Source organism: Bradyrhizobium sp. 141 (genome assembly GCF_023074055.1).
Classification (GTDB): domain Bacteria; phylum Pseudomonadota; class Alphaproteobacteria; order Rhizobiales; family Xanthobacteraceae; genus Bradyrhizobium.
The window spans coordinates 57,672-115,342 of the sequence record NZ_JADPKR010000046.1; the positions used below are offsets into that span (position 1 = coordinate 57,672).

50 protein-coding genes (2 of these 50 cut by a window edge) are annotated in these 57,671 nt (G+C 63.8%); 28 read left to right on the plus strand and 22 right to left on the minus strand.

The annotated features are described in order from the left end of the window. The 4 genes in view from IVA81_RS13525 to IVA81_RS13540 are tightly spaced (at most 9 nt apart) and all read left to right on the plus strand, a layout consistent with a single transcriptional unit that may run on beyond the window. Positions 1-716, plus strand: partial view of an acyltransferase gene (locus IVA81_RS13525; protein ID WP_247318086.1) — the 3' portion only. Its footprint begins 487 nt before the window's first position; only the last 716 of its 1,203 coding nucleotides appear in the window; its start codon lies off the left edge, out of view; it ends in the stop codon at positions 714-716. 7 nt (positions 717-723) lie between these two features. After that, positions 724-2,061, plus strand: a complete 1,338-nt coding sequence (locus IVA81_RS13530; RefSeq protein WP_247318088.1) for a hypothetical protein — start codon at positions 724-726, stop codon at positions 2,059-2,061. A 9-nt stretch (positions 2,062-2,070) separates the two neighbouring features. After that, positions 2,071-3,177 carry an acyltransferase gene (locus tag IVA81_RS13535; RefSeq protein ID WP_247318090.1) on the plus strand — a complete coding sequence of 369 codons (1,107 nt, stop codon included), beginning with the start codon at positions 2,071-2,073 and terminating at the stop codon, positions 3,175-3,177. After that, a complete protein-coding gene (locus IVA81_RS13540; RefSeq protein ID WP_247318094.1) occupies positions 3,174-4,262 on the plus strand; it encodes an acyltransferase in 1,089 nt (362 codons plus the stop codon). The genes IVA81_RS13535 and IVA81_RS13540 overlap by 4 nt, the downstream gene beginning before the upstream one ends. Before the next feature lie 17 nt (positions 4,263-4,279). Here IVA81_RS13540 and IVA81_RS13545 read toward each other — a convergent pair whose 3' ends face one another. Beyond that, positions 4,280-5,377 (minus strand): glycosyltransferase, encoded by a 1,098-nt coding sequence (locus IVA81_RS13545; RefSeq protein ID WP_247318097.1) that lies wholly within the window; start codon positions 5,375-5,377, stop codon positions 4,280-4,282. 288 nt (positions 5,378-5,665) lie between these two features. Here IVA81_RS13545 and IVA81_RS13550 point away from each other — a divergent pair, with 288 nt between their 5' ends. Then, complete coding sequence (locus IVA81_RS13550) at positions 5,666-7,123, plus strand: lipopolysaccharide biosynthesis protein (protein WP_247318099.1); 1,458 nt, start codon at positions 5,666-5,668, stop codon at positions 7,121-7,123. 19 nt (positions 7,124-7,142) lie between these two features. Next, positions 7,143-8,504, plus strand: a complete 1,362-nt coding sequence (locus IVA81_RS13555) for a polysaccharide pyruvyl transferase family protein (protein WP_247318102.1) — start codon at positions 7,143-7,145, stop codon at positions 8,502-8,504. A 25-nt stretch (positions 8,505-8,529) separates the two neighbouring features. Here IVA81_RS13555 and IVA81_RS13560 read toward each other — a convergent pair whose 3' ends face one another. From IVA81_RS13560 to IVA81_RS13590, 7 genes are all read right to left on the minus strand, one after another. After that, a complete protein-coding gene (locus IVA81_RS13560) occupies positions 8,530-9,657 on the minus strand; it encodes an acyltransferase (RefSeq protein ID WP_247318105.1) in 1,128 nt (375 codons plus the stop codon). A gap of 253 nt (positions 9,658-9,910) precedes the next feature. Then, positions 9,911-13,819, minus strand: coding sequence for an RHS repeat protein (locus tag IVA81_RS13565; RefSeq protein WP_247318107.1), 3,909 nt, complete (start codon positions 13,817-13,819; stop codon positions 9,911-9,913). Positions 13,820-14,331: 512 nt separating this feature from the next. Beyond that, positions 14,332-15,723 (minus strand): hypothetical protein, encoded by a 1,392-nt coding sequence (locus IVA81_RS13570; protein ID WP_247318110.1) that lies wholly within the window; start codon positions 15,721-15,723, stop codon positions 14,332-14,334. Next, positions 15,720-16,997, minus strand: a complete 1,278-nt coding sequence (locus IVA81_RS13575) for a glycosyltransferase family 4 protein (RefSeq protein WP_247318113.1) — start codon at positions 16,995-16,997, stop codon at positions 15,720-15,722. The genes IVA81_RS13570 and IVA81_RS13575 overlap by 4 nt, the downstream gene beginning before the upstream one ends. A 36-nt stretch (positions 16,998-17,033) precedes the next feature. Further along, positions 17,034-18,371: a hypothetical protein gene (locus IVA81_RS13580; protein WP_247318116.1), complete on the minus strand. Its 1,338-nt coding sequence runs from the start codon at positions 18,369-18,371 to the stop codon at positions 17,034-17,036. Beyond that, on the minus strand, positions 18,371-19,510 hold the full coding sequence (locus tag IVA81_RS13585) for a glycosyltransferase (RefSeq protein WP_247318119.1): 1,140 nt from the start codon (positions 19,508-19,510) through the stop codon (positions 18,371-18,373). The genes IVA81_RS13580 and IVA81_RS13585 overlap by 1 nt, the downstream gene beginning before the upstream one ends. 254 nt (positions 19,511-19,764) lie before the next feature. Beyond that, entirely contained in the window at positions 19,765-20,478 is a 714-nt protein-coding gene (locus IVA81_RS13590) for a glycosyltransferase family 1 protein (RefSeq protein WP_247318122.1), read from the minus strand. Between IVA81_RS13590 and IVA81_RS13595 the strand changes: the two genes are divergently transcribed. Both IVA81_RS13595 and IVA81_RS13600 read left to right on the plus strand, forming a co-directional pair. Beyond that, a complete protein-coding gene (locus IVA81_RS13595; RefSeq protein WP_247318125.1) occupies positions 20,455-20,967 on the plus strand; it encodes a hypothetical protein in 513 nt (170 codons plus the stop codon). The two genes, IVA81_RS13590 and IVA81_RS13595, sit on opposite strands and share 24 nt — an antisense overlap. A gap of 83 nt (positions 20,968-21,050) precedes the next feature. After that, a complete protein-coding gene (locus IVA81_RS13600) occupies positions 21,051-21,929 on the plus strand; it encodes an aldose 1-epimerase family protein (RefSeq protein ID WP_247318129.1) in 879 nt (292 codons plus the stop codon). Positions 21,930-21,956: 27 nt separating this feature from the next. Here the strand turns inward: IVA81_RS13600 and IVA81_RS13605 are convergent, their stop codons facing one another. Further along, positions 21,957-22,754, minus strand: a complete 798-nt coding sequence (locus tag IVA81_RS13605; RefSeq protein WP_247318133.1) for an MBL fold metallo-hydrolase — start codon at positions 22,752-22,754, stop codon at positions 21,957-21,959. A 143-nt stretch (positions 22,755-22,897) separates the two neighbouring features. Continuing rightward, complete coding sequence (locus tag IVA81_RS13610) at positions 22,898-24,058, minus strand: acyltransferase (protein ID WP_247318135.1); 1,161 nt, start codon at positions 24,056-24,058, stop codon at positions 22,898-22,900. A 293-nt stretch (positions 24,059-24,351) separates the two neighbouring features. Between IVA81_RS13610 and IVA81_RS13615 the strand changes: the two genes are divergently transcribed. Continuing rightward, a complete protein-coding gene (locus IVA81_RS13615; RefSeq protein ID WP_247318138.1) occupies positions 24,352-25,167 on the plus strand; it encodes a response regulator transcription factor in 816 nt (271 codons plus the stop codon). Between the two features lie 102 nt (positions 25,168-25,269). On the opposite strand, the gene IVA81_RS13620 is transcribed toward IVA81_RS13615, so the two are convergent. After that, on the minus strand, positions 25,270-26,076 hold the full coding sequence (locus IVA81_RS13620; protein WP_247318158.1) for a transglycosylase SLT domain-containing protein: 807 nt from the start codon (positions 26,074-26,076) through the stop codon (positions 25,270-25,272). Between the two features lie 52 nt (positions 26,077-26,128). Next, positions 26,129-27,265, minus strand: coding sequence for an alpha/beta hydrolase (locus IVA81_RS13625; protein WP_247318161.1), 1,137 nt, complete (start codon positions 27,263-27,265; stop codon positions 26,129-26,131). Between the two features lie 240 nt (positions 27,266-27,505). Here IVA81_RS13625 and pgm point away from each other — a divergent pair, with 240 nt between their 5' ends. From pgm to IVA81_RS13645, 4 genes are all read left to right on the plus strand, one after another. After that, positions 27,506-29,152 (plus strand): phosphoglucomutase (alpha-D-glucose-1,6-bisphosphate-dependent), encoded by a 1,647-nt coding sequence (gene pgm / locus IVA81_RS13630; protein ID WP_247318164.1) that lies wholly within the window; start codon positions 27,506-27,508, stop codon positions 29,150-29,152. A 290-nt stretch (positions 29,153-29,442) separates the two neighbouring features. Beyond that, on the plus strand, positions 29,443-30,492 hold the full coding sequence (locus IVA81_RS13635) for an aromatic ring-hydroxylating dioxygenase subunit alpha (RefSeq protein ID WP_247318166.1): 1,050 nt from the start codon (positions 29,443-29,445) through the stop codon (positions 30,490-30,492). A 3-nt stretch (positions 30,493-30,495) separates the two neighbouring features. Beyond that, positions 30,496-31,248, plus strand: coding sequence for a GntR family transcriptional regulator (locus IVA81_RS13640; RefSeq protein ID WP_094892757.1), 753 nt, complete (start codon positions 30,496-30,498; stop codon positions 31,246-31,248). Positions 31,249-31,259: 11 nt separating this feature from the next. Beyond that, a complete protein-coding gene (locus IVA81_RS13645; RefSeq protein ID WP_247318182.1) occupies positions 31,260-32,240 on the plus strand; it encodes a PDR/VanB family oxidoreductase in 981 nt (326 codons plus the stop codon). Positions 32,241-32,364: 124 nt separating this feature from the next. Here IVA81_RS13645 and IVA81_RS13650 read toward each other — a convergent pair whose 3' ends face one another. Continuing rightward, positions 32,365-34,326, minus strand: a complete 1,962-nt coding sequence (locus IVA81_RS13650; RefSeq protein WP_247318186.1) for an EAL domain-containing protein — start codon at positions 34,324-34,326, stop codon at positions 32,365-32,367. Between the two features lie 273 nt (positions 34,327-34,599). Further along, positions 34,600-36,114: an FAD-dependent oxidoreductase gene (locus IVA81_RS13655; protein ID WP_247318425.1), complete on the minus strand. Its 1,515-nt coding sequence runs from the start codon at positions 36,112-36,114 to the stop codon at positions 34,600-34,602. Between the two features lie 50 nt (positions 36,115-36,164). Between IVA81_RS13655 and IVA81_RS13660 the strand changes: the two genes are divergently transcribed. Beyond that, on the plus strand, positions 36,165-36,644 hold the full coding sequence (locus tag IVA81_RS13660; protein ID WP_247318428.1) for a MarR family winged helix-turn-helix transcriptional regulator: 480 nt from the start codon (positions 36,165-36,167) through the stop codon (positions 36,642-36,644). Positions 36,645-36,670: 26 nt separating this feature from the next. On the opposite strand, the gene IVA81_RS13665 is transcribed toward IVA81_RS13660, so the two are convergent. Continuing rightward, positions 36,671-37,036, minus strand: coding sequence for a nuclear transport factor 2 family protein (locus IVA81_RS13665; RefSeq protein WP_247318189.1), 366 nt, complete (start codon positions 37,034-37,036; stop codon positions 36,671-36,673). Positions 37,037-37,138: 102 nt separating this feature from the next. On the opposite strand from IVA81_RS13665, the gene IVA81_RS13670 reads away from it, so the two are divergent. From IVA81_RS13670 to hemC, 3 genes are read left to right on the plus strand one after another with little or no spacing between them, the layout of a single operon-like run. Continuing rightward, positions 37,139-37,729 (plus strand): TetR/AcrR family transcriptional regulator, encoded by a 591-nt coding sequence (locus IVA81_RS13670; RefSeq protein WP_247318206.1) that lies wholly within the window; start codon positions 37,139-37,141, stop codon positions 37,727-37,729. 54 nt (positions 37,730-37,783) lie between these two features. Continuing rightward, entirely contained in the window at positions 37,784-39,406 is a 1,623-nt protein-coding gene (locus tag IVA81_RS13675; protein ID WP_247318286.1) for a choline dehydrogenase, read from the plus strand. A gap of 25 nt (positions 39,407-39,431) precedes the next feature. After that, positions 39,432-40,412: a hydroxymethylbilane synthase gene (gene hemC / locus IVA81_RS13680; RefSeq protein WP_247318289.1), complete on the plus strand. Its 981-nt coding sequence runs from the start codon at positions 39,432-39,434 to the stop codon at positions 40,410-40,412. 171 nt (positions 40,413-40,583) lie between these two features. Here hemC and hemE read toward each other — a convergent pair whose 3' ends face one another. Further along, positions 40,584-41,618, minus strand: coding sequence for a uroporphyrinogen decarboxylase (gene hemE / locus IVA81_RS13685; protein ID WP_247318306.1), 1,035 nt, complete (start codon positions 41,616-41,618; stop codon positions 40,584-40,586). 106 nt (positions 41,619-41,724) lie between these two features. Here hemE and IVA81_RS13690 point away from each other — a divergent pair, with 106 nt between their 5' ends. Both IVA81_RS13690 and IVA81_RS13695 read left to right on the plus strand, forming a co-directional pair. After that, a complete protein-coding gene (locus IVA81_RS13690) occupies positions 41,725-41,940 on the plus strand; it encodes a hypothetical protein (RefSeq protein ID WP_247318309.1) in 216 nt (71 codons plus the stop codon). A gap of 173 nt (positions 41,941-42,113) precedes the next feature. After that, the gene (locus tag IVA81_RS13695; RefSeq protein ID WP_247318312.1) at positions 42,114-44,021 is read left to right on the plus strand and encodes a diguanylate cyclase; all 1,908 of its coding nucleotides are present in this window, start codon (positions 42,114-42,116) and stop codon (positions 44,019-44,021) included. Positions 44,022-44,027: 6 nt separating this feature from the next. On the opposite strand, the gene IVA81_RS13700 is transcribed toward IVA81_RS13695, so the two are convergent. Further along, positions 44,028-44,246 carry a SlyX family protein gene (locus IVA81_RS13700; RefSeq protein ID WP_247318328.1) on the minus strand — a complete coding sequence of 73 codons (219 nt, stop codon included), beginning with the start codon at positions 44,244-44,246 and terminating at the stop codon, positions 44,028-44,030. Next, positions 44,236-45,018 (minus strand): rhodanese-related sulfurtransferase, encoded by a 783-nt coding sequence (locus tag IVA81_RS13705; protein ID WP_247318331.1) that lies wholly within the window; start codon positions 45,016-45,018, stop codon positions 44,236-44,238. The genes IVA81_RS13700 and IVA81_RS13705 overlap by 11 nt, the downstream gene beginning before the upstream one ends. Before the next feature lie 198 nt (positions 45,019-45,216). On the opposite strand from IVA81_RS13705, the gene ggt reads away from it, so the two are divergent. The 5 genes from ggt (at position 45,217) to IVA81_RS13730 (ending at position 51,421) form a co-directional block, all read left to right on the plus strand. Next, complete coding sequence (gene ggt / locus IVA81_RS13710) at positions 45,217-46,803, plus strand: gamma-glutamyltransferase (RefSeq protein WP_247318334.1); 1,587 nt, start codon at positions 45,217-45,219, stop codon at positions 46,801-46,803. A 166-nt stretch (positions 46,804-46,969) separates the two neighbouring features. Beyond that, positions 46,970-47,584 (plus strand): (2Fe-2S)-binding protein, encoded by a 615-nt coding sequence (locus tag IVA81_RS13715; RefSeq protein ID WP_247318336.1) that lies wholly within the window; start codon positions 46,970-46,972, stop codon positions 47,582-47,584. Between the two features lie 4 nt (positions 47,585-47,588). Then, complete coding sequence (locus tag IVA81_RS13720) at positions 47,589-48,605, plus strand: xanthine dehydrogenase family protein subunit M (RefSeq protein ID WP_247318352.1); 1,017 nt, start codon at positions 47,589-47,591, stop codon at positions 48,603-48,605. Between the two features lie 2 nt (positions 48,606-48,607). Continuing rightward, complete coding sequence (locus tag IVA81_RS13725) at positions 48,608-50,896, plus strand: xanthine dehydrogenase family protein molybdopterin-binding subunit (RefSeq protein WP_247318355.1); 2,289 nt, start codon at positions 48,608-48,610, stop codon at positions 50,894-50,896. Positions 50,897-50,956: 60 nt separating this feature from the next. Further along, entirely contained in the window at positions 50,957-51,421 is a 465-nt protein-coding gene (locus tag IVA81_RS13730; protein WP_247318358.1) for an FKBP-type peptidyl-prolyl cis-trans isomerase, read from the plus strand. A gap of 171 nt (positions 51,422-51,592) precedes the next feature. Here IVA81_RS13730 and IVA81_RS13735 read toward each other — a convergent pair whose 3' ends face one another. After that, entirely contained in the window at positions 51,593-51,811 is a 219-nt protein-coding gene (locus IVA81_RS13735) for a CsbD family protein (protein ID WP_246927548.1), read from the minus strand. A gap of 128 nt (positions 51,812-51,939) precedes the next feature. Between IVA81_RS13735 and IVA81_RS13740 the strand changes: the two genes are divergently transcribed. The 3 genes from IVA81_RS13740 (at position 51,940) to IVA81_RS13750 (ending at position 53,535) form a co-directional block, all read left to right on the plus strand. Then, positions 51,940-52,452 (plus strand): cupin domain-containing protein, encoded by a 513-nt coding sequence (locus tag IVA81_RS13740; protein ID WP_247318360.1) that lies wholly within the window; start codon positions 51,940-51,942, stop codon positions 52,450-52,452. Positions 52,453-52,582: 130 nt separating this feature from the next. After that, a complete protein-coding gene (locus IVA81_RS13745) occupies positions 52,583-53,011 on the plus strand; it encodes a VOC family protein (RefSeq protein WP_247318363.1) in 429 nt (142 codons plus the stop codon). Between the two features lie 35 nt (positions 53,012-53,046). Then, complete coding sequence (locus tag IVA81_RS13750) at positions 53,047-53,535, plus strand: VOC family protein (protein ID WP_247318366.1); 489 nt, start codon at positions 53,047-53,049, stop codon at positions 53,533-53,535. A gap of 142 nt (positions 53,536-53,677) precedes the next feature. On the opposite strand, the gene IVA81_RS13755 is transcribed toward IVA81_RS13750, so the two are convergent. Then, positions 53,678-54,832 carry a hypothetical protein gene (locus tag IVA81_RS13755; protein WP_247318369.1) on the minus strand — a complete coding sequence of 385 codons (1,155 nt, stop codon included), beginning with the start codon at positions 54,830-54,832 and terminating at the stop codon, positions 53,678-53,680. Between the two features lie 2 nt (positions 54,833-54,834). Further along, positions 54,835-55,536, minus strand: a complete 702-nt coding sequence (locus tag IVA81_RS13760) for a FecR family protein (protein ID WP_247318387.1) — start codon at positions 55,534-55,536, stop codon at positions 54,835-54,837. Positions 55,537-55,588: 52 nt separating this feature from the next. Between IVA81_RS13760 and IVA81_RS13765 the strand changes: the two genes are divergently transcribed. Beyond that, the gene (locus IVA81_RS13765) at positions 55,589-57,019 is read left to right on the plus strand and encodes a glycosyltransferase family 39 protein (RefSeq protein ID WP_247318390.1); all 1,431 of its coding nucleotides are present in this window, start codon (positions 55,589-55,591) and stop codon (positions 57,017-57,019) included. Between the two features lie 57 nt (positions 57,020-57,076). Here the strand turns inward: IVA81_RS13765 and IVA81_RS13770 are convergent, their stop codons facing one another. Further along, positions 57,077-57,671, minus strand: partial view of an OmpA family protein gene (locus IVA81_RS13770; RefSeq protein ID WP_247318393.1) — the 3' portion only. Its footprint extends 47 nt past the window's final position; 595 of the gene's 642 nt are visible here — the last part of the coding sequence; the start codon falls outside the window, past its right edge; the stop codon is at positions 57,077-57,079.

Consider the following 57,671-nt stretch of genomic DNA (forward strand, 5'->3'; position numbering starts at 1 on the left):
GTGTCGAGTTTTACACCTATCTCGTGTTCGGCCTGATCGTCCTCTTTGCCCAGCGCATGCGTTCCCTGTTGTGGTTCTACGTCCTCTGCGGCGCGCTTGCGGTCGGAAGTCTAGTCTTCATCATCTTCGTGCTCGACAAGAGGAGCCTCGGGCTTCAGACCGACTTCGGCATCGTGCGCTGCTTCGTGAGCTTCTTTCTGGGCGTGCTGACGGTCAGGATCGTTGATCGCCTGCCGGCCAAGCCGGGTCCTGCCGTGCAGGGCCTGCTGCAATTCGTCGCCATGATAGCCAGCATCGTCCTGGTGTCCCTGGCGGAGACCAGTCCTGCGTCAACCTTCCTCGCTCCCGTGACGTTCGCGATCTTCCTCGGCAGTTTACTGGCTTTTCCCGATGCGCTGCTGGTGCCGCGGATGCTGGTGGCCAAGCCGCTGGTCTGGCTCGGGCGCCGTTCCTACTCGATCTATATGGTGCACGCGCTCGTGGTGCTCCTGGCCGAGTATTTCGTGCGGGCGGTGGGGATAGGGCGGATCGCTGCGCTGGATTCGGTCTGGGCGGGTCTGCCGGCCACGCTGAATCTCGTGGTCTCATTAGCCGCCGTGCTGGCGGTGTCCCACTTCACTTATCTCTATGTCGAAATCCGCGGCGGCAGGCTGATGCGAAACGTTCTTGGAAGCCGGTCCGATTTCTCGGCGTCCCCCGCACGGCAGACGAACTGAGCCGGACATGACGATGCTCGCGCTGCAACGGCCCCGAATCACGCTGATCAGCCTCAACATCGAGGCGATCGCGCTCGGGGTCTATCTGGTCCGCGACGCCTTTGGCGGCGTGATCCGCTATTACACCAGCATCTATCACGTGGATACGCTCTGGTATCTGCCCGATGCCGTCGCGCTTCTGTGTCTGGTCCAGTTCTTCGTGCATTGCATTTTGCGCAATCGCAGCACCCTGGCCCTGCTGGTGTTGGTCCAGATCATGCTGTCACTCGTGCTCGGCTACTTCTTTATGGGGACGATGAACGCTGCGATCTCGTCGTTTAAGATGATGTTGCCGGTATTCGTCGGATTCTGCTTCTGCGATTCGAGCCTCGGCTCGTACCGGAAGCTGCTGTCGGTCATCGCGGTGACCTTCTATCTGTCCGTGATCGGCGTTTTCCTGACGAAATTCTACCTGATGCCCTGGGTCGGCTACAAATACGAATCCTTCGGCGCTGTCCGCGAGGCCGGCCGGTTGTGGTGGGCTTATGGCGGCGACGACCAGCGTCTCATGGGCTTTGCGGCCGACAACACCATGGCGGCATTCTTCATCCTCGTGTCGTTCGCGATCACGTCCATTCGCATGAGCACGACGTGGTGCCTGCTGTTCGGCTCCATCGCGATCTATGCCATCAAGCTGACCACGAGCAAGACGACCATGATCGTCCTCGTGCTCTATCTGGTTCTGCTGGTGTTCGTGCGAATGCTGCCGGAGAAATCGCGCTTCCCCGCGATCCGGACCATCGCACTGTGGTCGTTTGCCTCGATCCTGGTCCCGTTCTTCATGATCGTGGTCGCTTCCGGCACCGCCGCCGTGCCGCATTCGACCTTGTTCAGCATCGTCGATCGCATCAACAACAGCTGGCAGCTGCCGTTCGTCTACATGAACCAGCTCATGCCGATCGGTCTGGTGACCGGCTGCGGGGCGGGTTGCTTCAACTATCCGCAAAAGCTGTTCTCGCCGCTCGCCCATTTCTGGGTGCCGGTCGACAATTTCTACATCGGCACGTACCTGATGTTCGGACTTCCGTTCGCTGCATTCATGGTGATGGTGTTTCGCGCGACTTTCGGTGCGACCGACGTCTACAAGCTGACGCTGATCTTCGTCGTCAATTTGTTCACGATCACGGTGCTGAACTACGGCCCGGCGTCCGGCCTCCTGATCATCGCATTGAGCTTCAGCGAAGTGTTCTCGCGGCGTGCGGCCTCCGCACGGGCAGGCGACACGGTGCCAATTGTGATGCGGCCACCGATGCCGTCATTGGAAGGCTTCCGCCCGGATATACCGGCGGCGAGCGGAAGCAGGTGAGAACGAACAATGCATAAACGGCTCGCATTCATCGACACGTTGCGCGGCATGGCCGTGTTATCGGTCCTGGTCCAGCATGTATTCGAGGTGATCGTCGAAAAGCACCCGACGGGTGCCTATTACTGGCCCATCCATGACGTGTTCGGCTACTACATGAACTTCGGCCGGTTCGGCGTTGTGCTGTTCTTCTTCGTCAGCGGCTTCGTCATTCCGTTCAGCTTCCCGGACAGCGCCACGCCCGTGCGGGATTTTGCGGTCAGCCGCTTCTTCCGGCTCTACCCGGCTTACTGGACCTCGCTCGTGGTCGGGCTCCTGACGATGCAGCTGCTGGAGTCGAAGATCTATCCGCTAGGACAGGTCGCCGCGAACGTGACGATGTTGCAGACCTTCGTGAACGTCCCGAACCTCTGGGTCTTCTACTGGACGCTGGCGATCGAGCTGCTGTTCTATGTCGGATGCACCATTCTCTTTGCGATGGGGCTGCTGAACCGGCGCTTCACCGCGGTCACCATCGTCGTTGCGGCCGCGCTGGTCGGGACCACCGCTGCGCTCTTCGTTGAGAACAGGACCGTCTCCTCGGTGATGGAGGTCGGGCTGAACCTGTCGGCGATGTTCCTGGGTAAGATCATCCGCGACACCGTCATCGGCGGAAAACTGCGATGGACCCATGTGGCCGTCTGCACGCTTATGTATGCGATCTTCGCCGTCACCCTGTCGGACCGGCGGTTCGGAGGGGTGTATCACGAGAACTTCTTCTACAGCTATTCGATCGGATCGGCCTATGTCTGCGCGGCGCTGGTCTTCATCGGCTTTGCCGTGTTCGGCGAGAGGATGGCGTGGCGCCCGATGGCGTTCGTCGGCCTGATCAGCTATTCGGTCTACCTGATGTCGCCGTTTGTGATCGTCTTCCTCCATCGCCTCGTCTGGTTTGGCGATGGGCCGTTGGGATGGTCGATCTTCCTGGTCATGGTCCTGGCGTTGTCGATCCTCGTCAGCTGGATGACATTCGCGTTCGTCGAGAAGCCCAGCATTGCCTTTGGGCACAGGTTCCGGTCAGCGCGACGAAAGCCGGTCATCCTCGAGCCTGCGCTCGGTACCCAGGGTGCCGCAGAGTGATCAAGACACCGCAGCAGCCGGGCGCAACCTACGACGGATCGTTCGTTCCGTCGGTCCAGGGGCTTCGCGCCATCGCGGCGCTGAGCGTGCTGATGGATCATTTCTACGACATGCCGAAGGGAGGCATGTACGACATTCCTGATCCCGGATTCCTGCCGCCGCTCTGGCTCTGGCTGCAATCGGTGATCAATGTCGGTGGTCACGGTGTCGAGCTGTTCTTCATGATCAGCGGCTTCCTGATCCCGGCGAGCCTGGTGCGGCACGGGTCGTTGCCGCGGTTCTTTTTCGATCGCGTCCTGCGCATCATGCCGGTGTTCGTCGTCCTGCATCTTGCGCTGTTCGCAATCGGGCCGATTGTGGCCTACAAGTTCTTCCGCGGGGTCGATCTGACCAGCTATCTCGCAATCTTTGCGGCCAACCTGTTCTTCGTGCAGGACGCGCTTGGCCTGCCCATTGCCCAGCAGAATGCCTGGACGCTGACCTATGAGTGGGCATTTTACATTTGGTTTGCGCTGACATTCTCGATGTGGCGCGCCGGGGGCAGGCTGCTGGCGGCGCCCTTGATTCTGCTGGGTTTGGCCTGCCTGATGCATTGGCCGATCACCGCGTTCTTCTGCATCGGCATGCTTTTCAGCGCGACCGGATTTCGCATCTCCATTCCCGGACGCGCTGGGCTGCTCGCGGGTCTCGTCTGCGGGGCCGCCCTCTATGCGAGCCTCGTGCTGTTTCACCCCTTCGTGGGGCTCATTCCCGGTTTCCTGCTGTTCGGCATGGTGCTCGCTCCGGAATCAGGCCTCGGGAAGGCTCTGAGTGCGCCGGCCCTGCAATATGTCGGCAAGATCAGCTACAGCCTCTATCTCGTGCATCCCTTCGTGCTGTTCCCCTTGCAGGTGATCGGCCTGAAGCTGGTCGCTGCCGGCGTCGACCGCTGGCTGCTGTGGGCCGCCTTCATCGTGCTCGGGTTGGTGATGTCACTGGTTGCGAGCGCGATCAGCTATGAGCTGATCGAGGTCAGGCTGAGGCGCCTGCTGGACGGCGCGATCCGCGGCATGTTCTTTCGACGCCAGATCGAGCAATCGGTTTGAGAGACCGCCTGTCGCAGTCAGTTCACGGTCCGGCCGGCGAGCTTGTGATAGGACCCGAGTAGCTGCTCGGCGATGCGGTCCCAGTTCAGGAGGCCGGCCGCGGTTTGCCGCGCGCCGTCGGTCAATGTCGCAGCGAGAGGTTTCGAAGTCAGCACGCGTTCGAGAGCATCGGCCAACGCAGCAGCGTCGCCCGGAGGAACCAGGAGCCCGTTGACGCCGTCGGCTACGACATCGGGAATGCCGCCGGTGGCGCTGGCAACGACAGGACGAGAGTTGCCGTAAGCGGATGCAAGCACGCCGCTCTGCGTTGCATCCTTATAGGGCAAGGCAACCACGGTGGCGGATTGAAACAGCCGTCCGGTATCCGCAGGCGCGATATAGGCGTTGATGGTCTTGACCGTCGGCATCGCTTCCATCCGCGCGCCGAGCCGTGTCATCTCGGGGCCGCGGCCGGCGACGATCGCTTCATGCGCCACGCCGCGCTGAGCCAATATGTCGATCGCATCGATGAAGACGTCCAGGCCCTTGTAAGCCCACATCCGTCCAAAGAACAGGATTCGCGCGGATTCCGGCTCAGTGAGCGCGCCTTTAGCTGGCGGAACCATGAGCACGCCGTGCATGCTGGAGATCGTCTCGCCTTTGAAGTCGGGCGAGGCGCGGCGAAAATCGGCGATACAGCTCTCCCCATGCGTCGTGACGATCGACGCGGCTGCGCGCATGCGTCCACGCCAGGCATCTTCACGCGGCGAGGTACCGGAGCCGCCTTCCGAATGCGGAATCGCATCGTGAACCGTCAGCACCAGGGGAATGCCAAGCGGACGGAGCAGCTGGATCAGCTTGGATGTGTAGATCTCCGGAACTTCGTGACAATGAATCACGTCCGGACGAAACGATATTATATCGAAGAACGACGCAGGGATGCCGATTGCGCCGCCGCGGCGCAGGCTCAGGTCGCGGATCCGGGTTTCGAAGGGCGCCGCCACGGCGATATCGGCCAGTTCCCATTGCTGATTTGCGTCCTTGGCGTTGAGCACGAGGCGGACGTCGCAATGATGCGCCAATCCCGATGCGAGCCGGTAGGAATATTCCGCAAAATGCGGTGCGTAGATGGCCACACGCAAGCGCCTGGAGTTACGGAGAGAACGCTGAGCAGGCGAATTCATCAAGGCATCCATTTTGCATCACTTCGCAAAGGTTGATCGGAGTGTAGTCCACGATTTGAACTCACTTCCACTCTAAATGGGAAACGTGACGGCACTCATCTGATTGCCATCACTCCGTCGTAATGTAGCGAGCAATCAGTACTCCGCCGCGATCGGAGATGGTGACGTCGCGGCAGCATCGTGCCACGTCGTCTAGCCTGCGATTGTGGTTGGATCTGTCGGAATTGGGTCGAATTGTTGATGAACGTCACGCAGGGCAAACAACATCAGGTCGTGGTTGCCTTGTTCTGGTCGCTTGCACAGAATTGGGGCGGCCGGGCGCTGTCGTTCGTCCTGTTCCTGGTTCTGGCCCGGCTGCTCAATCCCGCGGATTTCGGTCTTGCAGCGCTCGTCGCTTTCATCCTGCTGCTCTTGAGCTCGATCGCCGAATTCGGCTTCGGCGACGCGTTGATCCAGCGGCGCACGCTCGAGCCTGCCGATGTGACGCTGCCCTTCTTCTGCTCCTTCGCCGCTTCGACGCTTCTGGCGGTTCTGATTGCCTTCCTTGCGACGGATATCGAGCGTTGGCTCGGCGTGAAGGGGCTCGCGCCGCTGTTGACGGCCGCGTCTCTCTCCCTTCCGATCGGCACCGCAACGCTGTTCCAGGAGGCGCTTTACAAGCGCCAGATGGATTTCCGCGTGCTCGCAGTCAGGACCATGGTGGCAACCGCGATTTCCGGTATCGTGGGAATCGCCTGCGCCTATGCCGGGTTCGGCGCTCTCAGCCTCGTGATCCAGGTGGTCGTTCAGAGTGCGATCAGCGGCTTGTGGCTCTGGAGCCAGCCGCGATGGCTGCCGATGCGCGGCTACGATTCCGGAAGCTTTCGCGAGCTCTCCGGCTACAGCGTCCATGTCGTGCTGAACAGGCTGCTGGATTTCGCCATCGTTCGCACGATCGACATGATCATCCTGTCGCTCTATGGCGTCGCCGCGCTCGGCATCTACACGGTCGGTGCGCGGGTCTACATCATCCTGATGCAGCTGCTCACCCAGGCGGTCATGGATGTCGCTTTGAGCGCACTGTCCAAGATCGCTCACGAGCGCGACCGTATTGCCGGCGCCTACTTACGCAGCGTCAGTCTCGGCGCGCTGGTGGGCTCTCCTATCTTCGTGCTGCTCGCGGCGATCGCGCCCGAGTTTTCGTTGCTGCTGTTCGGCGCGAAGTGGAGCGGAAGCGAAGCGGTGATGAGGCCGCTGATGCTCATCGGCGCGATTCAGACGGTGCAATTCGTCAACAGCGCCTATTTCGGCGCGCTGGGCAAGCCGAACTACGTATTCGCGCTGAACATCCTCAAATTCTGCGCGGTCGTGCCCGCAATGTTCCTGCTGCCCTCGCGCGATATCGGTCAGCTGGCGACGATCTTCGCATTCGCGCAGCTTGTGGTGACCCCCGTGACATTCGCGCTGGCGCTGCGGCTGCTGGGCCTGAGCTGGAGCCAGTTCCTGCGTCCGATCGCGGGCTGCCTTTGCGCCATCGTGCTGGCCTACGGCGCGGTCGTGCTGTGCCGAGAGGCGACGCAGGACATCAACCCGTATTTGCGGATGGGGCTGCTGTCGTCGTGCTTCGGCGCGACCTATCTGATGAGTATTCTGCTGTTCTGGCGGAAGCAGCTGTTCTCGCTGATCGATTTCGTCGTGAAGCGCGGTGCGACCGCTTGATGAAGACGAGGAGGACGATTTGAAGCAATTGATCCCGGTGCCTGTTCGCAGGCACCTCCGAGGCTGGCTCAACAGCGCGAAGAACACGCCCTTCGCGGTCGATCTCCTCGAGCTGCGCAGGTGGCAGATCGCGCGGAAGGACGTCGGTGTCAACGCGGCGCCGCGCAACGATCCGCGCCGTCTCGTCCTGTTGCCGTCGGATCCCTGGAGCATTCATCAGTCACGCGGCGACGAGGCGATGATCGAAGCCACCGTCGGCGAGCTGAAGCGGGTCTATCCCAGCCTCGAAACTTACATCGTCACCGCCACCAGCGCGGCGAGTGCGGACGTTCGCGCGATGGGTTTCAAGCCGCTCGAGATCTGGAGACAGCCGTTTTCCTACGAGACGGTCGCGCAGGAACTTTCGATCACCCGTCCGGATTTCGGCGTGGTGCTGGGGGCCGACGTGCTCGACGGCTACTATTCGCCGGTGGACGCGGCGCGCATGCTGCTCGTTGCCGACCTGATGGCGGGATTCGGCGCCAAGGTCAGCGTGCTCGGCTTCAGTTTCAACTCACGTCCGGCGAAGGCGCTGCGCGAAGTGTTCCGGTTGCTCGATCCGGGCGTGGTCCTGAACCTGCGCGATGCGATATCGCTTCAGCGCTTCGACGATTTCGCCCGCAAACGCGCGCGTCTCGTCGCCGACTCTGCGTTCATGCTGACGCCGCGCGCCGACACTGCCGCAGTGAAGCAGATCGCGGCCATGGTCGCGCGGCAGCGCGCGCAGGGTCGCAAGGTCTTCGTCTTCAACATCCACCCGATGCTGTTCAAGAAGCCGGAGCCGGCCAAGCTTGAGCGGATGATAGAGCTAGCGGCGGATGCCATGGCGCGCCTGTCGCGGCAGCACAATGCAAGCTGGCTGCTGCTGGCGCATGATTACCGCCCCGGAATTGCCGACGACAATTGCCTGCGGCCGCTGGCTGCTCGGCTTCAGCCCGCGCTTGGGGAGCACGTGCATCATGTCGACCAGGTTCTGTCGGCGGGCGAGATCAAGGCCGTTGTCGGACTGGTCGACGGCGTGATCACCGGCCGCATGCACCTGGCGATTGCTGCGCTCGGACAGGGCACGCCGGTGGCCGCGATCACCTATCAGGACAAGTTCCAGGGCCTGTTTGCGCATTTCGGCATCAGCGAGACGCTGTTGCTCTCGCCGGCCCAGTTCCTTGTCGGGGACAGCTTCGAGGCGTTTCTGCTGCACTTCCTCGGGGCATACGAAGCCGCCGGCGAGCAGGTCCGTCAGATGCTGCCTGACGTCATGGAATTAGCTCGCGCCAACGTCGCTCCGTTGCTGGACGATGGTGCGATGCGGATCGTGCCGGAGGCTGGCGGCAAGGTCGCCTGAGCACTCCGACGTCTTCCGACGGGCGTCAGTTGACCGCCCGCTCGGTGTTCTCGAAGCGCATGGACGTCTCGGACGTCACCGGCCGGGCCTTGCGGGAAGATACCAGGCCGGTATCGGCCAGGCGATTGACGAGGCGCCTCGTTGGATTCTCGAAATAGGCGTAGGTGCGGTCAGCGATGATCGTCAGCACCACGCAGCAGGCGAGGGCGAACAGGTCGAACTGATCCGGGCGCAATCCGAGCCAGGTCCATAGCGGCTTGAACACGGCAATCAGAACGGCATCGTGCAGCATGTAGATCGCGTACGAGGTGTTGCCGAGCCGTCCAAGCAGGCGGGCACCGGGGAACTCGGCGAAGGCGCTTTCGCCGACCGCGGTCAGAAGAATGGCGCAGGAGAACAGCAGAATGGCAAGGTCCGGCTTGGCGAAGACGTTGAGGACGAGCACGGAGATGCCGAACATGGCGATGCCGGCGAACACCACCCGCTTCTGCCGGTAGGGCTGCGACATCCGGAACAGGATCGCGAGCAGGATGCCGTTCAGGAAGCTCGGCAGCGCGCGGAGCATGCCGTAATCGTAATTGGCTCCGTACATCTGCGACCGTTCCTGCCAGATCGGCAAATGGCCATGCGCCAGGACCAGATAGAGCGCCGCGACGATTACAGCCAGGATCAGGGGATGCAGCTTGCGCGCAAACAGCATCAAGAGCGGAAAGATCAGATAGCAGAAGAATTCCGCGCTGATCGACCAGGATGGCGAGTTGAAGCTGAGGTGATCGGTGACGCCCCAGGCCTGCAGCAGCAGGAGGTTATACAGGAAGTCCAGCGGGGTCGACCGCGCCGTGCGCTCCAGGCCGACGCCGATGAGCACCACGAAGATGAGCAGGCTCAGCAAGTGCAGCGGATAGATCCGCGCGATGCGGCGGATCATGAAACGGGAATAGGCGCGCACGCCGCGCGCGTCGGACGGGTAGGAGTATGAGATCACGAAGCCGGACAGGATGAAGAACATGTCCACGAACAGGCCGTAGGAGCCGTTCCAGGCCGGCGAGATGCCCGTGTCGATCAGCTTCAGGTGGAAGATGAAGACCCCGAGCGCGGCGACGAAGCGGTAGAAGTCGAGAACGACAAAACGTCTTGCTTCACTGGCTTGCATCGGGCCTCGGAATCCTTGCGCGGTTCGTGGTTCTTCTAGAGGCGAATTGTGACGCAAGTTCGCAAGCGCGCGGGCCGATGCGGCGCAATCGCGGCAGTCCGTCAGAATTCATGGGGCCCATCCAATTGTGGATGGCAGTCAGCTCTCTGCTCATCGATGAGGCAGGCGCCCGATAAAGAATTGGGGGCCGGGACCCCTGCATGGTCCCGGCCCCCAGCGACGTGGCGCGCGTCTGGGCAGTATTTCGTCGGGCTCAGACGAACAAGAAGTCGTGGCTCGTCAGGCTGGAGACATAGACGTTCTTCAGCAGGATCGAATCATTGGCTGAGAACGTGATGAGCGCGTTCGTGCCGGACTGAGTCATTTGCAGGTGACTGTAGTCCGCGGCAAGCAGCTTCGAGATCTGGACCACGTCGTGAGTTGTGCCATCGCCGGCCTGGAAATTGAGGATCTGGTCCTGGCCGTGATCGTAAGCCACCGTTGTTGAGCTAGGTGCCGCCGAGAACACGTCGTTGCCGGCGCCGCCGTGAAGAGTTACGCCGCTGGCGACGGCCGTGACGTTGTGGGTGCCGTCGGTCTTGCTCTGATCGAAGAATTGGAGTGCGCTGGCGGAGTTGTAGTTCTCGTGCTGCGTCGTGCCGGTCTGTCCGTTGAAGTTGAACAGGAAGACGTCCTTCGAGCCGTCGGTGTTGTTGGCGATCTCCTGGGTCTTGGTGCCGGCGCTGTTGTAGATGTCGGTCAGCTTGCTGCCGTCGTCGTGGATGACCTGGGTATAGTCCAGGGTGCCGTCGGCGTGGGTCCGGGTGAGTTCGACCATCTTGCCCGAGGCATCGAGGTGCTGATGCTGGGTGGTGTAGGACTGCCCGGTGATGTTGTAATTCCAGTTGTCCGACGTGCCGTCGGCATTCTTGATATAGGCAGCGGATTTCACACCGCTGGCATAGACGGTCGTGGAGCTGTAACCATCGCTCTTGGTCGTCACTTCGCTGGTGATGACGCCGTTGGCGTCGTACCAGTCGGAGGTTTTGGTGCCGTCGGCGCTCTGCGCCAGGGTGAAGGCCAGGCTGTTGTCGGCGTGGGTGCGAACGATATCGGTGAGGAAGCCGGTCGAATCGTAGCTGTCGTGCTCGTTCGTATAGGTCTGGCCGACGATGTGGAACTGGAAGACGTCCTTCGACCCATCGGCGTGGTAGTCGGTCTCCGTCTTCCTGACGCCCGCTGTATCGTAGTTGGTGACCACGCTGCTGCCGTCGTCGTTGACGACCTGAGTGTAGTCGAGCGAGCCGTCGGCGTGCCAGCGGGTCACCTCCGTCGTCTGGCCGGTCGGATCGAGGTGCTGGTACTGCGTAGTGTAGCTCTGGCCGGTGATGTTGTAGCTATAGTTGTCGTGACTCATGTCGGCGTTGGTGATGTAAGCCGCCGTCTTCACGCCATTGGTGTAGATCGTGGTCGCGCTGTAACCGCTCGGCTTCTGGAGCACCTCGCTGGTGAGGACGCCGTTGGCATCGTACCAGTCCGTGGTCTTGGTCCCGTCGGCGCTCTGCACCAGCTTGAACGCCATGCTGCCGTCGGCGTGCTTGCGAATCAGCGTGGTGAGAAAGCCGGTCGTATCGTAGACGTCGTGCTCGGTCGTGTAGCTCTGGCCGGTGATGTTGAAGAGGAAAACGTCCTTGCTGCCGTCGGCGTGGAAGTCGGTTTCCTTTGTCCGCGTTCCGGCAGCGTCATAGTTGGTGACGACGCTGCTGCCGTCGTTGTTGATGACCTGGGTATAGTCGAGCGTGCCGTCGGCATGCTTGCGGGTTACGGCGGTGACCTTGCCGGACGGATCGACGTGCTGGATCAGCGTGGTGTAGCTCTGGCCGGTGATGCCAAAGGCGTAGTTGTCCTGGCTGCCGTCGGCATTCTTGACATAGGTATTGGTCTTGACGCCGTTGCTGTAGACCGTCGTCGAGGTATAGCCGTCCGCCTTCTGCACGACCTCGCTGGTGAGGCTGCCGGCGGCATTGTACCAATCGGTCGTCTTGGTGCCGTCAGGCGTCTGAACCAGCTTGAAGGCGAGACTGCCGTCGCTGTGCAGGCGCGTCAGGCCGGTGAGAAAGCCGGTCGCGTCGTAGACGTCGTGCTCGGTCGCGTAGCTCTGGCCGGTGATGTTGTAGGTCCAGACGTCCTTGCTGTGATCGGCATGATAGGCCGTCTCGACCAGCTTGACTCCCGTGGCACTGTACGTGGTGATCACGCTGCTGCCGTCGCTGTTGTAGACTTGCGTCGAATCCAGCGAGCCGTCGGCATGGCTGCGTGTCACCGAGGTGACCTTCCCCGAGGCATCGAGATGCTGCACCTGGGTGGTGAAGCTCTTGCCGGTGATGCCGTAGGTATAGTTGTCCTGCGAACCGTCGGCATTCTTGACGTAGGCGGCCGTCTTCACGCCGCTCGTGTAGAGAGTGGTGGAGTAATAGCCGTCGGACTTCTGGACGACCTCGCTCAGGAGGATTCCGGCCGTGTTGTAGGTGTCGGTGGTTCTGGTTGCGTCGGTGCCGACATGAACGAATTTCGTCTGCACACCATTGGTGTAGCTGATCAGGTCCTTGGAGCCATCGGTGTAGGCGACGGTGGTCGAGGTCGGCTGTCCACTCGAGTTCAGGCCGGTATCCGACTTCGACAGAAGCGTTCCGCTGGCGTTATAGGTCTTCGTGTTGCTCCAGGTCGCGGCCGCATTCGTCACCGAAAACGAGTATCCGCCCTGGATCTTGGAGAGAGCGCTGCCGTAATGGGCGATCATGTAGTCCATGGTCGCCTTCGAGGCGACCGGCAGCACGTGGGAGTCGGTCAGCGTGATGGTCTGCAGCGCGGTCGACTCGCTCAGGTCGGACAGTTGCGGCACGACCTCGGCAGCCGTGCCGCTGACAGTGGTCCTCGTGTCCGGCGGAGTCGGATCGGTCGCGGGCGCGTCGATCTCGATGATCAGCGGGTGATCGCTGACCGGGATGGTGATCGTGCTGACGTCGGTGTAGCTGGCGATCGCCGTGGTTCCCGTCAGCGTGTCATACACCTTCACCGAATGATGCACGCCACCGAGGTTCACCGTGACGGTCTCGGTCGGATTGGAAATCTCGGTGTCGTTGGCGTACTTCCAGAGCTTCGGCTCCGCCCAAACGACGAGCTCGTAAGCGCCATTGCTCTTGCCGAGTACCATGCTGTTGCCGGAGGCGGGCATGTTGCTCAGCGTGTAGTTCAACGGATCAGTCGGCTGCAGGCCGCCCTTGCCGTCGTCGGCCAGAATGGTCGTCAGGTTGTGAATGCCCGTCGCGGCGAGCTTCGGAGTCCCGTCGGAATTGAACAGTCCGAAATTGGCTTCGGGATTGGTATTACCCGCGGAGGAATCGCGATCGAACAGCTCGTAGAGATAAGTCGAGCTGACGCCGGCCTTGTAGGCATCAACCAGGGTGTTCAGGATCGATTTGGCCTGCACCGTCTCGTTGACACCGAGATATTGGGTGTTGGCCTGCGTGGTGTAGCCGGTTTCCGTGATGACGACGGGCTTTCCCGGTGCCGCGGCCATGACCGCGCTCAGCGTTGCCGCAATTGAGCTGCCGGTAGTCAGGCTGGTGCTGACATAGGCGTGGGCGTTGGCGTAGTCGACAGAACCCGACATGTCGCCGAGCTGGCTGTAGCCCTGGGGATCATTGTAGGCCAGTGACAGATTGTAGACCGGAATGCTGCCGAGCGCGGCGTTGGCGTTGACGGCCTGATAGAGCGCGCTCTGGAACTGAGCCGCGGCGGTGAGGCTCGAGCTGCCATTGTAGCTGAAGGGCTGGTGATTGGCCTCGTTGAGTCCCTCGATGGCGCTGATGCTGCCCGCATGGTTCGTCACGAACTTCTGGAGCGAGGCGATGTAGTTCTGCAGCCCGGTTGTGCCCGTCTGGGGCAGGGCGGACGACACCAGGAAGTCGAACTTGTAGCCGGCGGCGGCCAGACCGTCGACGACGGGTTGCGCAGCCGGGCTGGTCCCCATCGCGTCGCGGAGATGGGTGACGCCGAGATACTCGAGGTCATCGACCATCAGCGCGAGATTGTTGTAGCCGGTCCACCCGAAGCCGGCGTGCGTGTTGACGCCGATGGAGTTGATGAAGCCGCTGGCGGATAGGATGGTCTGGTCTGACATTGCACACTCGAGTTTCAGCGCGAACAAAATTGCTCGCAGGGATTTGCGTTCAAGCTTCTGTGTCGAGTGTGAATTTCAGATAAAAATAGAAGCTACAAATCGCGAGCGAAGTGGGGTTCCTTGTGCAGGAACAGATTCGCTCTTTGCAGCAGAATAGGAATGCGATGCCGGGGCAGGATGACGTGAGGAAGGCGCTTTCGTGATTTTCGCGATTTGCGCTGCTGAATGTATGCGCAGGCTGTGCGAAATGGATTGGTACGACGGGTGTCGGAAAGGGCGACGCGGCTCGCTTGACCGCCGTTCGGAGTATCTTCGTCATGCCTTCGTGCAGCTCATTGGTTTTGTTGCACGGGAAGTTCGCAGATGCCGCTTCGATGGGCGGTTAAGGTCCTGGGCTTGCTCGCAGGGGTTGTAGGTGCTCAGGGATGGTGCAGGCGCTTGCTGCTGGCTGACCGACAAGCTGGTTCCGTATGTCGGAACCCGATCTGCGCGCTTATCCCGGTGCGACCGCATCAGCTGCGGCGGGCCAGCATTAAAAAGTCTCCGCGCCATCCGATGACCGCCGTTGCAATCGCGGCGATCGCGATCTTGCCGGCGAGCCATGTCGCGGGCTCCGTCGGCATCGAACCGAGCGACCCGATCAGAATTGCGGCCACCAATGCCTGCATGACCAACGACCAGCGCGGGAATGCCTCGAACCGCAGGGTCGGACGGAGTGCGACCACGATCGTTGCGAAGGTGGCGAGCGAAGCGCAGCCGACTGCCTGTCGCGGCGACAGGCCGGCCCATACCGCGACCAGCGCGACGGCTGCGACGATCACTAGCTGGCCAGCCGCGACGAGCACGAGCCTGGTCGCGAGCTTTTCCAGGTGTGGAACCACCGCGATGGTGGCCTGGAGATGCGTGTGCAGGAAATAGAAGGCGGCCACCACGGGCGCCGTCGACAGGAAGCCGTCAAGGCTCTCCCGCGGCACCAGGATACGGGCTGCATCAGGAATGAAGGCGACCAGGCCGCCGAGCAGCACGAGGGTCGTGCAGATCATGAATTCGAACATCCGCCGCGCCGATTGAACCGACTTCACGGCGGTCCCGTGTTCGAAGTCCTTGACCAATTCGGGATAGCTCACGGTGTGAATTGCTGCGTTGAGGACCCAGAACGGGCGCTGCAGCAGGTCGAGCGCGATCGAAAATCCGGCACCCGCCCCCGTTGCGCCCAGCCGGCCGATGATGATGACACGGAGCAGCACCGGCACCGACAAATGGATGACGGAGGCGCCCGCCGCGAGCATGCCGTAGCGGGCGAAGGTCTTCCAGTCGGTCAGCATCGCCTGCAACGAGGCGCGCTCCAGCGGCGTGCGATACGAGACGAGGCCCGCGACGAGTCCCAGCATGTGACCCGACGCAATCCCGAGCAGCGCAGCTTCAGCCGTCCCCGAAATCGCCCCTCCCACGGCGGCCCCGGCCAGAAGCGCGGTGGCACGCAGTGCAAGAAGAGAGGACGCGACGCCCAGCCGGTCGGACAGACGGACCGACAGGAAGTAGAGATCCGTCAAGCCCTGAAGCACGGATATGCCCAGACCCAACGCGATGATCCCCGCCGGGAGCGCGCTGGCCATGGATGCGGAGCTCCCGACCACGACGAGCGCGCCCGCACTCGACAGGCCTGCCGCAAACAGCGACCACCTCAGCCGGGCCGCTTCGTTCTCCCCGGCTGCGGCCAGAAAACGCAGTCCGGCGAGTTGCAGCCACTCGAACATCAGGACGCAGAGCAATTGGCTCGAGGCCAGCGCGAGCGAAAAGCTGGTGTAGTCGGCAGCGGGCAACAGATGGCTGATCGCGAAGATCAGGACGATCGCCGCGGCGCTCTGATAGACGTAGCCCGCCATCGCGAGGAGGCGTGTCATCGCGGAATGAGGCGCTCCTTGCCGACGACCGCCGGTCCCTGTGGCGCTTCGGTCGTGGCTGCGCGCAAGTGTGACATCCGTTGCTCGCGCAATTGTTCATACAGGTTCTTGTATGAAGACAGCACGTCGGAAAATATCCACTTGTTGGTATCCGCGATGAGGCGCCGGCTGATCTCGTCGATCTTGTGCGGATCGGCCGCGACCGCGAGCATGCTCTTGGCCAGGGATTGCGGATCGGCTTCAGTCAGCCAGCCCGTGATGCCGTGCTCGATGACCTCGGGCATGCCGCCAAAGCGGGTTCCGAGCAGCGGCCTGCCGGCCGCCTTGGCATCGGCGACGACGAGCGGGCCAGGGTCGTGCCAGATCGACGGAGCGATCACCACGTCCACTTGCTTGTAGAAATCGTCCGGCACCACGAAGCCCATGAACTCGATTCGTGCATCCGGCGCGAGCGCCCTGAGGCGTCGTTGCTCCTCGTCGCTGACACGGCCGGCAATCATCATGCGGATGCGATCCGGGGGCAGCAGAGCCAGCGCCCGCATCAAATTGTCGATGCCCTTTTCCTCCGTGAGGCGGCCGATGAATCCGAACGTCACTTCGGTGGTGCAGACCGGACGAGGATAGGGCTCACGCGGCGGCTCGGTCGAGGCGTTGCGGATCACGGTGCGGATCGGTGTCTCCGAGAACATGCCCATGTCGGTGTGAATGGACAGGACGCGCTCGCTCACGCCGACCACGGCGCTGAGCCAATGCGTGGCACGCCTGCGATGAAAGGTCAGAATTCCGCAGCTCGTGCAGGTGTGCTCGCAAGATCGTCCCTTCTCGAAGCGCGAGCAGCGCGGGCAGGTCAGATAATAGTCGTGAAGCGTATGGAGCACGGGAACGCCGAGCTGGGCGGCAACGCGCCAGATCGCGGTGGTGAGGCCCGACAAATTGTTGGAGTGCAACACGTCCGGCTTGAAAGCCCGGATGCGCTCCGCGATCAGGGGGGCCCGCATCTGCCAGTCGTCGACGGCGTGCCAGATGCTGCGCAGCGCGACGTTCTTCTGCTCCGTAAAGGGCAAATAGATGTTCTGCACCGGCGCGGAATAGACGTTGATGCCGTTGCAGCTTTCGCGCGCCTGCTCGGGCGAGGATGCGGCCCGGATCACCTCCACTTCGTCACCGCGCTGCACCAGGCCTTCGGCGAAACGCCGCGCGAAGATCTCTGCGCCGCCGACGATCTTTGGGGCCTGAGGCGTCGGATAAAGCGTGGACGTCAAAAGAACTTTCATCGCGTCAACCTCATGTCTGCAAAAAAATAATCGCGTCTACCGCGCCGGCCTTATCTCCAGGGCGGGAACGGCACTGTCATTGGCTGCAATCAGGACCGGTGTGCTCGAGACGGGGATCCAGACCCCGGACGCAGGCTTTGCCGTCTGGTCGCACGGCATCGCAAAGCTGGCGCCTGGTTGATCGCCTTTGAGCCGAATTTCGTACCGTCGGTCCGGAGCCTCGGACCAGACCGCAACTCTGCCGCCGGAAGCCGTCGATGCATTGATCGATACGACCCCGCTGGCGAGCTCGCGTCGCTCGGCACTCAGGCTGGAGCGAACGAAGGCCCAGGCGCCCTGGGCGGCACAGGCAACCGGCTTTGGCGAATTGTCGAAACGATAGAGCCCGAAATTGTCCTCCAGCTCCGATGGATTCTTTCCGCTGTCCTTGAGCTCGTAGAGCCACATGCCCTTGAGCCAGCGCGTCGCGGTCGATGCCCACAGGATGAGCTGCGCCGTATTGTCGGCCTGGGCCTGCTCGCTGACGCCGCATTTGTTGGACGCCGTGGTCCAGCCTGTCTCAGTGACATAGATCGGAAAATCGGGGTTTCCGCTCGCCTGGCCGACGAGACGGTGAAACGCCGTGACACGGTCGATGATTTCGGCCGAGGTGCGTTTGCTCGGGCCCATGCAGAAATTGTAGAGATGGATCGAAGCGCCGTCCGCATATTGAAGGATGCCGGTCCGCAGCATCTTCTCCGTCCATGTCCAGCCGGGATCGTCGCCGAGAGCTCCGACCAGGAAAGGCGCATTCGGCGCGACCCGCTTGACCGCCGGCCGCGCGACTTGCGCGAGCGCCAGATAGTTTTCCGGCGAGAACGCGGCATCCTTCTTCGCCGCCAGATTCCATTCGTTCCAGAGCTCGAAAAGTGGATGCTGCGCCACGACCGATTGCGCTGCCGCAGCAGCATAGTCGGCAAACCGCTGTCGCGCTTCATCGGTCGTCGGTGGCGACGAATTCGGAACCAGATGGTGGCCGAACGCAAGGATCAGAAGGGGACGCGCGACGCCGGATCTGACCTGCGCCTCGAGCCTGCCGAGCCTGGGCGTGAACCCCATCCGGCGTCCCCCCACCTCGAAATCGGACCAGGGAAAATCGTCGCGGAAAGCGTTGAGGCCGAGTTGCTTGATCTGCGCGACGTTCTCCGAAGGCACGTATCCGCGCGCGCTCACCGGACCACCCAGCCCCTGATGCGTGCCGACCCCCAGCAGGAATCGGGCATCGAGCGGTTGAGCCTGCTGCGCGCAGACGGAAACCGGCAGGAAAATGGATGCGATGAGGCTCGCAAGGCGGAAGCTGCCGCGAACCAAGGTGCGTGGGAGCGATGGAGCCATCAGAAATTCTTGGAGAGATCCGATTGCAGTGCGGCCTTCGCCTCGACCGGTGTCCGATCGTCATGCAGGAGCTCGGCATAGACCTGTTGCAACTGTCCATGCGTCTTCTGAACGTCATAAAGCTGCTTGAACCGGTCGTAGCCGCGCTGTCCCAGCACCTTGAGATCGAAATCGAGCGCCCGCCGGAAACCGTCGACGAGCGGCTGAACGGCGACGGGCTCGCATAGCACGCCGGTGACGCCGTCAACGACGATCTCGGGCAACGCGCCACTGCGGAATGCCAGGATGGGTTTTGCGGCGCGCATCGCTTCCAGGGCAACGAGGCCAAAGGCCTCCCATCGTGACGGGATCACGACGAGATCGGCGGCCTCGAGCTGGGTCTCGATGGTCGGGCGGTCGAGCCAGCCCAGCAGGGACACGTTGGACGGGACGCTCGGGCCTTCGTACTTGTTGACGACGGAGGCGCCGATCATGCGGATATCAAGCACATCTTCGAGCGTGCGCGCCGCTTCGATCAGGAGGTCGAATCCCTTCTGGCGATCCAGGCGTCCGATGAACAGAACCTTGACCTTCTTGGAGGTCCAGTCCGCCGCGACGGGCTGCGGCGTGCGGCTCTTCGAGATGCCGTTGTGGACGAGGGTGAGGCGGTCGGCCGGAATTCCCGCGCGGACCGCTTCGTTGAACTCGTCGCTGGAGATGCAGATGATTCGGTCCGACGTCCGCGCGAGAAGGTTCTCCGCCGCCTTTGTCACCACATGACTGAGGCGCCCGGTCTCGCGTGAAAATGCCCAACCGTGCGGGCAATAAACGACGCGCGGACCGTTCGAGCGGGCCGCAAGCGCGGGACGGAGCACGAGGCCTGCAAACGAGGAATGCAGATGCACCACGTCCGGCTTGAAGGCGTCCAGTGCCTGCATGCTTGCGCGCAGCATCTGGAACAGTCCGGCAACGCTGCGGCCGGATCGTTCGAACGTCGTAATCTGGTTGTCATCGACCGCGGGAAGATCGCGGCGATGATCCGAGGGCACGACATAGTGCACGTTCTCCGTGCCGAAACTTGCCTGTTGCTGTGGATGCAACTCGTTCAGGTAGCTCGCAATCCCGCCCCGAATCGTCTCGGCGATGTGCAGCACTTTCATCGTTTGCCTTGCATAAGGCTGCGTCGGAGGCCCAGACATCCTGTATCCCTGTTCTATGTTCGCTAGTGCGAGATACAGTTCCTCGAATACGTAGCGATAATGGGGCAGCGATGTGGTGATGTTGCGCCAAGCCTTTCGCATGCTTGCAAGTCGTTACAAAAACAAAAAAGTTTCATGGAACTATGCAAAGGCAAGCGAGTTGCGAGACGCTTGTGCGGGAGCTTTTGCGCGCGATAGGCGAGTTGCGTCTGATTTCAAGCCGCGCTGGCGACGTTCGCCGGGCCTGCGAGATGATCGAGCAGAGCCTTCGCCGATTTCTTCCACGAATAGAATGCAACGCGATCCTGCTGCCTCATGCGTTCCTGATCAGAGATGGCGCCGGTTGCCAATCTTTCGAGCATGAGCTGCTTCAGCGCTTCGGCGTCGCTGGCGCGAAAATACGCAGCTGCATCACCACAGGTCTCAACGACCGCATCGGCGGTCGAGGCGATGACCGGACAGCCGAAGATCATGGCTTCCAGCGGCGGCACGCCAAACCCCTCGTAGAGCGAGGGGAACACAAATGCCGATGCATGCGCATAGAGTGCTGCAATCTCACTGTCGGTCAGGCGTCCCGCCAGCAGCAGGCCGGAAGCTCCGTCGCCAGAATTGTCCTGGAAGACCTTGCTGTTGTCGCCTCCGACGATGACCAGCGGAACGTCGGCCCGATCGAGCAACTGGACAGCGCGGATCGCGACGGAAAGATTCTTGTTCTTGGTCCTTGAGCCCACATAGAGGAAGAATTGCTGCGGCTGAACCCCAAGTCTGGCAATGATGCCGGGATCCGGCTTCGTCTTGGCGAAGTGTTCTGCGCTGTTGGAGAAGACCGGGATCGCCGTTGCTGACAGATTCAGCACCTCGGCAAGCTCTTTGCGCGAAAAAGCCGATACGGTTGCGATGCTTGCGTGTCGGGCGAGCAGCCGGCCCATCGTTCGGTGGACTGCCAGATAGCGCCAGCTGAAGAAGTCCGGCCTGCGAAACACCTGTGCGTCGTGGATCACGACAATGTGGTCGCGATGGAACACCGGGCCGGAATTGGCCAGACTGATCAGGCGGCCGCCCGCAGCGGCGCGCGCCAGATCGATTTGGTCCCAGGCATGCCCGCGCAAGCGGCCGACGGTGCGAATCTTGATTCGCTCGAGGTGAAGGTCTTCGCTTGCATCCACGGGCGTCAGCAACTGCCAGTCTGCGTTCCGCAGCGAGGCGGGCGTTTGCTCCGACGCCAGCTGCGCGTCGATCGCCTTGACGATTTCTGCGGCATAACGCTGAACGCCGGTGAGTTTTTGCGACAGAAAGCGGCCGTTGATGAAGAATTTCAATTGGCTACCAGAATTGTTCTTGGGGATCCGGGCCGCGTTTCCGAAAAAGCCGGCGGCGGACGAATTGCAAAGGAGCAACCGTTAGGTACAAAAATATGACGCAGCTCTGCAGGGCGCTGAGGCGCCGGCTGCATGGCTGGCGCCGCCTTGCTGCATGTGAGGTCGCGGTGTAGATGTCGCGCATGAGCGATGACAGCCACTCCCTCCGCGGCGGCGGGCTCACCGTAACCGTCAAGGCGCACGGCGCCGAGCTGTGCTCGCTGAAGGACGGGGGCGGCGTCGAATTCGTCTGGCAGGCGGGGCCGGAATGGCCGCGCCATGCGCCGTTGCTGTTTCCGATCGTCGGGCGCCTCGCCAAGGACGAATTGCGGCACCGGGGCAAGACGTATCGGATGACCCAGCACGGCTTTGCGCGCGACAGCCGCTTTGCGTGGACGGAGCGCGGCGAGAGCCGCTGCACGCTGGTGCTCGAAGACAGCGAGGCGACGCGCGCGCTCTATCCGTTCCCGTTCCGGCTGACCGCAATTTATACGCTCGATGATGCCGGCCTCGACCTGACGCTCGTGATCGCCAACACCGGCAAGGAGACATTGCCGGCTTCGATCGGCGGTCATCCCGCGTTCAACTGGCCGCTCCAGCCGGGACTTGCCAAGGAGAGCTACGCGCTGACCTTCGCCGGCGCGGAGTCGTCTCCCGTCCGCCGTCTCGAGGGCGGATTGCTGCGCTCGGCAACGGAGCCGAGCCCGGTCAAAGGTACGGTGCTCCCCTTGTCCGAATCCCTCTTCACCGACGACGCTGTCATTTTCGACCGGATCGAGAGCAATGCGGCCCGCTATGCTGCGTCCACCGGCCCCTGGCTCAAAATGTCCTGGCGCGGCTTTCGCGAACTCGGCGTCTGGTCGAAACCATCCGGCGCGCCGTTCCTCTGTATCGAGCCCTGGCGCGGCTATGCCAGTCCCGCCGGCTTCGACGGCGAGTTCAGCGACAAGCCGGGCCTGATGCATATCGTGCCGGGCGCGGAAGAGAGCTTGTCGTTCCGGATCGAGGTCGGATCGTCCTGAACTCCAAGGCGAGCTGATCGATGGCCCTCAAACCTCGATCCGCGTGAGATCCTCGCCGAGCACGACAGGACCGGCATAGTCCTGCCTGACATCCGCAAGCAGCGCGTTCAGCATGGCATCGTCGGTGCGCGGCCGGTGGTGGGTCAGCGCGAGCTTCTTAACGCCGGCCTTGGCCGCGATCTTGCCGACGGTATCGCCGCAGGCGATCGTGAATTTCGCAAGGCGGCGAAGGTGCTCGTTGTTGATCTCCGGCGTTGCCAGGAAGCAGCACTGAACAAGCAGGTCGGCTCCCTGTGCCAGCCGCTCGAGCCCGGGGCAGGGGACAGTGTCGCCTGAAATTGCAATGACCTTGCCCTCCGCTTCGAAGCGGTAGCCGAGACACATCCATCGCGCGAGGAAGGCCGCCGGCATGTCGAGACCATCGCCATGCGAGACCAGCTCGGCGCTGATCTTCCAGCGCCCGGTGTCGAGAACGGGCCCTGGTACGATGTCCGTTGCGACGACGGGTTTCCAGCCGCCGAAGGTCGGCTCGCCCTTGTCGCGCCAGGTGATGTCCTTGTCGTAGACCTGCGTGATCAGCGTGTGGACGAGCCGCTCGGTATCCGGAGGGCCGTAGATGCGCAGCGCGTCTTTGCGCCCGGCCATCCATGAATTCAGCATCACGTCGTAGAGGTCGCCGATGTGGTCGAAATGATGGTGCGTGAGAAAAACCGTGTTGATGGCGCCGAGCGGAACGCCGGCCTTGCTGAGCTGCACCATGACGCCGCGGCCGGCGTCGAACAGGATATTCTCGTCGCCGAGCCTGATCAGTGTGGTCGTCGCCATGCGGTGAGGGTCCGGGCGCGGGCCGCCGGTGCCTAGCAGTATGACCTCCATCGTGCCCACTCCAGCGTGAAGAGTCTTCACAGTAGATACGAAGGCGGCAATGAAGCAAGCCGCCTCGGGCCGGCAGGGACAGAGCAGGGCGTTCAGCGCATGCCGGCCGCGGTGGCGGCAATGGTCGGTCGGAGTCTTGATCGGCCCGGTCCCGCGGTTGTCAGGCGATGCGCCAGGTCCTGCGCGCGCCGTTCGACCAGATGCCATGTCGCGCGTGCGACGAGGTAGCTCAGCGCGGCGGTGACGACATAGGCCGTGAGCAGCGAGACCAGTCCATCCGCGACCGGCCAGAGCTGACGCAAGCCATAGATCACCGCGAAGTGCGACAGATACATCGAATAGGAATTGCGGCCGAGCGTCTCGAGCGGCTGGAAGCGGATGGCAAGCTTGATGCAGCCGGCCACCAGCGCGCCGAGCACGAGGTTGATCATCAGATAGTTGAATTCGTGCGAGCCGGTTGCGCGGTCGGCGGCAAAGGACAGCGCGATGAAAACGGCAAAGATCGCGGCGTCGGACCTCGTGAAGCCGTCGCGCAGCGCGAAGAACAGCGCGCATCCGATCAGGAAGACCGGCAGCTGGTTCAGGAAGCTGATGTGGAGCGTGGTCCAGACGAATGCCTCGTGGCCGGGGCCGTAATAGGCCGAGAACAGCGCGAAGGCCCACGGCTTGAACAGGCAGACATTGACGAGATGCAGCACGATCGCCAGCGCAACATAGAGATGGCGGCGCGACCCGAACGCAGTGATCAGAAGCGGGAAGACGAGATAGAAGGTCATCTCCGCCGCGATCGACCAGTCGCCCGGCACTACGCTGTTGACGCTGTCCGGCCAGAAGCCGTGCAGGAAGGTCGCGGTCAGGATCACCTGAACGGGCCCGATGCCGTAGGGCGCGTTGGCGCTCGGTCCGGTGCCGTTGATGGCGAGGTAGACCGGGATCGCCAGCCAGAACAGCGGCGCGATGCGCAAGAAGCGCCGGATGTAGAATTTGCCGGTCGGATTCGTCTCGCCGCTGCGCTGCGTCCACATCAGGCACATCGTCATGGCGCTGACGAAGTAGAACACGTTGACGCCGGTCCAGCCGCACATGAAGGCGAAATCGACGGCGTGGATGTTCGACGGAAACGCCTGCGAAACGTGGATTGCCATCACACCGGCAATGGCAAGGCCGCGCAGGACATCGAGCGTGTGCGAACGGGCGAACGGCGCCGTGCCTTGCTCGGTTCGACCGGCAGCCAACCGGGCCTGCCCCTGCATCACGCCTGCTCCGTGGTTCTGATTGTGCAGGCGGGACAATAGAGGCGCAGCCCGGCCTTCCGAAGCCGAAGGCCTTTTTTACGTTAACCGGCGGTTGAGTCCGAGGCCGAATGTCAGGGATTGGCCTCCGCGGGCCGGCGCAGGCCCCCACAAGGGCCATCCTGCGCTATGATGCGCGGATTGAGAATTGTGGGCCAATTCATACTTAATGGTTGAAGATCATGAGCAATATTGTTTGCGCGTCGCAACCCGCCTAATATTCCGGCGGCTAATTTCGGGGGCTCGAACAAGTCGTGAATGTACGTTCACATGACGGCGCATTGCGCGGCGAGATGGATCGCCAGGTCGGGTCGCAGGCACACAGGATACCCAAGACATTGGTTGATTCCGCACGTCAGGAAGTGCGTCCCGCCGGCCGCGAGCGGCTGATCGTCGTCGAGGACGATCCGGTGACGCGGACCATGCTGGTCGGCTATTTCAGCGAGAACAATTTCGACGTGGTCGGCGCCGGCTCCTGCGCGGAATGCCGCCAGGCGCTGCGCGCGCGCACCGATCTCGTCTTCCTCGATCTGCAGCTGCCCGACGGTGACGGCTTCGAGCTCGCCAAGGAGATCCAGGCGACCAGCAATGCGGGCATCATCTTCGTGACGCGCCGCGACACCGACGTCGATCGCATCCTCGGTCTCGAGATTGCCGGCGATCACTACGTCACCAAGCCGATCAATCTGCGCGACCTGCTCGCGCGCGCACGCAGCGTGCTGCGGCGGCGCTCGCTCGACCGCAAAGCAGCCCGCAACCACAATTCGATCGCCTTCGGCGACTGGATCATCGACCTGACCCGGCGCGAATTGCTCGGCAGCGACGGCAAGCCGGTGGCGCTGACCCGCGCCGAATTCGATCTGCTCGCGGCGCTCGTCGGCGCCGACGGACGGCCGCTCAGCCGCGACTATCTGATCGAGGTCGTCAGCAACCGCCAGGCCGAGGTCGACATCCGCACGGTCGACGCGCTGGTGGCGCGGCTGCGCCGCAAGCTCGTCGGCAGCGGCACCCCCGTGATCGCGACCGTCACCGGCGTCGGCTACAAGCTGGCGCTTAGTGAGCGGCTGTAGAGCATGATCCGGACCCGAAGGGCCGCGTGAGCGCAAAGTGTGCAGCGGTTTTCCGAGAAGATCATGCTCAAACAATAGCGGCCGAAGCCCGCCGCATCGTCGTCAACGCGATGCGACGCGCTTCCATCGTGCTTCGATGCGAGCCTTGATCTGGCTGATCCGGGCCTCGTGGGCGGCCCAATAGGCGCGGCTCGCGGCCGCGCTGCCTTGACGATAGCGGGCATAGACCGTTTTGGGCTGCACCGACATCTTCGGACGGGGCGCCGGCTTTGCCGGAGTCGCCGCAGGAGCTGCGGGAGTCGGCCGGGGCGCCGGATCCGGAACGGCCGCGACCTCGGCGTCCAGAGCCCTGGAATTCATGGCGACAAGACGGTTACGGGCCCGGTTGCAATAGACGTGCGACCGCGGCGTCATCTCTTCCTCGCCATGGCCTGCCCGGTATTTCATGAGGGCGCGGCAGATGTCCCCGCCCGCCAGGCGCCAGGCCCGGCTGAGGTAAAGCACCCCGTAATGGATGTTGATGTCGGGTTCGGCGAGCTCCGCCTCGGTGCCCCGGAAGCCCAGCATCGCCGCCGTCTCGGGCCGCAGCTGCATCAGGCCGATCTCTCCGACGCTGCCGACGACGGCCGAATTGTAGCCGCTTTCGACGAACACGACCGCTTCGGCGATATCGGCCGGTAAATCGGTCTTCTCGGTTTCTCGCTCGATGATCTTCCGGATCATTGCCCGGGATGACGGAGTCTCGCCGGCGCCGAGCTCCGCCCTGCCGTTGGAGATCGCCGACGTCGCGCGCGGCTCGTCCATATCGCCGTCTCCGGCTTGTGCGCAGAGCGGGGCCGACAACAGCAGGACGAGCACCACGTGTCTCCACGTCGCGTTGAGATTGAAGCGTGCCCGATCCCGCAGCATGGGTCTGTCATAGAGCTCCGGAGTTAATAAACCGGCCTCCGGCGCGCGGCGACTAGCGCGCCCGGGCGCTTTGATCGGTGGACGTCGTTTGCGAGGGGCCGGCCAGGTGGTCGTCAATCGCATAGAGCGTGCAGGTGGGCGACCATTTCATGCAGGCCGCCAGCGAGTCGCGCTGGGCGTCGTCGGCCGTGATGCGTCCCGCGCGCCAGCCGTAGCCGCCGTTCGGCGACACCGCGAAAGCCTTGTGCGGCAGCATGCTGGCGAGATAGCGGGCAAACTCGGTCCGCGCGGCCTGGTTGAGCTGGCGCGGCGGCGGCAAAGAATCGGGCGCGCTCAGGATGTCGCGACTGAGGAGGGCGCGCTCGCGCAGGAAGGCGTCGACATAGGGCGTCCATTGCGGACGGCCCCCCACCGAATAGAGGTAGTGGCCGTCGTCGCCGTAAGCCGGCGCCGCGATGAATGTCGCGTTGCCGCCACCGGAGCGAAATCCGTCATGGAGGCGGCGCGCGAGGTCGGGGCCGAAATACGAATCGTTGGTCGCATAGACCCAGAGCATCGGTACGCGCGAGGTCTTGCCGAAGGTGGTGAAGGCCTGCACCAGCCCATCCGGATTGCAGACGTCGTCGTCGTCGTGCGAGCCGCGGCCACCGGCGAAGTTGATCGCGGCGACAAGGCCGGGGGGCGCCTGCGCGGTGAGCGCGACCGTTGCGAGCCCGCCGGCGGAATGGCCGGCTGCGATCATGCCGGTTGTCGCGACGTCAGCCCGGCGCGCCATCGCATCGATCGCGGCGCGTAAGTCCGCCACCGCGACCGCGGCCGCGGGCAGGTAAGCGGCCTTGGCGCAACCACCGACGCTGTCGACGCGACCGCCGGGCGAGGTACCGTAGCCGCGCCGCATCACGATCAGGGCCGCAAAGCCGCGCCGGGCGTATTCGAGCGCGATGCCGTAATATTTGTGCGCGGACATCGTTGCGCGATCGTCGAAGCTGCGCGGCGAGCCGTGGCTGAGCAGCGCGAGCGGATAGCGCTTCGCTGCCGCCGGGCGGACCAGAAAGGCCTCCAGCCCCTGCGGCCCGGCCTCAGCCATGGGGATGCGCAAATCCTCGGTATAGAATTCCGCGGCGCGCGCCGGCGCGCCGGCCACGACGAGGCCGGCGATCAGCAGCAGCAGCTTGCGCGAAAGAGCCATGGAACGATTCGGAAGGCCTCGATGGCGTGGAGCATAGCATGATCCCGTGGCCCGGATGAGCGAAGCGACATCGGGGGCGGAATGGTCCCGCATATCGCTTCGCTCATGCGGGCTACAGCATGGTCATTCCGGCTTGGCACCCGAGGAACGCCTGCTCCCTCGCGCGAGTTGTGCCCTTGGCGGGATGTCGGCCGATGCTATGGTATCCCCGTGATCTCTTGCGACAGACGAGGTACTTCAGTGGCTGATGTTCATCCCGCGGCGGGCAAGCAGGCCTCGCCGGACGCGCTCACCAACATTCCGCGGCTGGTGACAGCCTATTTCGCCGGCAAGCCCGACGTCGCGGATCCCGCGCAGCGCGTGGCGTTCGGCACCTCCGGCCATCGCGGCACATCGTTTAAGAACACCTTCAACGAGGGCCACATCCTCGCGACCACGCAGGCCATCTGTGACTACAGGCGAGAAAAGGACCTGACCGGTCCGCTCTTCATCGGCATCGACACCCATGCGCTGGCCGAGCCCGCGCTGGTCAGTGCCGTCGAAGTGTTCGCCGCCAACGGCGTCGACGTCATGATCGACAAGGACGGCGGCTACACGCCGACGCCGGTGATCTCGCACGCGATCCTGACCTACAACAAGGGACGCACCAGCGGCCTTGCCGACGGCATCGTCATCACGCCCTCGCACAATCCCCCCGAAGACGGCGGTTACAAATACAATCCGCCGCATGGCGGTCCGGCCGACACCGACGTCACGGGCGTGGTCGAAAAGCGCGCCAATGCCTACCTCGCCGAGGGGCTGAAGGGCGTGAAGCGCATCGACTACGACAAGGCGAAGAAAGCCGCGAACGTCCACGCCTACGACTTCGTGACGCCCTATGTCGCCGATCTCGGCGATGTCGTCGACCTCGACCTGGTCAAATCCTCCGGCATCAATATCGGCATCGATCCGCTCGGCGGCGCCGCCGTGCATTATTGGCATCCGATCATCGAGCGCTACGGCCTGAAGGCCACGGTGGTGAACGAGGCGATCGACCCGACCTTCCGCTTCATGACGGTGGACTGGGACGGCAAGATCCGCATGGACTGCTCTTCTCCTTACGCGATGGCGAGCCTGATCGGAATGCGCGACCGCTTCGACGTCGCCTTTGCCAACGACACCGACGCCGACCGCCACGGCATCGTGACGCGCACGGGCGGCCTGATGAATCCGAACCATTATCTTGCGACCGCGATCTCCTATCTGTTCGCGCATCGTCCGAACTGGAGCAAGGATGCCGCGATCGGCAAGACCGTGGTGTCGAGCTCGATCATCGACCGCGTCGCAAAGAAGCTCGGTCGCAAGCTGGTCGAAACGCCGGTCGGTTTCAAATGGTTCGTCGATGGCCTCCTCAAGGGCGGCTTCGGCTTCGGCGGCGAGGAGAGCGCAGGGGCCTCGTTCCTGCGCCGCGACGGCACCGTGTGGACCACCGACAAGGACGGAATCATCCTCGGCCTGCTCGCCGCGGAGATCATGGCCAAGACCGGCCGCGATCCCAGCCAGTTGTTCAACGATCTCACCGCAGAGTTCGGCGTGCCGCATTATGCGCGGATCGATGTTGCCGCGACAGGACCGCAGAAGAACATCCTCAAATCCGTCACGCCCGAACAGCTCGGCCTGAGGGATCTCGCCGGCGACCCCGTCCGCGCCACCCTGAGCAAGGCGCCCGGCAACGGCCAGCCGTTTGGCGGCATCAAGGTCGAGACCGATTTCGGCTGGTTCGCCGCCAGGCCCTCCGGCACCGAGGACGTCTACAAGATCTACGCCGAGAGTTTTCGCAGCACCGAGCACCTGAAGCGGATTCAGGAAGAGGCCCGGGCGGGGCTGGCGAAGGTGTTCGGGGCGTAGCGGCTCTACGCGCGGAAAATTCGCATCGGAGCATTCACGACAGGTCGTGGTGCCCGGGCTTGTCCCGGGCATTCACGTTCTTCGTGCCGCGGCAACTCGTGGATGGCCGGGACGAGCCCGGCCATGACGCTGTCGGATTGATCGTCGCTCCCGCCGACATCTTTAGCGGGCTGCGTTTGTATACAGACATGAGATGAACGGTAATAAAATACAGCATATTTAGGGCTTGAACGATTCCAGACCTCCGTTATTGTATACATAACGTATTCATAAGCCGAGGGAGATTGCCAGTGACAAAACCCTTCCCGATGAACGCCTGGTACGCCGCTGCCTGGGACGCCGAGGTGAAGCCGGCGCTGCTGCCGCGGACGATCTGCGGCAAGCACATTGTGATGTACCGCAAGGCCGACGGCTCGGTCGCCGCGCTGGAGGATGCCTGCTGGCATCGGCTGGTGCCGCTGTCCAAGGGGCGGCTCGAAGGCGACACCGTCGTCTGCGGCTATCACGGCCTGAAATACAACGCGCAGGGCCGCTGCACCTTCATGCCCTCGCAGGAGACCATCAACCCGTCGGCTTGCGTGCGCGCCTATCCCGTGGTCGAGCGCCACCGCTACATCTGGCTCTGGATGGGCGATCCCGCGCTGGCAGATCCCGCGCTGGTCCCCGACATGCACTGGAATCACGATCCGGCCTGGGCCGGCGACGGCAAGACCATTCACGTCAAATGCGACTATCGCCTCGTGCTCGACAATCTCATGGACCTCACCCACGAGACTTTCGTGCACGGCTCCTCGATCGGCAACGAGGCGGTCGCCGAGGCCCCGTTCGACGTCACCCATGGCGAGAAAACGGTCACGGTGACGCGCTGGATGCGCGGCATCGAGCCGCCGCCGTTCTGGGCCAAGCAGCTCGGCAAGCCGGGTCTCGTCGACCGCTGGCAGATCATCCGTTTCGAAGCGCCGTGCACCATTGCGATCGACGTCGGCGTCGCGCCGACCGGCACCGGCGCGCCCGAAGGCGACCGCTCGCAGGGCGTCAACGGCTTCGTGCTCAACACCATCACGCCGGAGACCGAGAAGACCTGTCACTATTTCTGGGCCTTCGTGCGCAACTATCAGCTCGACGAGCAGCGCATCACCAGCGAGATCCGCGAGGGCGTCTCCGGCATCTTCCACGAGGACGAGCTGATCCTCGAGGCGCAGCAGCGTGCCATGGACGAGAACCCCGACCGCATCTTCTACAACCTCAATATCGACGCCGGCGCGATGTGGACGCGCAAGCTGATCGACAAAATGGTGGCGAAGGAAAACGGGCCGCAGCATCTCCAGGCCGCGGAGTAGAACATGGCCGAGCGTGAGGTCGACCGCTCCGTCTCGCAGACCGTGAAGGCGCAGCTCGCGCTGCGCGACCAGATCCTGTCGGGCGCCTTGCGCCCGGGCGAGCGCATCTCCGAGCTCCAGGCGGTGGAGACGACCGGCGCCTCGCGCACCCCGGTCCGCATGGCGCTGGTGCGGCTGGAGGAAGAGGGCCTGCTGGAGGCGATCCCCTCCGGAGGCTTCATGGTGAAGGCGTTTTCGGAGCGCGACATCTCCGATTCCATCGAGCTGCGCGGCACGCTGGAAGGCCTCGCCGCGCGCTTCGCCGCCGAGCGCGGCGTCTCGGCGCGCGAGCTGGAGCCGCTGAAGGAGTGCCTCGCCGCGATCGACGAGCTGTTGCGCCAGGTGCCGATCTCGATTGAGGCCTTCTCGTCCTATGTCGCGCTGAATGCGCGCTTCCACGCCCTGCTCACCGAATTGTCGCGCAGCCCGCCGCTGATCCGCCAGATCGACCGCGCCTCCGCGCTGCCATTTGCATCCCCGAGCGGCTTCGTGATGGCGCAATCCGCGCTCCCCGAGGCGCAGCAGATCCTGATCATCGGCCAGGAGCACCATCGCGTCGTGATCGACGCCATCGAGAACCGCGAGGGTGCGCGCGCCGAAGCGATCATGCGCGAGCACGCGCGGCTCGCGGTGCGAAACCTTCGCCTCGCGCTGCGCAACCGCACCCATCTCGACCTCTTGCCGGCGCTCGCGCTGATCAAAACCGCAACCGATTGAGGGCAGCAGCCATGCGCTTCATCGAAACCTGGATTCCCGCGACGCTGGTCTCGGCCCGCGATCTCGCACCCGGCATCCGCGAATTCCTGATCCGTCCCGATCAGTTCGACGGCGCGGCCTATCCGGTCGGCAGCCACATCAATATCAGCGTCACCATCGACGGCCTGCCGGAGACGCGGTCTTATTCGCTGGTCGGTGAAGCCACCTCGCAAGGCTTCAAGATCGCGGTGCGCCGCACGGATGATTCCCGCGGCGGCTCGCGCTACATGTGGTCCTTGCAGCCGGGCGCGCGGCTCGACATCACGCAGCCCGCCTCGCTGCTTGCAGTCGACTGGGCGCGCGAACGCTACTGCCTGATTGCCGGCGGCATCGGCATCACCCCGATCCTCGGCGCCGCGCAGGCACTGGCGCGGCGCGGGGCCGACGTCATGCTGCATTATGCGGTGCGCTCGCGCGGCGAGGCCGCTTATCTCGACGATCTCGCCGCGATGCTTGGGGATCGCCTGGTCGTTCACGCCAGCGACGAAGGCCAGCGGCTCGATCTCGACGCGGTGTTCGCCTCGCTCCCCAAGGGCGCGCTGGCGCTGTTCTGCGGCCCGATGCGCATGCTCGACGCCGCGCGTCACGCCTGGATCGGCGCCGGCCATCCGCTCCCCGATCTCCGCTACGAAACCTTCGGCTCCAGCGGCACGCTGCCGACCGAGACCTTTCGCGTGCGCCTGAAGGGATCCGATGTCGAGCTCGAAATCCCCCGAGAACGCTCGATGCTGGATGTGCTCAATGCCAGCGGCCATGACGTGATGTACGACTGCAAGCGCGGCGAATGCGGCCTCTGTGCCATTGACGTGGTCGCGGTCGACGGCGAGATCGACCATCGCGACGTCTTCTTCAGCGATCATCAGAAGCAAAGCAACCAGAAGATCTGCGCCTGCGTCTCCCGCGCGCGGGGCACGATTACCGTGGATACGCTGTTGCGCGCGGATGCGATTTGAGGGTCGTCATGCCCGGGCTTGTCCCGGGCATCCACGTTCTCCGATCCGTTTGGTTAGGCGTGGATGGCCGGGTCAAGCCCGGCCATGACGCTGTGGAAGTGTCAGCATCTCACACTGGCGAACTTCAAGCCGCGTAAATCGCCCGATACTTCTTCGTCTCCAGCAGCGCCAGCACGCCGTCCGCCAGCACCGGCCGGCTGATCAGATAGCCCTGCACCTCGTCGCAACTGATCTGCCTGAGATATTCGAGCTGGTCGGCGGTCTCTACTCCCTCGGCGACCACACCGATGCGCAGGTCGCGCGCAAGGCCGATCACCGATTTCACGATGGCCGCGCAGTCAGGCTGCACCAGCATGTCACGGATGAAGGACTGGTCGATCTTGATGCGGTTGAACGGCAGCTTGCGCAGATAGGTGAGGGAGGAGAAGCCCGTCCCGAAATCGTCCAGCGCCACGGTGACACCGAGCTGCAGCAGCGCGTTTAAAACCGACTCGGCCGAGCCGTATTTCGACAGCAGCATCGATTCCGTGATCTCGATCTCGAGCCGGTGCGGGGCGATCTTGGCGTCGCTGAGCGCCTGCACGATGGTCTGGAGAATGCCGGCGTTGTGAAACTGCGCCGCGGAGAAGTTCACGGCGACCCTGATCTCGTCAGGCCATTTGGCAACGGTGGCGCAGGCGCGGCGGATGACCCATTCGCCGATCTCGTGGATCAGCCCGGTCTCCTCCGCAATCGGGATGAATTCGCTCGGCGGCACCAGTCCACGCTCCGGATGTTGCCAGCGGAGCAACGCCTCGAAGCCGGTGATCCGGCTTTCGTCGAGATCGAGGAGCGGCTGGAACACGAGGAATAGCTCGTTTCGCGCGATCGCGCCGGCGAGGTCTGATTGCAGCGCCTTGCGATCGCGCGAGACCCTGTCGTCGGCTTCCTCGAAGAAGCGGATCGTGCCCGGCCCCGCCTTCTTGGCGCGGTAGAGCGCGGCGTCGGCATTCTTCATGACGTCGAGCGGCGTAGTGCCGTCGCGCGGTGCCAGCACGATGCCGACGCTGGTCGCGCCCACGATCTGGCGGCCCTCGATCTGGAACGGCTCCTCGAAGGCTGCGACGAAGCGCTCGGCGATCTCGAGTGCTTCCTCGGGGCGCGCCAGATTGGCCATCACCAGCGCGAACTCGTCGCCGCCGATGCGTGCGACATGTTCGGCCGCGCGCGTGCAGCGCTGCAGGCGGCTCGCGATCTGGACCAGGAATTCGTCGCCGGCAGGATGGCCGAACTTGTCGTTGACCTCCTTGAAGCGATCGAGATCGAGCAGCAGCACCGCGAACTCCTCGCCGGACAAAGCGAGCCGCCTCAAGGCGGCATCGAGCGTTTCGTTGAAGGCGACGCGGTTGGGCAGATGGGTCAGAGGATCCAGCCGCACCGTCCGCTCCGCCTCGATCTGCCGCATCACGCGGCGCGCGAAGGCGAACGAATTGATGAAGACGCCACGCAGCAGCACGCTGCCATAGACCACGACGAGGAAAGCGATCAGGAGAAAGGCCAGATCGCCGTTCCTGCCAAGGCAGATGGCGATGCCGAGGAAGATGGGCGCCGTGAAGGCGATGGCCGCGATCGGGATGGTGGCGAAGGCGAGCGCGCCGCCGGCCAGCATGCCCGAGCACAGGCAGGTGATGACGAGCTGGCCGCCGGTCGAGGCATCGGCGAAAAAGGCGACCGGGACGATGCCCCAGGCCGCTCCGAGGGCGAAGGCATTTCGTACCAGCCGATGCATGGCGCGGCGCGAGACGAATTGCGGTTTTGTGATGCGACGCGCGGCGCGGGATTGGGCGCCGAATCCGATTGCGGCGGCGGCCACAGCGACCGCCCAGATCAGGGCAGGCATCCTGTCCGGCGACTGCCAGAGCGCGATGGCGAGCACGATGGCGTTGCAGGCATTGGCGAGCATGATGCCGATTGAATAGCCGAGCACAAGCGACATCTGTTCGGCGCGGATATGGCCGGCCACGGCTTCGTCGGTTGCGGGACCGCCAAAGGCCGACAGATCGCCGGCGAAGAGCCGCGCGACATAACTGGTCGTTTGAGTCCGCATCCCAGAGCCTAGCATCGGCCGCTTGTCCGGCTCGATCCGGGAGAATTCGCTGCAAACCTTTGAGGAACTATGAATTATCCCCGTTTGCGGCGGTCGGCGTGACCACTTCTGCGTGTTCGATCGGCAGTATCGATAACAAATCGATACAAATGCGTGATGGCAGCGGAAATGTTCGCCACCATCTTTGCTGTCGTGCCCCGGCTTGACCGGGGCATCCAGTACGGGCGGCCGCTCGGTTCGATCACAACCGTCTCGGAGTACTGGATCGCCCGTTCAAGGCCGGGCTGACGCGGGTTCAGGAAGCCCCTGTTCGGCCAGAAAGTGCGTGAGCCTGTCGATCTGCTGGGAGTTGACGAAGGCGGCAATGTAACCGTCAGGACGCACCAGCACCCAATCCCCCGGCGACACGGTGTACGCCGCGCGAAAGTGCTCGCTTTCATCGACGAGCTCGGCATTCGGGCCGATGCAATGGATGTGCAGTCCAGTGCGCGCCGATACGGCCCCGCGGTTCACCTGATAGCCAAGCAGCGTCCAATGAGTCCCCCGAAGCAACCCGAACAAGCGTATCGGCTGTCCGGCGGCCCCGCGTAGCGGCGCATCCGGTGCACGAGCTCCCGCGAACGGGCCTGCGATGTGCCCTGACAGTTCTAGTGCCAAGGGCGATCCTCGATAGCCGATGTCGAGTTGCTGCACCTCGCGGCCGCGCCTCATGTCGCCGCGCTTGGCCGCCTCCAGCAAGTCGGTGGAAAGGCCGAGCATAGTTGCAGCGACGGGGCGCCGTTCTCTCTCGTAACTGTCGAGCAGAGTTGCGGACGCGCCGCCGATAGCGGCGGCCAGTTTCCAGCCGAGATTATAGGCGTCCTGCACGCTGGTGTTGAGACCTTGTCCCCCCGTCGGGGGATGAATGTGAGCCGCATCGCCAATCAGAAATGCGCGGCCGTCCCTGTAGCGATCGGCGAGGCGCGCGTTCATCTGATAGGCCGACGCCCAATGCACGGACTGAATGCGGATATCGTTGCGCGCCGTGCGCTCGGCGACCATCATCGAAAGTCCTTCGGCCGATAGATCGACCTCGCCTTCGAGCGGAACGGGCGCCTGCAATTGAAACAGCTCCGTTCCGGCCAGCGGACACAGCGAGATCTGCCGATCCATCGCGCCATCGTTGAAACGGTGCCACGCCGTGCGGTCCAGCCCCGACAGGATAACATCGGCTACGACGGCTCGTACGCCGAGCGTCTTGCCTTGAAAACCAATACCGAGTTCGTGACGCACGAAGCTGCGGCCGCCATCGGCGCCGATGAGGTAATGCACCCGTAGCGTCTCTTCGCCGGCTCCGCCTGAAAGACGCGCAGTCACGCCGTCCTCATCCTGCTCCAGGCCGACCAATTCGCAACCAAATTCCACTCGTCCGCCGAGTCCGAGCAGGCGTTCGCGCATCACAGCTTCGGTCAGAAATTGCGGGATGATCAGCGCCATGTTGTAGGGCTCGGCGGGGGGAGGGGCCGTGTGCTCTGCCATCTCTGATGCGATGAAGCTGCCGTCATCGCGGTATTTGCGCTGCGGCGGGTAGAGACCGCCGGCGGCAACGATGCGGTCGACGATGCCGAGATCCTCGAAAATCTCGAGGGTTCGAGGCTGGATTCCCTTGCCGCGAGACCCTTGGAACGGGCCGTCTTGCTTCTCGATCAGCCGAAAGGACACGCCTCGCCGCGCAAGGTCGATGGCGAGCGTAAGGCCGGCCGCGCCTGCTCCGCAGATCAGGACATCCGGAGCGAATTGCTTTGTCATGGCACCCTCAATATGTGTAATATGCACACATTAGGCAGAGGGTGATCGGGATGTCAAGAAGAGTGCAAAATACACATATTAAAAAGCAGGTGCGCTCGCTTCACGAAGCGTTGATCGACATCGTCAGCGTCATGAACCGCCGGCAGGGCGACGACATGATGATCCGCGAGGCGGGCATCTCGCTCGATCGTGCGCTGTTTCCGCTGCTCGTCGGCATCGAGCGGCGCGGCCCGATCGGGGTCGTCGATCTCGCCGACCGGATGGGACGGGACTACACCACGGTCAGCAGGCAGGTCGCGAAACTGGAAAGTCTGGGTTTGGCCAAACGCCACGCCAGCGAAACGGATCGTCGCGTCAGCGAAGCCACCGTTACCCCCACCGGCAAAGCCATGACAGACGCGGTCGACAGGGCCCGCGAACGGATTGTCGCGGCGATGTTTGCGACTTGGGACGATCAGGACGTCGAGGATCTCGTGCGTTTGATGCGCAAGCTCGCAGACGCGATGATCGCACCGGATCTCCCAAGCTGAAAGTCGCTCACGTAGAGCGCATTTAGTCACCGCCCAAGCTGCTTCGGATCGTAATAGAACCGTTCCTCAATCAGCTTGTCGCCTTGCCAGGTCTGCCACGCGATCTCGTCCAGCGTTCGTGTGACGCCCTCTGCATTCGTGAAGCTGAACTTCCAGCGGGCCGCGACATGGTCGCCTTCGATCAAGCTCGGCCCGATGCGCACGGCCTTGACCTCCTTTGAAGCCGCCAGCACGCCGCGCTCCTTGGCGACGAGTTTGTCCCGCCCGACCGTCGGGGCGGCGTTGTTCTCGTAGGTGGCGGCATCGGGCGTATAGAATTGCTCGATCGCGCCAATGAAATCCCCTTCCTCCAGCCGCTTGGCAAAGGCTTCGACGATGTCCCGGCTCGGCATGGCGCACCTCACGATTAAAACCGACTGATAGTCGGTAAGTACCGACCGGTGGTCGAAAAGTCAACTGGCTGCATGGTTCGAATTCGACTAGACGAGAGAACCATGGCGAAACAGGCGGAGCGGCGGGCGGCGACATTGGAAGCGATCCTGACGGCGGCACGTCGCCTGTTCGGGACGCAAGGCTTTGCCGCCACCACCATGGACGAGATCGCGGACGGAGCCCGCATCGCCAAGGGCGCGGTCTATCATCACTTCAAGAACAAGGAGGCGGTGTTCGAAGCCGTGTTCGACCAGGTCTCGCGCGACCTCGTGGTGGAGATCGACGGTGCCGCGCGCGCCGAGACGGACGTGCTCGCCGCGATGGTCGCTGGCACCCAGCATTATTTTGCCGCGACGGCGAAGGGCCCGACCGGCCAGATCATCCTGCGCGACGGTCCGGCCGTGCTCGGCTGGGAGCGCTGGCGCGAGATCGACGCCAAACATTTCGGCGGCAAGCTGCCGCGTGCGATCGCGGCCGCGATGGAGGCCGGCATCATCGCGCGCCAGCCGGTCGAGCCACTGGCGCGGCTGCTGCTCGGCGCGGTGACGGAAGCTGCGGTGGCCTGCGCCGGACGCGCGGATATCGCAAGGGCTGGTGCGGAATATGCCCGTGCGTTCAAGTCGCTGGTCGAGGCGCTGCGCGTGCGGGAATGATTGTGCTAAGTGACGAAACGGAAACGTCCATGGTAACAAGAAGACTAGCAACAGATGACCGCAAACTCTCTCGCACCATCCGATCCCGAATTCGACTACATCATCGTCGGCGCCGGCTCCGCCGGCTGCGTCCTCGCCAATCGGCTCTCGGCGAACGGCAAGCACAGCGTTCTGCTGCTCGAGGCCGGCCCGAAGGATTCCAACATCTGGATCCACGTGCCGCTCGGCTATGGCAAGCTGTTCAAGGAGAAGTCCGTCAACTGGATGTATCAGACCGAGCCGGAGCCCGAGCTGAAGGGACGTCAGGTGTTCCAGCCGCGCGGCAAGACGCTGGGCGGCTCGAGCTCGATCAACGGTCTGCTTTATGTCCGGGGCCAGCACGAGGACTACGACCGCTGGCGCCAGCTCGGCAACACCGGCTGGGGCTATGACAACGTGCTGCCCTATTTCAAGAAGGCCGAGAACCAGTCGCGGGGGGCCGATCAGTATCATGGCAGCGGCGGTCCGCTGCCGGTGTCCAACATGGTCGTGACCGATCCGCTGTCGAAAGCTTTCATCGACGCCGCGGTCGAGACCGGTCTGCCCTACAACCCTGATTTCAACGGTGCCACGCAAGAAGGCGTCGGCCTGTTCCAGACCACGACGCGCAACGGCCGCCGCGCCTCGACCTCGGTGGCTTATCTTGGTCCGGCCAAGACCCGCGGCAATCTCAAGATCGAAACTGGCGCGCTCGGCCAGCGCGTGCTGTTCGAGGGCCGCCGCGCCGTCGGCGTCGAATATCGGCAAGGCGCGCAAACCCGCCGCGCCCGCGCCCGCAACGAGATCGTGCTGTCGAGCGGAGCCTACAATTCGCCGCAGCTGCTGCAGCTCTCCGGCGTCGGTCCCGCCGATCTCCTGCGCAAGCATGGCATCGATGTCGTGCTGGACGCGCGGGGCGTCGGTCACGACCTCCAGGACCACATGCAGGTCCGCATCGTGATGCGCTGCTCGCAGAAGATCACGCTGAACGACACCGTCAATCATCCGCTCCGCCGCACCATGGCCGGCGCGCGCTATGCGCTATTCCGGAAGGGCTGGCTGACCATCGCAGCCGGCACCGCGGGCGCGTTCTTCAAGACCAGCCCGCGGCTGGCCTCGCCCGATATCCAGGTGCATTTCTTGCCGTTCTCGACCGACAAGATGGGCGAGAAGCTGCACGATTTCTCCGGCTTCACTGCCTCGGTCTGCCAGCTCCGCCCCGAAAGCCGCGGAACCTTGCGCATCAAGAGCGCCGACCCGACCGTGCCGCCGGAAATTCGCATCAACTACATGTCGACCGAGACCGACCGCACCACCAACGTCGAAGGCCTGAAAATCCTGCGCAAGATCCTGAATGCGCCGGCGATGCAGCCATTTGTGGTCAGCGAATACGATCCCGGGGCGAAGGTATCTACGGATGCCGAGCTGCTGGATTATTGCCGCGAGCGCGGCAGCACCATCTACCATCCGACCTCGACCTGTCGTATGGGCAATGATGCGCTCGCGGTGGTCGATCAGCGGTTGAAGGTGAGGGGGCTCGAAGGCATTCGGGTCGTCGACGGCTCGATCATGCCGGACCTCGTCTCGGGAAACACCAACGCGCCGATCATCATGATCGCCGAAAAGGCCTCCGACATGATATTGGAGGATGCGCGGTAATCTCGCGCGGTGAAAGGACGACAGCTTGGCTATTCGACTTCGGATCGGCACCCGCAAGAGCGCGATGGCGCTGGCACAGACGGAAGAGATCGCGCGCCGCCTGACCGCCGCCGTGCCCGGTCTTGACGTCGAGATCGTCAAGTTCGACACCACGGGCGATCTCGACCAGACCAGCAAGCTGCTGCCGCATGGCGGCAAGGGCGGCGCCTTTGTGGCGCAGATCCGCGCCGCGGTGTTGTCGGGCGAATTGCAGGCGGCGATGCACTCGCTGAAGGACATGCCGGGCAACGAGGACACGCCGGGCCTCGTCATCGGCGCCACGCTGTCGCGCGATCCGGCCAGTGACGCGCTGGTGCTGCGGGACGGCGTAACACTGGAGGCGCTGCGCCAGTCCGGCGGCAAGGGGTTCAAGATCGGCACCAATGCCGTCCGCCGCGCCGCTTATGCGCGTCGGTTGTTTCCGGATGTGGAAGTGATCCACTTCCGCGGTGCCGCCGACACGCGCGTGCGAAAACTCGACAATGGCGAGAAGCAGCGCCTGCCGGATGGCGGCGCCGTGGGCCCGGCCGACGCGCTGATCATGGCGCGTTCGGGCCTCGACCGCGTCGGCCTCGCCGGCCGCATCGCCTACGAATTCACCGCGGCGGAGATGCTGCCTGCGGCGGGGCAGGGCATCGTCGCCGTCGAATGCGCGGCGCAGGATTGGCAAACGCGAAAAATCCTTTCATCGATCGACGATCCCGCCGCGCATGCCAGCGCGGATGCCGAGCGCGAGGTCTTGTGGGTGCTGAACGGCCACTGCAATTCGCCGGTGGCGGGGTTCTCGACCATCGCGGGCGATCAGATGTCGCTCACCGCATCCGTGCTCGATCTCTCCGGCAACACCATCATCGAAGCCTCGCGCGCAGGTCCCGCCAATCGCCCGCGCGAACTCGGCCGTGCGGTGGGCCTGGATCTGCTGGGTAAGGGTGCCGCCGAGATCATCGAGCGCAGCCGGCCGCGCTGAGCTCTTACCAAAATGTCATTGGGGCGATGATGGCACCATGCCCCTGTTTTGCCCGACGTGTCAAACGCGCGCGGAGCCGCGCCATGCCAGCCCAAATCTTTCAATGACTTGTCTACTGTGCATGGGGTTGTTTTCGCGTTTTTGTTTCCGGCCCCTCAGGGGCGGCACGAACTAGCCCCGCACGCGCTTCAGCATCTGCTCGACATGGGCGATCGGCGTTTCCGGCTGGATGCCGTGGCCGAGATTGAAGATCAGGCGCCCTTGCGCAAAATTGGCCAGCACGTTGTCCACCGCGCGGTCGAGCGCGGCGCCGCCCGTGATCAGCACCAGCGGATCGAGATTGCCCTGCACGGCGACCTTGCTCTGGACGCGCTCGCGGATGAAGGCCGGCTCCGCGGTCCAGTCGATGCTGACGGCATTGACGCCGGTTGCCTCGACGTAAGCAGGCAGCTGTGCGCCGGCACCGCGCGGGAATCCGATGATCTTCGCATCCGGCACCTTGGCCCGCACGCCCTCCACGATGCGCCGCGTCGGTTCGACCGACCAGCGCGCGAATTCGGCCGGCGGCAGCACACCGGCCCAGGTGTCGAAGATCTGCAGGGCATTGGCGCCGGCGGCGAGCTGCGCCAGCAGATATTCGATCGAGCTCTCGACCAGCACGTCGATGATTTTCGCGAATGCCTCCGGATGCCGGTAGGCCATCATCCGTGCCGGCGCCTGGTCGGGCGTGCCCTGGCCAGCAACCATGTAGGTCGCGACCGTCCACGGCGCGCCGCAGAAGCCGATCAGGGCGACCTCAGGATCCAGCGCGCCGCGCACGAGCTTGAGCGCCTCGAACACCGGCGCGAGTTTGCCGAGATCGGCGTGCGGCGCCAGCGTCGCGACCTTTGCGGGATCATCCAGCGGATCCAGCCGCGGGCCCTCGCCGACCTCGAACCGGACCGAGCGTCCGAGCGCATAGGGGATCACCAGAATATCCGAGAAGATGATCGCGGCATCGAAGCCGAACCTGCGGATCGGTTGCAGCGTCACCTCGGCCGCAAGCTCCGGGTTGAAGCAGAGATCGAGGAAGCCGCCGGCCTTGGCGCGCACCTCGCGATATTCCGGCAGATAGCGGCCGGCCTGCCGCATCATCCACATGGGCGGGATGCTCTGGCGCTGGCCGGAGAGCACGTCGATGAAGGACTTTTTTGCAGATTGGGGCACGAATGGTCCTGAACAGGGTTATGGCTCCTGATACACCGGCTCGGCCCGCAGCGGAACAGGGGAACCAGCGCAACAGGGCCGCGTTGACCAGCCGATGGAGGACATCATGGCTGAGACATTCAATCCCGCGCCGCATGACAAGCACGCCGACGATCTGCGTGAAGCGCTCGCTGCCGACGGCCACGCCAAGCTCGACGCCGGGCTGAAGGATACCTTCCCAGCGTCCGATCCCGTGAGCGCCACCCAGCCGACGCCCTCGAAGGCCGATGCGGATGCGGACAATCCCTCGCTCTGGGACAAGGTTAAGGCCATCTTCAGCTAGCGGAGTGCGACGCCGGATTCCGATCGGCTTGCTAATGTCCTGTTAGCGATGCGCTGATCGCAGCGTCCGTACGACTACGGAAAACCGGCCTATCGCGGCCTATTCCGGCGGTACTTTCAGAGTTCTATAACAGAAGCGGCAGAGGTTCCGAAACATCGGAGAAACTCTGCCGCATGAGCGCTGCTACCCAACGAGCTGGATGGAGCCGCCTGCCGCTACGCGCGGCAGCGTTCGTCGTGCTGACCTGCGTGACCATCCTCGGCGTCAGCGGCTGGCGCGAATGGGCCGCGCGCGACGCGGTGCTCAGGGGCGCCGAGACCGAGATGGCGAACGTCGCCCGCTCGCTCACCCAGCATACCGAGGACAGCCTCGATCTCCTGGATTCCGGTGTCGTCGGCGTCGTCAGCCGGCTGGAGATGGACGGCGCCGGACCTGCCACGATCGCGAAGCTGCGCACCCTGCTGGATGCGCGCAAGAAAGCGATCGAGCGCATTCACAGCCTCGCCATCATTGACGACCAGGGCAACTGGCTGACCTCGCCCGGCACGATCGGTTCGACCCTCACTGACGATGCCTTCTTCCGCCATCACCAGCTCTCACCCAAGCGCGAGGCCCATGTCGGCCGCCCCGTGAAGAGTTTGCTCGACGGCGAATGGGTCGTCACCCTGTCGCGCCGCTTCAACAAGCCCGACGGCAGCTTCGGCGGCGTCGTGCTCGCCACCATCAGCTCGAAATATCTTGCGCATTTCTACGAGCAGTTCGAGATCGGCCGCAACAGCTCGGTGTCGCTCACGCATGGCGACGGCCTGATGATCGCGCGCAATCCCAGCAACGAGACATTCGTCGGACGCAGCGTTTCCGACAAGCCCTTGTTCCGCGACGCCAGCCTGCAGCGGCCGAGCGGCGCCTATCATTTCAAGTCGCCGCTGGACGGTGCCGAGCGCGTCAGCTTCTTCAAGCGCAGCAGCCGCTACCCACTCCTCCTGCTCGCCACCGTCGACAAGGCCGAACTGCTGGCGCCCTGGCGCGCCGCGGCAATCTCCCGCATGCTCTATGTCATCGCGCTGGTGATGCTGATTGCAATCATCGGTGCCGTGCTGGTGCGGCAGTTGCAGCGGGGCCAGCGCATGGCCGCGGCCTTGACCGAAAAGGAGGCGCATTTCCGCCTGCTCGCGGAAGGCTCCAGCGACATGGTGACCCGCATCGGGCTCGACGAGCGGCTGCGCTATGTCTCGCCCTCGTCCGCGCGCGTCGTCGGCTGGCGCGCCAATCAGTTGATCGGCACGCCGGCACTGGCGGGCATCAATCCGGAGGATCTGCCGGAGGTCCAGGCGATCGTCGACGCCATGAAGCGTGGCGAGAGGGAGGAGGCGCGCCTCACCTACCGTAACGCGCACCGGCAGAACGGCGAAGTCTGGCTTGAGTCGACTATGCGGGTGACGCGCAAGGACAATGGTCGCGTCGACGGCGTGGTCGCGATCTCCCGTGACATCACCGAGCACAAGAAGCTCGAGACCAGGCTCGAGACGCTTGCGATCGAGGACAGCCTCACCGGCCTTGCCAATCGCCGTCGCTTCGACGAGCGGCTGAAGGAGGAATGGGCGCGCGCCTATCGCGACCGCTCCAGCCTCGCTTTGCTGATGATCGATGTGGATCACTTCAAGGCCTATAACGACGAATACGGCCATCCCGCGGGCGATGCCTGCCTGCGCCTGGTCGCAAAGATCATCGCGGCCGAGACGCAGCGCGCCGGTGATCTGGCGGCGCGCTATGGCGGCGAGGAATTCGCCATGCTGCTGCCGAATACCGATGCCGCCGGCTGCGCCCGGATCGGCGAACGGATCCGCACTGCCATTCACGAGGCCGGCCTCGTTCATAGCAGCAATCTGGCGTCTGGATGCGTCACCGCCTCGATCGGCGGCGCGACCTGCCGGCCGGCGCTGGAGCGCACGGCCGGCGTGACCTCCCTGGTTGAAGCTGCCGACCGGGCGCTCTACGCCGCCAAGGACGCAGGCCGCGACCGCCTGATGATGTCCGTCGAGGTCATGGACTTCCTGCTGCCCAGGGCATCCGGCCAGTAAGACGGCTCAATAATGCGGCGGAGGCTCGTTGGCGGGTCCGGGCGCATTGGCCTCCGCTTCCTGCAGCCGCTCGCCGAGCTCTGCGATCTTCCGCGTCAGCAGATTGATCTGCTTCCACTGCGCAGTGATGGTCTGGTTCAGCGTCTCGATCGTGTCGTCCTGATAGGCGAGCCGCGTCTCCAGCGTGTCGATGCGCTCGCCCAGACTCTTGATCTCATTCGTCACGGCCTTGCCCCATATCTTGTTCCAGCAAGCTCCGCTCGCGCAAACCGTGGCCGAGCGCGACGCGCTCGTCGAACACGAAGCATTCGCCGCGCCAGCGGCTCTGCGCCTCCGGCACCTCTTCCAGATATTTGAGGATGCCGCCCTTGAGGTGATAGACCTCGGCAAAGCCGCGCGCGAGCAGATGCGCGCTCGCCTTCTCGCAGCGGATGCCGCCGGTGCAGAACATCGCGATCCTGCGATGCTTTGCGGGATCAAGCGCAGCTGCGGCAAAATCCTTGAATTGGCCAAAGCTCCTGATGCCGGGATCGACGGCGCCCTCGAACGTGCCCATCGCCACCTCGAAGGCGTTGCGGGTGTCGAGCAGCAGCGTGTCGGGCGCAGCGATCAGCGCGTTCCATTCGGCGGCATCGACGTAAGTGCCGGCCTGGCGGGTTGGATCGGCAGCCTCGTCGCCGAGCGTGACGATTTCCTTCTTCAGGCGCACCTTGAGCCGCCCGAACGGCATCGCTTCGGCGGTCGAGAATTTCAATTCGAGCTTGTCGAGCCTGCCGCCGAACATGTCGCCGTGCGCCAGCTCATAAGCGAGAGCGTCCATCGCCGCCGGCGCGCCGGCAAGCGTGCCGTTGATGCCCTCCTGCGCCAGCAGCACGCTGCCTTTCAGCGCCAGACCTGCGCAGAACGCGCGCAGCGGCTGGCGCAGCTCGCGGTAATCCGGGAGGGCGGCGAATTGATAGAAGGCGGCGACCTTGATGGCCGAATTCGGATCAGACATGGCGGCTCGTTTAGCAGGCGGCCGCCGCTCAGAAAACCCGCATGGCCGCTGGCCGCCAAAGGTCTATACCCCCAGCGGATGGCAGCCATTTCCCTGGTATGCCAGCATTGCCCAGGCCCGCCGGAATGTGTCATGTAGACCCGGTTTTTTCGAGACCGGCGCGGCGCGCGCATCCACGGCCAAGAGAGCAAGAATTCGATGAGAAACTTCCATTTCCCCGGCAGGTCCACGGTCCACGCCACCAACGCGATGGTGGCGACCTCGCACCCGCAGGCTTCGCTCGCGGCGATCGAGGTGCTGCGCGAGGGCGGCACGGCGGTGGATGCCGCGGTCGCCGGCTCGGCCCTGCTCGGCGTGATCGAGCCGCAATCGACCGGCATCGGCGGTGACTGCTTTGCGCTGATCCAGCGGCGGGGTGAGGGCAAGATCATTGCCTATAACGGCTCCGGCCGCGCGCCGAAGGCGGCAAACGCCGACTGGTATCTCGAACGCAAGATCAACTCCGTGCCCTTGACCTCGGCCCATGCGGTGTCGATTCCCGGCGTGGTCGATGCCTTCGCGACCGTCTTGCGCGATCACGGCAAGTTCGGCTTCGACCGGCTGCTCCAGCCCGCGATCAAGGCGGCGGAGGAAGGCTATGTCGTCGCGCCCCGCATCGCATTCGACTGGAAGAATCAGTTCGAGAAGCTGAAAGGTGGCACCAACACCGTGCGTTATTTGTTGCCGGGCGGCAAACCGCCGGTGGCCGGCGACGTCATCCGCCAGGCCGAACTCGGCAAGACGCTGCGCGCGATCGCCAAGGACGGCCGCGATGCCTTCTACAAGGGCGAGGTCGCGGAAGACATGGTCGAGACTTTGCGCGGGATCGGCGGCCTGCACACGCTCGACGATTTCGCCGCGCACACCACCGAGACGACGTCGCCGATCGGCACCATGTACAAGGGCTACGACGTCTGGCAGTGCCCGCCGAACGGACCCGGCCTCACCATGCTGCTGATGCTCAACATCCTGTCGCGGTTCGACCTGACAAAATACGCGCCGCTCAGCATCGAGCGCTTCCATCTCGAGGCGGAAGCCGCGCGCATCGCCTATATGCATCGCGAGCTGCATGTCGCCGACCCCGAGCACATGCAGATCGAGGTCGCGAAGATCCTCGCCAAGGAGTTCTGCGACGAGCACATCGCCAAGATCCGCATGGACGGCATGCTCGACCTGCCGAACGTTGCGCCGCCGATGAATCCCTCGACCATCTACATCACCGTCGTCGACAAGGACCGCAACGTCTGCTCGTTCATCAACTCGATCGCGCATTCGTTCGGCTCGGCGATCGTCTCGAACAAGACCGGCGTCTTGTTCCAGAACCGCGCCGGCGGCTTCCGCATTCAGCCCGGCCACCCCAACTGCATCGCCGGTGGCAAGCGCCCGCTGCACACGATCATGCCGAGCCTGCTCACCAAGGGCGGCCGCTCCGTGATGCCGTTCGCGGTGATGGGCGGACAGTACCAGCCGGTCGGCCAGACCCGCGTTGTGACCAACATCCTCGACTATGGCTGCGACGTGCAGGAGGCGATCGACATGCCGCGCGGCCTGCACTACGAGGGCCAGTATCAGCTCGAGGACAGCGTGCCGGCTGCGATCGTCGAAGGCCTGAAGCAGCTCGGCCACAAGACCACCAGCGTGGTCGGTCCGCTCGGCGGCGCTCAGGCAATCTGGATCGACTGGGAAAAGGGCACGCTGACTGGCGGTTCCGATCCGCGCAAGGACGGCTGCGCGCTGGGGTACTGACCGCGCGCGCGAGTTCCCCGCACAAGATCAGGAAAAGTTGACGAAGGGCGATGCGGCAATTGCTGCATCGCCCTTTCTCGTTCGGAACGGAGCTCATCGCTTCAGGTTAAGGGGCGATGGGCGGTGCAGGCGTGCGCTGCTTTGCAGATAAGCGGCGGAGGCGTCGATGCCCGACAAATCAAGTTCCAAGCAATCAGCATTCGATCGGCGCGCCTTCATGGCCGGCGCCGCTGGCAGTGCGCTCGTCCCGATCACGGCGCGCGCCGCCGCCGAGGAGGCCAGGGCCCCGGTCGCACAGGATCCGTCGCTTCCCGTCGACGTCACGCTGCGGGTCAATGGCAAGGACAAGCGCCTGAGCATTGACGCCCGCACCACGGTGCTGGACGCGCTCCGCGACCATCTCAAGCTCACCGGCAGCAAGAAGGGCTGCGACCATGGCCAGTGCGGCGCCTGCACCGTGCTGATCGACGACCGGCGGGTGGTGTCGTGTCTCACGCTCGCACTCGCCGCGGAAGGGCAGGAGATCACGACCATCGAGGGCCTCGCCACCGATGATCGCCTGCATCCGATGCAGCAGGCCTTTGTCGACAACGATGCATTCCAGTGTGGCTACTGCACGCCCGGCCAGATCATGTCGGCCGTCGCCTGCGTCAAGGAGGGACATGCGGGGAGCGAGGCCGACATCCGCGAATACATGAGCGGCAACATCTGCCGTTGCGCTGCCTATCCCAACATCGTTGCGGCCGTGAAGCAGGCCGCGCCCGAGATCATGAAAGGCTAGACGAATGCGACCTTTCTCGTATCAAAGGGCAACAGACCCTGCCGTGGCCGTGCAGGCGCTCAGCGCCGCCGCGGCCGCGAACGATGCGCTGACCAAGGCTGCAGCGCAGCCGCTTGCGGGCGGTACCACGTTGATCGACTTGATGAAGCTCGACGTGATGCGGCCGACCGCGATCGTCGACATCAATCCGCTTGCGGATGGCTGGTCGGCAATCGACCCGGGCAACGACGGCTTGCGGCTCGGTGCTCTCGCGAAGATGTCGGATGTCGCCGCGCATGAGGAGATCCAGCGCCACTACCCGGTGATCGCAAATTCGCTGAAGCTCGCCGCGAGCGCCCAGCTGCGCAATATGGCGACGCTCGGCGGCAATGTGATGCAGCGGACCCGTTGCAGCTATTTCCGCGATGTCTCCTACGAGAATTGCAACAAGCGCAATCCCGGCTCCGGCTGTGCCGCCATGGACGGCGTCAACCGCATGCATGCCGTGCTCGGCGCGTCCGATCAATGCATTGCGACCTATCCCGGCGATTTTGCCCAGGCCCTGGTCGCGCTGGACGCAATGGTCGAGATCACCGGCAGATCCGGTACGCGCAACATGCCGTTCTCAGAGTTACACAAGGCGCCCGGCAATACGCCCGACATCGAGACAACGCTTCGGCCGGGCGAGCTGATCTCGGCCTTCTCCATCTCCGGCCGCTGGCCGCGTTCGGTGTACCTGAAGGCGCGCGACCGGCAATCCTATGAGTTCGCGCTGTCGTCGGCTGCGGTCGCGCTCGACGTACGGGAGGGCACGGTCAGGGACGCGCGGATCGCCCTTGGTGGCGTCGCCACCGTGCCCTGGCGCGCGCGCGAGGCGGAGGCGGTGTTGAAGGGGCAGAAGTTCGATGACGGCCTGGCGCAGCGCGTCGCGGATGCCGCCTTCGCAGACGCCAGGGGCCGTCGGCACAACAGCTTCAAGATCGCGCTCGGCAAGCGCGTAGTGGCGCGCGCGCTTCAGCAGGCCGTAACGATGGAGATCTGATCATGACCGCTGCAGCTCCCGAGCCGAAGGTGAATATGGGCCAGCCGGTGCCGCGCTATGATGCGGCCGCAAAAGTCACGGGGCGGGCGACCTATGCGTCCGACATGCCGCTGGACAATCCGGCTTTTGCATTCCTGGTCACCAGTGCGATCGCCAAGGGTCGCATCGACGGTTTCGATCTCGATGACGCCAAGCGTGTCCGCGGCGTGATCGACATCGTCACCCACGAGAACGCCCCGAAGCTGAAGGAGTCGAAGCTGTTCAGCAATGGCGGCTATGCGGGCACGACGATCCAGCCGCTGAAGTCGGCCGATATCGCCCATGACGGCCAGATCATCGCTGTCGTCGTCGCGGAAAGTTATGAGGCTGCGCGCGAGGCAGCCAACCGGGTCAAAGTCAGCTACACCGCCACGGCGCCGAGTGCGACTTTCGACTCGCCCGGCACCACCACGGCGGCTGCGAAGGGGCAGAGTGCCCAGTTCAAGGAAGACCCCGAGGTCGGCGATTTCGCCAAGGCGTTCGACACGGCCGAGGTCAAGCTGACCGCCTCCTACGAGACGCCGACACAGCATCACAATCCGATGGAGCTGTTCTCGACGAGCTGCGTGTGGATGGGCGACAACCTCGTCATCTATGAGGGTAGCCAGTTCGTCTACGGCCTGAAGAACGGCGTTGCCGAGCAGCTCGGCATCGACGCCGACAAGGTGCGCGTGGTCAATCCCTATGTCGGCGGCGGCTTCGGCTCGCGCGGCTCGATGACGCCGCGGACCGCCATCATCGCCGGCATTGCCAAACGCCTGAACCGACCGATCAAGCTGGTCCCGACCCGCGACCAGGGGTTTACCATCACGACGCATCGCGCCGAGACCAGGCACGAGATCAAGCTTGGCGCCAGTCGGGACGGCAAACTGCTCGCTTTGAGGCATGAGGGGGCTGAAGTCTCCTCGCGTCCCGACGCCTATTGCGTCGGCGGCACCAAGACGACGGCGCGGCTCTATGCCTGTCCGAACGTCGCCAGCCTGGTGTCGATCGTGCGTGCCGATCGCAACACCCCCGGCTTCATGCGCTCGCCACCGGAAGTGCCGTATCTGTTCGCGCTGGAGAGCGCGATGGACGAGCTCGCGGTGAAACTGAATATGGATCCGGTCGAGCTTCGCCGCATCAACGACACCACAAACGAGCCGATCGGCGGCAAGCCCTATTCGTCGCGCTCGCTGATGGCCTGTTTCGACGAGGCCGCCAAGGCATTCGGCTGGGCGCAGCGCTCACCACAGCCGAAATCGATGTCGGACGGCGAGTGGTTGATCGGCTATGGCTGTGCCGCCACCTGCTATCCGACGCAGATGGCGCCGTCTGCTGCGCGCGTGCGCCTGCAGCGTGACGGCCGTACCCGGGTCGAGATCGCTGGCCACGAGATCGGCACCGGTGCCTACACGGTGATCGCCCAGACCGCGACCGAGCGGCTCGGCGTGCCCCTCGAGAAAGTCGCCGTCTTCATGGGTGACAGCGATCTGCCCCCGGCGCCGGTTGCCGGCGGATCGAACTCGACCGCGAGCACCTGCTCGGCGGTGATGATGGTGTGTGATCAGATTCGCCAGCGCCTGTTCAAGGCCGTGATGCCTGACAGTCTCACAGACAAGGCCAAAGAGACCGTTGGCATCAGCCAGGCGCCGGCGACCCAAGCCGCCAAGAGCGATCGTCCGCTCGATATCGAAAAGGCGTTCAATGCCCTCGGCGTCGGCGTGGTCGAGGAATATGGCGAGTGGAAGCCGGAAGGTGCGCCGCTCGATTCGTTCAAGGCCATGCACAGCGGGCAGGTGCGGATCGTGGGCGGTCACGCGATGAAAGACCAGATCGCCTATGCCTTCGGCGCGGAGTTCGTTGAGGTCCGCATCAATCGCTTCACGCACGAGATCCGCTGCCCCCGTCTGGTCGGGGCCTTCGCCGGCGGCCGCATCATGAACCCGCGCACGGCGCGCAGCCAGCTGATGGGCGGCCTGATCTGGGGCATGTCGTCGGCGCTGTTGGAGGCCACGGAAATCGACGAGCGCAATGCGCGCTACGTCAACGACAATCTTGCCGACTACCTCGTGCCGGTGAATGCGGACGTCCCGGGCGTCGAGGTGATCATGCTCTCGGAGCAGGACGATCATATCAACCCGGCGGGCGTCAAAGGGCTCGGCGAGCTCGCCAATGTCGGCACCAATGCTGCGATCTGCAACGCGATCCACCACGCCACCGGCCAGCGCATCCGCAAGCTCCCGGTCCGGCTGGAAAATATCGAGGTCTGAGGGGTGGAAACCCTATCCGCGTTGCGCTAGACACCTTCCGCCTCAAACGGAAGGTGCCTTATGCAGCGTTTCCAGCGCGCGCTCCTCACCCTGATGTCGGCACTCGCGATCACGGTGATCGCGAGCGTGTCGCATTTCGTTTCCACCACGGCCTCGGCCCAGACCGCAGGAAAGACCATGACCACAGCTTCAGGCTTGCAGATCATCGACTCCACCGTCGGCACCGGTGCTTCGCCCCAGGCTGGCCAGATCTGCGTGATGCACTATACCGGCTGGCTTTATGAGAACGGCCAGAAGGGCAAGAAATTCGATAGCTCCGTCGATCGCAAGGAGCCGTTCGAATTCCCCATCGGCAAGGGCCGCGTCATCGCCGGCTGGGACGAGGGCGTTGCCTCCATGAAGGTTGGCGGCAAGCGCACGCTGATCATCCCGCCGCAGCTCGGCTACGGCGCCCGCGGTGCCGGCGGCGTGATCCCGCCGAACGCAACGCTGATGTTCGACGTGGAATTGCTCGCGGTGAAGTGAACTGACTTCTCCACGTCGTCATGCCCGGGCTTGTCCCGGGCATCCACGATCTTCGTGCTGCGAGGCCAAGTCGTGGATGGCCGGGACAAGCCCGGCCATGACGGAGAGAGCAGTCCAAACAAAAAGACCGGCCTTTCGGCCGGTCTTTTCGTTCTCAAGCTTGCTCGCGCGTCACTCCGTCGCGCGCTTTGCCGCTGCCGCGGCGCGATCCATCGCTTCCTTCGCGGCGTCCTTCGCATCGCCCATGGCCTGCTGGCCCTTGCCCTTCACTTCCTGGACCGCGCCTTCGCCCTTCATCCGGTCGGAACCGGTGGCTTCACCGATGCCTTGCTTGGCCTTGCCGATGGCTTCGTTGGCGTTGCCCTTGATCTTGTCGGTCGTGCTACCCATGAAACTCTCCTTCCATCCTGTTCGCAAAGACAACCTCCCGCAGCTACGAGGGTTCCGATTTTGGTATGGCTCGCGGGTGCAGCTTCGGGTTAGTTTGCCGCGCACGGAACCAACAGAAAGCAAGTCCCATGACCGGCCATGATCATTCGCACTCCCACCATGACCACGATCACGACGATCGCTGGAAACATGACGGCGTGCGCGTCATTCCCAGTAACCAGCTCGACACCAACGTGCCCTCGACGGCAGGCATGGACCGCGCGGCCGCGATCAATTTCGCGCGCGTCGGCGCGCAGAAACTGTGGGCCGGCACCGTCAGCATCAAGCCGGACGCCAAGACCGGCGCGCATCATCACGGTCATCTCGAAAGCGTCATCTATGTCGTGAAGGGCAAGGCGCGGATGCGCTGGGGCGAGAGCCTGCAATTCACCGCGGAGGCAGGCCCCGGCGATTTCATTTTCGTCCCACCTTACGTGCCGCACCAGGAGATCAACGCCAGTCCCGACGAGGTGCTGGAATGCGTGCTGGTGCGCAGCGATGGCGAGGCGGTGGCGATCAACCTCGACATCGAGCCGATCGAGAAGCCCGAAACGGTGTTGTGGATCGACCCGGTGCACCGGGATCCGAACGAGAAGAAGTAAGGCTGCCTCAAGGGGCGGGGTTCGGTGCGACAGAACCTCGCAGCCGGGGTCCGAAAAAATAGTCGGAAAGCCGTGTCGGATGGCGGCTTGGCCGTCCGTCCTTGGGCAGAACCCGCCCAAGGAGCTTCCGATGCCCAAGATGATCTTCGTCAACCTGCCGGTGACCGACCTCAAGCGCGCGACCGCCTTTTACGAGGCGATCGGCGCGATCAAGAACCCTCAATTCTGCGACGACACGGCGAGCTGCATGGTCTTTTCCGAGACCATCTTCGCCATGCTGCTGACCCACGACAAATTCCGTCAGTTCACGCCGAAGCCGATCGCGGATGCCAAGACCTCGAATCAAGTCCTGTTCTGCCTGTCCGCGGACAGCCGCAGCGAGGTCGACGATATCGTCGGTAAGGCCGAGGCTGCGGGCGGCGTGGCTGATCCCAGCCCGAAGGACGAATACAGCTTCATGTACGGCCGCAGCTTCGAGGATCTCGATGGCCACATGTGGGGTGTGAACTGGATGGATCTCGCGGCTGCCCCTCCGCAGCCCGAGATGGCGACTGCCTGATCCAAACCCGGAAGATCTGAAGAGGAGCCTCCACGATGTCCAAGCTCGTGCCCTGCATGTGGTTCAACGGCGATGCCGAGGACGCTGCAAAATTCTACGTTTCTCTCGTGCCAAATTCGGCGATCACGCATGTTCAGCGTAATGTTTCGGACGGTCCCTCCGGCAAGGAAGGCTCCGTGCTCGTCGTCGAGTTCACTGTGGCCGGCCAGCCGCTGGTCGCGCTCAACGGCGGGATGAAGATGGAATATACCCATGCCATCTCGCTGATGATTCATTGCGACGACCAGGCGCAGGTCGATCACGTCTGGAATGCGTTCCTGGCCCATGGCGGCAAGGAAGAGCAATGCGGCTGGCTCAGGGATCGCTGGGGCGTGGCGTGGCAGGTGGTGCCGAAAGTGATGTTCGAATTTCTGTCGAGCCCGGACAAGGCTGCCGCCGCGCGCGCGATGCAGGCCATGATGAAGATGGTGAAGCTGGACGTTGACGTGCTGCGCCGGGCCTTCGAGGGCAAGTCGGCGGCGTAGTGCAGACGCGCTCGCGACACGATCAGTATCGTAGGGTGGGCAAAGGCGCTCTTGCGCCGTGCCCACCATCCGTCTCCGGTTGAGAGGTGGTGGGCACGCTTCGCCTTGCCCACCTACGAGATTATTACCTTGGCGACGCGCCTCAGTAATTGATCCTCAGCCCCACGCCGCCGTGGATGGTGTTGCCGACCGGCTGCGGGCCCAGCGTGCCGTTGGCGAAGAGATCCACGACCCAACCCTTTTGCACGCGGAAGCCGAGGCGGCCGCCATATTCGAACCAGCCCTGGTTGCCCATGGTCGGCACCACCACGCCGTTGCCGGTCACGGTCGCGACGATGCCGCTGTGGCTCGCAAACGACTGCACCCAGCCGCCGTTGATGTTGGCCTCGATGTTGCTGCCGTAGAGATGCGTCCACTGGCCGCCGATCTTGACCAGGCTGGTGCGGTCGGTGCCGGTCGCGATGGTGGCGTCGAACGGATTGAAGGCCACCGTGCTGTCGGTATAGCCCGACACGCGCTGCCAGAGCTGCCAGACCTCGATCGAAGCTGCGACCTCGTCGCGCGGCGACACGCGGCTCATCCAGCCGGCGCGGCCGTAGACCGCATAGTTCGAGGCGTTGGTGGAGCTGGTCACGCTCACCGGACCGAGACTGGTGTTGTAGCTGCGGGTGTAGCGCGCCTTCTCCCACGGCGTCAGGATCGTTCCGACGTCGAAGAACGGGCGCGAGGAGCCCCAATCGGTGAAGTCGTAGCGCAGCGCGAACGCACCGATCGGCGCGCTCGTGATCTTGTAACCGCCTTCGTTGTAGTGCGTGTAGGCGATGCCGGCGAGCAGCGACAGATTGTTGGTCAGCTCCTTGCGGCCGTGGATGCCGGCCGAGAACGAGCCGGCCGAGCCGAACGCGCTGATGCAATCGCTGCAATTGACCTGCTCGTTGACGCCGAGCAGCACCGTGCCGAGTACCCGGTTGGTGATCATCTGGTTGAAGCGCTGGCCCGCGAGGCCGCCGATCGAATTGCCGCTGGAATCGGCGCCGGTGGGTCCCGACGGCGGAGGATACGGGCTCGGCGAAGGCGACGGATAGGGGCTCGGCGATGGGGAGGGCGTAGGAGTGGGTGACGGATACGGTGACGGAGAATAGGTCGGGGACGGATTGGGATTCGGTTCACCGCACCCGGACTCGCACTCCGCCGCCTGCGCAGCCGCCGGGCGGGCATTCAATGCGACAAGCGCAAACGCCGCGGTTGCGGTCAGCACAGCGGCAAGGATGAGGCGCCTGACGTTGAACTTCGCCATCGTCAGCGCCCGCAGAGCATGCCGTCGTCCTGGACGGCGGGCGTGATGGTCGGCGAGGCGCCGGCGTACTGGTTCACCGCGCACAACCCGGCGCTCGCTGCGCAGTTGGCGGCGAAGGTCCAGGGCGGCGTATTGGACTTGGTGATGCTCACCTTGCCGCCGGTCGAGGTGATGATCGCGGTGTCGCCAGGCTGAGTGAGTTGCACGCATTGGGAGCTCGTCGTGCAGACGCTGGCCGCGCCGTCCTGAAGCACGACGACGGAGCGCCCGCGCTGCGAGAGGATGTCGAGCGTGGTGCCGCGCACGCCGATGGTCGCAAGCGGCGTCGTGATCTTGTAGGCGGTCTTGGCGGAATGTCCGGTGACGAAACGGAATGCGCCGGTGGTCATGCGGATGGCGATGTCGCGATAGCTGTGCTCGTCGTTGAAGACGGTGCGGTCGAGCTTGAGCGTGGCGCTCGGCCCGAGCGACAGATTGGTGCTGTCGGCCATCACGAAGCGCGCTGCGCTGTCGGCGCCGGTGCGCACGGTCTCGTCGCGCAGCATGCTGTCGCCGACGCTGATCGGTATCGTGGTCGCGGCCACGCGAACCACGTCGTTCTGGATCACGACGGCTTCGCCGACGCGCGTCTGCGCCAGCGCGCAAGGCGCCGCACATAATGCGGCCGACAACAAGGTGGGGAAAAGCCAGAAACGCAAATTCATTTTCGCAACCGATCGATATGTCCCTGATCGTACCGGATCGCGCATGCTTGCGATGTGGCGAATTTATCACAAGCAGCGCGGGACGTGCGCTATGCTTAGTGACAGTTGCGGCAGAATGCGTTCAATGAAAATCGCGATCTCTTTTTTTGTCCGCGGTGACGCAAATTTGCCACGCAAAACATCCCCACAGCAGCCCCTTGAACCGTCCGCAGTTCCCAAGATGTCGCGGAGCACAGTCATTGCTGTCGCAATCTTCCTGGTCGCTCATCTCGCGCTGCTGATCGGCCTGACGACGCCGGAGAAATTCGTCTTCGACGAGGTGCACTACGTGCCGGCGGCGCGGCAGATGCTGGCACCGGCGATGTCGCAGCCGATGCTCAATCCGATGCACCCGCCGCTGGGAAAAGAGCTGATCGCGGCCTCGATCGCGGCGTTTGGCGACAACGCGCTCGGCTGGCGCTATCCCGCGACATTGTTCGGCGCATTGGCGATCGTCGCGATCTATCTGTGCGGCCTCGCGCTGTTCTCCGCGCAAGGGCCTGCGATTGCCGCCGCGCTGATCGCCGGGTTGAACCAGATGCTGTACGTGCAGGCGCGCATCGCCATGCTCGATATCTTTGCGCTCGGCCTCAGTCTGCTCGCGATCGCAGCCTTCATGCATGGTTTTCGACGAGAGCGGCCGCAGGCGCTGTTCGCGCTTGCCGGCGGCCTGTTCGGTCTGGCCGCAGCCTGCAAATGGAGCGGCCTGTTTCCGCTCGGCGTCTGCATCGTCATCGTTGCGGTGATCCGTCTGATGCAGGGCTGGCGAACACTGTTCGCCGACGCGAAGCCGGACGACTGGTATCGGCCGGATCTCTGGTCCGGCTTGAAGCTGCATCATGTCGCGCTGTGCTTCGCCGTCTTGCCAGGCGTGGCTTACCTTGCCGCCTTCGTTCCGCTCTACGGCCTGTCGCTGCCGGACCTGATCGAGGCGCAGCGCCGGATCTTCGCCGACAACACGACGACCGCGATTGCCGGCCACACCTATATGAGTTCGTGGCCGTCCTGGCCGCTGCTCGCCCGTCCCGTCTGGTTCCTGTTCGACAAGAGCGCGGAGGACAACGTCGCCGCGATTGTCTTTCTCGGCAATCCGCTGGTGCTGTGGCCGGCGCTGGTTGCGCTCACTGTGGTGCTGCGCGACTTCATCGTGGCGCGGCGCTGGGATGCCTTCCTGATCGCGGCGTTCTATTTCGGGCCCTGGCTCGCCTGGGCGCTGCTGCCGCGCACACTCGGCTTCATCTACTATTACCTGCCGGCCGCGACCGCGGCGTCGCTCGCGCTGGTCTATGTGCTGCGCCGGCAGGGGCTGCCGCGCTGGCTGCTGTGGGCCTATGTCGGCGTCGCCGCAGCCGGCTTTACGGTCATGCTGCCGGTTTCCGCAGCCTTCGTCGGCACCTCCATGCGGACCTTCGGCCGGCTGATGCTGTTCCAGAGCTGGATATGACAACGCCGCCTGCCGGGGCGGCAGGCGGCGAGTTTTGCGTTGGCGATCAATTCCGGATCATTTCGACGCGGTTTTGGTGTCCATGTTCACGACCTGGACGCGGCGGTTGATCGGGTCAGCGCCGTTGGCGGTGTCCTTCAGCTTGGTCTCGCCGTAACCGACGGTGACGACATCGGTGCCGTTCAGACCGTAGTTCTGCACCAAATACTTCTTGATGGTGTCGGCGCGCCGCTCGGAGAGCCCCTGATTGTACTCTTCGCCACCGGTCGCGTCGGTATGGCCGGCGACCACGAAGGTCGAGCCCTTGAGCGCCGGATCCGACAGGGCCTTGCCGAGCGCCTGCACCGAGGCCATCGAGGTCTTGGCGATGTCGGCCGAGTTGTAGTCGAACTGGATCTCCAGGTCGATCTTCGGCTTGGTCGCGGCGAGCTCGGCGATCTGCTCGCGCTCGCCGGTTGAGAGCGACCGGGTCGAGCGGTTGCGTACGGTGTTCAGGAAGGTCGCTTCCTTGGCCTGCACGGCCGTGTCGGCCTGCGGACCGACGGACAGGCCGCGGGTCGCCGGCTTCGGCTTCAGTGCATCCAGGATCTTGTCGGTGGAGACGTTGTTGTCGCCGGCCATGGCCAAGCCCGCCGTCATCGACAGGGCGGCG

Excerpts from the sequence above, each read along its gene's own strand:
- IVA81_RS13750 (WP_247318366.1), top strand. The coding sequence starts at position 53,047 with ATGTCCAAGCTCGTGCCCTGCATGTGGTTCAACGGCGATGCCGAGGAC.
- IVA81_RS13705 (WP_247318331.1), bottom strand. The coding sequence starts at position 45,018 with ATGTCTGATCCGAATTCGGCCATCAAGGTCGCCGCCTTCTATCAATTC.
- IVA81_RS13655 (WP_247318425.1), bottom strand. The coding sequence starts at position 36,114 with ATGACAAAGCAATTCGCTCCGGATGTCCTGATCTGCGGAGCAGGCGCG.
- IVA81_RS13720 (WP_247318352.1), top strand. The coding sequence starts at position 47,589 with ATGCGACCTTTCTCGTATCAAAGGGCAACAGACCCTGCCGTGGCCGTG.
- IVA81_RS13565 (WP_247318107.1), bottom strand. The coding sequence starts at position 13,819 with ATGTCAGACCAGACCATCCTATCCGCCAGCGGCTTCATCAACTCCATC.
- IVA81_RS13535 (WP_247318090.1), top strand. The coding sequence starts at position 2,071 with ATGCATAAACGGCTCGCATTCATCGACACGTTGCGCGGCATGGCCGTG.
- IVA81_RS13745 (WP_247318363.1), top strand. The coding sequence starts at position 52,583 with ATGCCCAAGATGATCTTCGTCAACCTGCCGGTGACCGACCTCAAGCGC.
- IVA81_RS13665 (WP_247318189.1), bottom strand. The coding sequence starts at position 37,036 with ATGCCGAGCCGGGACATCGTCGAAGCCTTTGCCAAGCGGCTGGAGGAA.
- ggt (WP_247318334.1), top strand. The coding sequence starts at position 45,217 with ATGAGAAACTTCCATTTCCCCGGCAGGTCCACGGTCCACGCCACCAAC.
- IVA81_RS13735 (WP_246927548.1), bottom strand. The coding sequence starts at position 51,811 with ATGGGTAGCACGACCGACAAGATCAAGGGCAACGCCAACGAAGCCATC.
- IVA81_RS13730 (WP_247318358.1), top strand. The coding sequence starts at position 50,957 with ATGCAGCGTTTCCAGCGCGCGCTCCTCACCCTGATGTCGGCACTCGCG.
- IVA81_RS13600 (WP_247318129.1), top strand. The coding sequence starts at position 21,051 with ATGAGCGATGACAGCCACTCCCTCCGCGGCGGCGGGCTCACCGTAACC.
- IVA81_RS13560 (WP_247318105.1), bottom strand. The coding sequence starts at position 9,657 with ATGCAAGCCAGTGAAGCAAGACGTTTTGTCGTTCTCGACTTCTACCGC.
- IVA81_RS13580 (WP_247318116.1), bottom strand. The coding sequence starts at position 18,371 with ATGGCTCCATCGCTCCCACGCACCTTGGTTCGCGGCAGCTTCCGCCTT.
- IVA81_RS13585 (WP_247318119.1), bottom strand. The coding sequence starts at position 19,510 with ATGAAAGTGCTGCACATCGCCGAGACGATTCGGGGCGGGATTGCGAGC.
- IVA81_RS13650 (WP_247318186.1), bottom strand. The coding sequence starts at position 34,326 with ATGCGGACTCAAACGACCAGTTATGTCGCGCGGCTCTTCGCCGGCGAT.
- IVA81_RS13740 (WP_247318360.1), top strand. The coding sequence starts at position 51,940 with ATGACCGGCCATGATCATTCGCACTCCCACCATGACCACGATCACGAC.
- IVA81_RS13660 (WP_247318428.1), top strand. The coding sequence starts at position 36,165 with ATGTCAAGAAGAGTGCAAAATACACATATTAAAAAGCAGGTGCGCTCG.
- IVA81_RS13550 (WP_247318099.1), top strand. The coding sequence starts at position 5,666 with ATGAACGTCACGCAGGGCAAACAACATCAGGTCGTGGTTGCCTTGTTC.
- IVA81_RS13620 (WP_247318158.1), bottom strand. The coding sequence starts at position 26,076 with ATGCTGCGGGATCGGGCACGCTTCAATCTCAACGCGACGTGGAGACAC.
- IVA81_RS13590 (WP_247318122.1), bottom strand. The coding sequence starts at position 20,478 with ATGGGCCGGCTGCTCGCCCGACACGCAAGCATCGCAACCGTATCGGCT.
- IVA81_RS13530 (WP_247318088.1), top strand. The coding sequence starts at position 724 with ATGACGATGCTCGCGCTGCAACGGCCCCGAATCACGCTGATCAGCCTC.
- IVA81_RS13570 (WP_247318110.1), bottom strand. The coding sequence starts at position 15,723 with ATGACACGCCTCCTCGCGATGGCGGGCTACGTCTATCAGAGCGCCGCG.
- IVA81_RS13715 (WP_247318336.1), top strand. The coding sequence starts at position 46,970 with ATGCCCGACAAATCAAGTTCCAAGCAATCAGCATTCGATCGGCGCGCC.
- IVA81_RS13675 (WP_247318286.1), top strand. The coding sequence starts at position 37,784 with ATGACCGCAAACTCTCTCGCACCATCCGATCCCGAATTCGACTACATC.
- IVA81_RS13690 (WP_247318309.1), top strand. The coding sequence starts at position 41,725 with ATGGCTGAGACATTCAATCCCGCGCCGCATGACAAGCACGCCGACGAT.
- IVA81_RS13625 (WP_247318161.1), bottom strand. The coding sequence starts at position 27,265 with ATGGCTCTTTCGCGCAAGCTGCTGCTGCTGATCGCCGGCCTCGTCGTG.
- IVA81_RS13695 (WP_247318312.1), top strand. The coding sequence starts at position 42,114 with ATGAGCGCTGCTACCCAACGAGCTGGATGGAGCCGCCTGCCGCTACGC.
- IVA81_RS13575 (WP_247318113.1), bottom strand. The coding sequence starts at position 16,997 with ATGAAAGTTCTTTTGACGTCCACGCTTTATCCGACGCCTCAGGCCCCA.
- IVA81_RS13725 (WP_247318355.1), top strand. The coding sequence starts at position 48,608 with ATGACCGCTGCAGCTCCCGAGCCGAAGGTGAATATGGGCCAGCCGGTG.
- IVA81_RS13645 (WP_247318182.1), top strand. The coding sequence starts at position 31,260 with ATGCGCTTCATCGAAACCTGGATTCCCGCGACGCTGGTCTCGGCCCGC.
- IVA81_RS13605 (WP_247318133.1), bottom strand. The coding sequence starts at position 22,754 with ATGGCGACGACCACACTGATCAGGCTCGGCGACGAGAATATCCTGTTC.
- IVA81_RS13760 (WP_247318387.1), bottom strand. The coding sequence starts at position 55,536 with ATGAATTTGCGTTTCTGGCTTTTCCCCACCTTGTTGTCGGCCGCATTA.
- IVA81_RS13765 (WP_247318390.1), top strand. The coding sequence starts at position 55,589 with ATGTGGCGAATTTATCACAAGCAGCGCGGGACGTGCGCTATGCTTAGT.
- IVA81_RS13640 (WP_094892757.1), top strand. The coding sequence starts at position 30,496 with ATGGCCGAGCGTGAGGTCGACCGCTCCGTCTCGCAGACCGTGAAGGCG.
- IVA81_RS13670 (WP_247318206.1), top strand. The coding sequence starts at position 37,139 with ATGGCGAAACAGGCGGAGCGGCGGGCGGCGACATTGGAAGCGATCCTG.
- IVA81_RS13610 (WP_247318135.1), bottom strand. The coding sequence starts at position 24,058 with ATGCAGGGGCAGGCCCGGTTGGCTGCCGGTCGAACCGAGCAAGGCACG.
- IVA81_RS13755 (WP_247318369.1), bottom strand. The coding sequence starts at position 54,832 with ATGGCGAAGTTCAACGTCAGGCGCCTCATCCTTGCCGCTGTGCTGACC.